The sequence below is a fragment of the Actinokineospora guangxiensis genome (assembly GCF_042657845.1).
In the GTDB taxonomy this organism is placed as follows: Bacteria; Actinomycetota; Actinomycetes; order Mycobacteriales; family Pseudonocardiaceae; genus Actinokineospora; species Actinokineospora guangxiensis.
This window is the reverse complement of sequence record NZ_JBHSKF010000009.1, coordinates 225,673-283,343: the sequence shown is the minus strand read 5'-3', so window position 1 is coordinate 283,343 and position 57,671 is coordinate 225,673. Positions and strand designations below refer to the sequence as shown.

The window sequence follows — 57,671 nt, the reverse complement described above, 5'->3', positions numbered from 1 at the left end:
GCGGTGCGGGTGGTGCCGACCACGGCGAGGCGGCGCATGGACCCGGCCGCGCTCGCGGCGATGGTGGCGGCCGACCGGGCCGCCGGCCTGCGCCCGTTCCTGGTGGTGGGCACCGCGGGCACCACCAACACCGGCGCGGTCGACCCGCTGGACGAGTTGGCCGACCTCGCCGCGGCCGAGGACCTGTGGTTCCACGTCGACGCCGCGTACGGCGGCGGGTTCTGGCTGACCGAGCGCGGCAGGGCGAGGATGCGCGGCATGGAGCGCGCCGACTCCATCACCTTCGACGCGCACAAGTCGCTGTTCCTGCCGTACACCACCGGTGTGCTGCTGGTCGCCGACGTGCGTCCGCTGCTGCGCGCCCACACCGCCGACGCGGACTACCTGCAGGACCTGGACCTGGAAGCGTCGCTGCCCAACTTCGCCGACATGGGCGCCGAACTCAGCCGCGAGTACCGGGGCCTGCGGCTGTGGCTGCCGCTGCACCTGCACGGCACCGACGCTTTCGTGTCCGCTTTGGACGAGAAGCTGGACCTCTCCTCGGCGCTGCACGGCGAGCTGGTGGCGCTCGGGCTGTGGGCGCCCGAGCCGGACCTGACCGTGCACGTCTTCCGCGCCCCCGGCGGCGAGGAGGTCAACCGGGCGCTGCTGGCCGAGGTCAACGCCTCCGGGCGGACCACCATCACCAGCACGCAGATCGACGGCGAGTTCACGCTGCGGCTGTGCGTCATCAACCACCGGACGCACCGCGAGCACGTGGACGAGGCCGTGGCCACCATCCGGCGGGCGCTGGGCGCCGTCGGCCGGGCGGCGGCTTGAGCACTTTGGGAGATGCCACGACCGAGCGCGCGTCCGACCATGGAGCCGCGCGCACCACCCACCCAGCAGACCGGGGGGCACCATGCACTGGCTCTACCTGGCGATAGCCGTGGTCTTCGAGATCGGCTTCGTCCTGGGCACCAACGCCGCCAAGGGGTTCACCCGACTGTGGTGGTCGGTGTTCGCCATCGGCTCCGCCGTCATCGGCGTCTACTTCCTCAGCCTCGCGCTGCGGGTGCTCGACGTCGGCGTCGGCTACACGATCTGGACGGGCCTGGGCACCATCGGCACCGTGATCGCGGGCGTGCTGTTCTTCAAGGAGCGGCTGAGCCCGGCCAAGGCGGCCTGCTTCGCCGCCATCATCCTGGGCGTCATCGGACTGAGGGTGGCCGCCAATGTCTGAGACCCTGGAGCGCGTCGAGTCCCAGGAGCCCACCGCGGCCCCGACCTCGCGCGCGTGGACCCACCTGCTGATCGCCTCGGCGTTCGAGATCGTGTTCGCCCTCGGCACCAACGGCTCCGACGGCTTCACCCACTTCTGGTGGTCGGTGGTGACCGTGGCGGGCGCCGTCGCGGGCGTCTACTTCCTCGGCCAGGCGCTGCGCGTGCTGGACATCGGTCTGGCCTACGCCGTCTGGACGGGCATCGGCGCGATCGGCACCGTCACCTTCGGCGCGCTGATCTTCGGCGAGTCGCTGACCCTGCTCAAGGCCCTGTGCTTCCTGCTGATCGTGGGCGGCGTCATCGGGCTCAAGTTCACCAGCGCGCGGGAAGCGGCCAAGAAGGCCTGACCCGCTCGCGCGGAAACCGCCGGTGGCACCATGCCACCGGCGGTTTCTTCGTGCCCGCTCGCACAGGGACAGATGGCGCGGCGACAGACAGCGCACGGACAGACAGCGCACGGCCCCGCGACGCCGTGGCGTCGCGGGGCCGTGTGCGGGGACGTGCTTACCCGATGGGGCTGGTCTGGCGGGAGACAAGGCGCCAGTCGCCGTCCTGGCGGGCGACCACCCAGGTCGAGCGGGTGCGCTCGGCCTCGGGCACCTCGGTGTCGTCCTTGCCGATGACGCCGCCCTCGGTGACGGCGAAGGCGACGTCCTCGGTCAGGAAGCGGATCTCGACCGGGCGCTCGTCGAGCTTGGTGCCCTGGTAGTAGGCGGCGAACGCCTTCTCCATGTAGGCCTTGATGGCGTCGGGGCCGTTGAGCTGCTCGTCGCCTGCCAGCATGCTGCCGTTCGCGGCGAAGATGGAGGCGAACGCCTCAGCGTCGTTGGCGTCCCACGCGGCGCGCACCCGCAGCGGGACGGTCAGGACGGCGCCCTCGGGGCCGTTGGAGAAATCACCGTAGTAACCGGCCCACTGCTTGGCCTGATCGACCAGGTTGGCCGCCTTGTTGGTCATGCTTCTCTCCTCGAGAAAAGAACGGCTAGCCCTTGATAGGGCTGCTCTGGTGGGACAGCAGCTTCCAGCGGCCTTCCTCGGCCACGATCACCCACGTCGCGCGGATCTCGTTGCGGTCGGCGATGCGTTCCTCGCCGGGGAACATGATCCCGCCCTGGGTGATGACCATGGCCGCCCGCTCGCTGAGCCGGGTGACCTGCACCGGCCAGCCGTGGACCTTGGCGCCCTTGAGCGGGCCGGAGTACCCGGCCGCCATGTAGGCGCGGATCTGCTCGCGGCTGGTCATCTGGTTGTCGTTGAGCAGCAGCGAACCGTTGTCGGTGAACGTGTCGGCGAAGAGGTCCGCGTCGTTGCGGGCCCACGCGCCCATGATCCGCTGCGGGACGGTCAGGACCGCCCGCTCCCAGTCGTCGGTGTAGGGGCCGACGAACTCGGTGTCCTCGGTGATGCCCACCTCGGCGAGCACCGCCGCGGCGTCGGGTGTCTCGGCGATGGTCACCGGGATCACCAGCGCAGCGTGGCGCCCTCGCCACGCGGGCTGTTCTGGTAGCCGGCCAGCCACCAGGTGCCCTCGCGCTTGACGCACACCCAGGTCGAGCGCACCGCCAGCTCCGGGGCGATCGTGGTCTCGCCGGGGGCGAGGATGCCGCCGTGGGTGCGCAGCAGGGCGACGTCGTCGCCGACGAACCGCACGTCCACGGGGGTGCCGGTGACACCGGTGCCCTTGAAGGGGCCCGCGTAGGCGGCGGCCATGAAGGAGCGGATCTCGTCGCGCCCGCGCTTGTAGACATCACCGGGCAGGAGCATGCTGGCGTCCTCGGTGAACACCGCGGCCACGCCGTCGGCGTCGTTCTTGGCCCACGCGGCGACGAGCCGGAGCGGGACGCTGAGGACGTCCTTCTCCTTCTCGCTGGTGAAGACGCCGTAGTAGGCAGCCAGCCGCGCCTGAGCTTCGTCGGCCTGGGCCGCCGATGTGTCAACGGACATGGTTGTCTCCTTACTTCTTCGACAAACGCCGGGGCATGCGCGTGCCACGGGATGACCTTGATGGTCCAATCCCGCCGCCGGCGCCCGCCACTCCTCGTGTGCGAAGCGGCCCAGTGCGGCAATCGGGGACCGGAATCCCTGCCGGGTAAGCACTCCGGGATACCGGGATCACGCGCGTGCGCGGTACCTTCCCCCGTGGGCGATCATCTTCGGCGGAGGAGCTGGCATGGACCGGGACACGGCCTGGAAGGGCGTCGAGGACGGCAGGCTGCGCCTGGCCGACCTGCTGGAGGACCTCTCCCCGGCGGAGTGGGAGAACCCGTCGCTGTGCGGCGGTTGGCGCGTGCGCGACGTCGCCGCGCACGTCACGCTGCCGCCGCAGGCCCCCGCGGTGCGCTGGGCGGTGGAGTTCTTCCGCTACGGGTGCAGCTTCGACCGGATGATTCGCGAGTCCGCTATCCGCCACGCCGGCCTCCCGACCGGGGAGATCGTGGCCCAGATGCGCCAGTACGCGGCGTCGCGGAAGGTGCCGCCCGCTCCCGGCACCGGGGTCGGCACGACGATGATGGACGTGCTCACCCACACCATGGACATCACCCTGCCGCTGGGCAGGCCCGCCGACATCCCGCCGGAGGCGGCCGTGGTGGGCCTGGAGGGCGCCTGGGCGCTGAAGGTGCCGTGGAACCCGCGCAGGCGGCTGCGCGGCGTGCGGTGCGTGGCCACCGACGCCGACTGGGCGGTCGGGGAGGGCCTGGAGGTCACCGGCCCGGCCGAGGCGTTCCTGCTGCTGCTCACCCAGCGCCCGGCCGCCATAGAGCGGCTGCGGGGCCCCGGCCTGGAGCTGGCGGCCAAGGCGCTGCGCGTCCCCACTGGACACGGCGGGAGTTGAGCCGCCGCGCTCGCCAGGACAATGATCGACCGATGCGATTCAGTCCAGGTGAGACAGTCGTCCGCCGCTACTTCCGCGGCGGCTACGTGACCATGGCCCAAGCCGCGCGCGTCGTCTCCGACGACGACTCGCACCTGCTGCTCTGGGTGCCGCGCGGCTCGGACTTCGCCTGCCGCTGGCACGCCGACGGCACCAGGCTCCGGGAAGCGCCGCTGCCGGTGATCGCCGACGCGCCGGTGCGCACCACGCAGTGGGTCGACACCGACGTGCTCATCCTGGTGCCGCCCGAGGCCGACCACTCGGTGTGGTGGTTCTACCGCGACGGCCGCTTCACCCACTGGTACGCCAACCTGGAGGCCCCCAGCGTGCGCTGGCGCGGGCCGGGGTCGGCGGGCCTGGACACGGTGGACCACGTGCTCGACCTCGTCGTGCGGCCCGACCTGGCGTGGGAGTGGAAGGACGAGGAGGAGTTCCGGGCCTCCTACGGCCCGTGGGGCTACTGGGACGAGCGCACGGCGCGGCGCATCCGCGCGGCCGGGGACGCCCTCGTCACCAGGATCGAGGCCGGGGCGTTCCCGTTCGACGGCGTCTGGCGCACGCCCCCGTCGTCGGTGGGCCCGGTCCCCCGCCTGCCCCGCGACGAGCGCCTGTGGCTGGACCGGCCCGCGCCCCGCTCGCTGGCGGCCTGACGGCACAACAGAACGCCCGCGGTCGACCGCGGGCGTTCTTGCTGCTCAGACCGCGACGGGGAGCGAGACCAGCCCGCGGATGAAGTTCAGGCCGCGGCCGGTCCACTTCAGCTCGGCGGCGTCGGCGGCGATCTTGATGGCCGGGAAGCGGCGCAGCACGGTGCCGATCGCGATCTGCCCCTCGATGCGGGCCAGCGGCGCGCCGAGGCAGTAGTGGATGCCGCCGCCGAAGGCCAGGTGCGCGCTCTCCTCGCGGGTGATGTCCAGCCGCTCGGGGTGCTCGGCGCCGGTGTCGTGGCTGGCCGAGGACAGGACCACGGCCACGGCGCTGCCCGCGGGGATCCTCACCCCGCCGACCTCGACGTCCTCGGTGGTGAAGCGCGGAAGCGCCCGCTCGATGGGCCCGTCGTAGCGCAGCAGCTCCTCGATCGCGCCGGGCAGCAGCGCCGGGTCGTCGCGCAGCGCCTCCAGCTGGTCGGGGTGGGTGAGCAGCGCGAGCATGCCGTTGCCGACCAGGTTCCCGGCGTTCTGGCCCGCGACCAGCAGCAGCTTGACCGTGCCGATCAGCTCCCGCACCGCGAGCACGCCCTCCTCGGCCGAGGCGACCAGCAGCGCGTCGAGCATGTCCGGCTGCGCGTCGGCGTCGACGCCCGCGTTGACCCGCGCGCGGCGCTCGGCGAGCAGGGCGGTGAGGTAGTCCTCCATCGCCCGGTTGCCGTCCTTGCGGATGGCGATGGCCTCGGGGCTCAGCGGCGGGGTCAGCACCATCTGCGTCCAGCGGCGGAAGTCCGTGCGGTCGGAGACCGGGATGCCCAGCAGCTCGCAGATCACGATGATCGGCAGCGGGACGGCGAGGGTGGGGATGAGGTCGAAGGAGTCGGCCTGCGCCACCTCGTCCAGCAGGGAGTCGGTGATCTGCTGCACGCGGGGGCGCAGCGCCTCCATGCGGCGGCGGGAGAAGGCTTTGACGACCAGGCCGCGGACGCGGGTGTGGTCGGGCGGGTCCATGTTGAGCATGTTCGCGCCGAGCAGGCCCTCGTCGCCTTGGCCGCCGCCCATGACCTTGAGCCAGTCGGGGGCCAGGCGGACGTTCTTGGAGAACCTGGGGTCGGTGAGCACGGCGCGGGCGTCGTCGTGGCGGGTGATCAGCCACATCCCCAAGCCCATCGGGCCCGCGACGTGGTGGACCGGGGATTCCCGGCGCAGCGCGGCGTAGCCGGGGAACGGGTTGGCCATGAAGGCGGGGCTGTGCAGATCTACGTCGGTCACCGATCGACCCTCCTGGTGTCGTGCCCGCCCGCCATCGTCGTCCGGCCCAGGTGGACGGCGCATCTCCCCGAGTGCTTCTCCCGCTGTGCTTCTCCTCCTGTGCGTCGTCGCCGGTGCCAGGGCTTTCCGCTCCTCTGCGGTCATCGCGGCGTGTGTCGCCTGCGCATGATCTGAGATGAGCCGGGGTGCGGCGCGGTGTCACCGTGGTTCGCAAGGGAAGCATGGACTCGGCGTGCAGCCGTCAAGGAGGAACCGTGACCACCAACAGCGTCCCCTCGCGGGAAGAGCTGATCCGACGCGCCGCAGAGGTCGTGCCGTTGCTGAAGGACACCGCCGAGAAGAGCGAGGAGTCCCGCAACCTCGCCGACGAGTCGGTGCAGGCGCTGGCGGACATCGAGTTCTTCAAGATGCGCATTCCCCAGCGCTACGGCGGGTTCGAGTCCGATCTGACCACCACCTCCGCGGTGCTGACCGAGCTGGCGCGCGGTGACGGGTCCACCTCCTGGACGGCGGCGGTGTGGACGATCAGCACCTGGATCGCCGGGCTGTTCCCGGACGAGGTCCAGGACGAGATCTTCTCGACCCCCGACGTGCGGGTGTGCGGCATCCTCAGCCCGACCGCAACGGCCGTGCCGGTCGACGGGGGCATCGTCGTCAACGGCAAGTGGGTGTTCAACTCCGGGGCCAAGCACAGCCACTGGAACACCAACGCCGTCATCCTGCTGCACCCCGAGCACGGTCCGATGCCGGTCATGACCGCGATCCCGCTGTCGGACCTGCAGATCGTGGACGACTGGCACACCGCGGGCCTGCGCGGCTCCGGCAGCGTCAGCACCGTCGCCACCGACGTCTTCGTGCCCGAGGCCCGCGTGCTGCACATGGGTCCGGTGCTGCAGCAGAAGTACTCCTCGGAGGCCAACCGCAACTCCCCCATCTACACCGCGCCGCTGCTGCCGACGGCCTGCTCCACCGTCTCGGCGGTGGCCTACGGGCTGGCGCAGGCGGCCAAGGACGCGTTCTTCGAGCGCCTGCCCGGCCGCAAGATCAGCTACACCGACTACGCCGAGCAGGCGCACGCGCCGATCACCCACCTGCAGGTGGCCGAGGCGCAGACCCGCATCGATGAGGCGGGCTTCCACGCGCTGCGGGCGGCGGGCCTGGTCGACCGCAAGGCGAACGCGGGCGAGGAGTGGACGCTGGAGGAGCGGGCGCGGGTGCGCCTGGACATGGGCGCCACCTGCGTGCGCGCCAAGGAGGCCGTGGACGTGCTCAACACCGCCAGCGGCGGGTCCTCGATCTACAACCACGTGCCGATCCAGCGCATCGAGCGCGACATCCAGGCGATCAACCTGCACGGCGTGATGCACCCGAACACGAACTTCGAGCTCTACGGGCGAATCCTGTGCGGTCTGGAGCCCAACACGCACTACCTCTGACCCGATCCGGCACCCGGTAGGCCTGACGTGAAGGAGCTCGGAAATGCGTTTCTTACCTGACGGCCGCGACGCCACGGTCGCGGTGGTCGGACTCGGGTACGTCGGCGCCTGCCTCGCGGGCGCGCTGGCGGGCAACGGGCTCGACGTGGTCGGTGTCGACACCAACACCGACCTGGTCGACGAGCTGAACCGCGGTGAGTGCCGGTTCCACGAGAACGGGCTCGCGCCGCTGCTGCGCACGGGGGTGGAGACGGGCAGGCTCACGCCCACGACCGACTACTCCCGGGTGCGCGAGGCCGACGTCGTGGTGATCGCGGTCGGCACCCCGGTGCAGGCCGACGGCTCGCTCGACAGCCGCCAGCTGACCGCGGCGTGCACGACGCTCGCCGAGCACGTGCGCCCCGGGCAGCTGTTCGTCCTCAAGAGCACGGTTCCGCCGGGCACCACCCGCGAGCTGGTGCGCCCCCTGCTGGAGCGCAGCGGGCACACCGCGGGGGTGGACTTCGGGCTGGCGTTCACCCCGGAGCGGCTGGCCGAGGGCACCGCGATCCGCGAGCTGAGCTCGTTCCCGATCGCCGTCGGCGGGCTGACGGCCGCCTCCGCCGAGGCCGCGGCCGCGTTCTGGGGCGGGGCGCTGAAGGTGCCGACGATCCCGCTGCAGTCGCTGGAGGCCGCCGAGATCGTCAAGCTGGCCGACAACTGGTGGATCGACCTGAACATCGCCATGGCCAACGAGCTGGCGAAGTTCTGCGCCCTCTACGAGGCCGACGTGCTGGAGGTCATCCACGCGGCGAACTCCATCCCCAAGGGCAACGGCAACATCAACATCCTGACGCCCAGCGTGGGCGTCGGCGGGTCCTGCCTGACCAAGGACCCGTGGATGGTGTGGCGCTCGGCCAAGGACCGCGGCGTGGACATCCGCACCGCGCCCACCGGCCGCGAGGTCAACGCCGCCATGCCCGCCTACACCGCGCGCCTGGCGCTGGACGAGCTCGCGGGCCTGGGCAAGGACGCCGAGGACGTGACCGTGGCCGTGCTCGGCCTGGCGTTCAAGAACAACACCGGTGACCTGCGGTTCACCCCGGTCGCCGGCGCCGTCGCCGAGCTGCGGGCCGCGGGCGCGACCGTGCGCCTGCACGACCCGCTGGTCGACGTGGCCGAGGCCGAGCGCATCTTCGGCGGCGAGCTGACCGCGTCGCTGGAGGACGCCGTCCGCGACGTCGACTGCATCGCGGTGCTGGCGCTGCACGACGAGTTCAAGGAGATCGACTTCAGCGAGCTGGAGGTCGCGCCGAAGTGCCTGCTGCTCGACGGCCGGGCGCACTACCCGGCCGCAAAGGTGCAGGCACTGCGCGATCTGGGCTACATCTACCGCGGAATCGGACGGTAGGGCGATGGGACGGTCTCTGGTCACCGGCGGCTGCGGCTTCGTGGGCAGCCACCTGGTCAAGCGCCTCTTGGACGACGGCGAGGACGTCACCGTCGTCGACGCGTTCCCGCCCGCCAAGCACCTCGGGGTGGTCGGCGAGCACGCCCGCTTCGTGCAGGGCGACATCACCGACCGCGACACGCTGCTCCAGGCGTGCCAGGGCGTCGACACGATCTACCACCTGGCCGCCGTCGTCGGCGTCGACCGGTACCTCTCCGCGCCGCTGGAGGTCATCGACACCGCGATGGTCGGCACCCGCAACGTCCTGGACGCGGCCACCGCGACCGGGGCGAGGGTGCTGGTCACCAGCACCAGCGAGGTGTTCGGGAAGAACCCGAACGTGCCGTGGAAGGAGGACGACGACCGGGTCCTCGGGTCGACGGCCGCCGACCGCTGGACGTACTCGACCAGCAAGGCGCTCACCGAGCACCTGGTGTTCGCCTACGGCCGCCAGCACGGCACCGCGGCGACCATCGTCCGGTACTTCAACGTCTACGGTCCCCGCCAGCGGCCCGCGTTCGTGGTGAGCCGCTCCATCCACCGGGCGCTCAACGGGCTGCCCACGGTCGTCTACGACGACGGCGGCCAGACCCGGTGCTTCACCTACGTCGAGGACGCCGTGGACGGCACCGTCCGCGCCGCCCGCAGCGACAAGGGCATCGGCGAGGCGTTCAACGTCGGCAGCATGACCGAGACGACCGTCTCCGAGGTGGTCGCGCTGATCGGCTCGCTGACCGGCACCGGCCCCGCGAGCAAGGTGGACACCGCGACCGCTCTCGGGCGCACCTACCAGGACCTGGCCCGGCGCGTGCCGGACAACACCAAGGCCAGGAAGGTCCTCGGCTGGTCGTGCCCGACCACCCTGACCGAGGGCCTGAGCCGCACCATCGAGTGGGCGCGCACCGCGCCGTGGTGGCTCGACCAGGCCGACAGCGGCGCGGCCGCCTGACCCCGAGCTGCCGAGCCCACCACAGCCCGTCGATTCGGAAACACACGAGAGAAGGCACACCGCGATGACAGCCACCGCTGAACCGGAACTCTGGGAGCGCAACGCGACCGTCCACGCCGACGAACGCCTGATCGGCCCGCGCGACGGAGCATGGTGGTACACCGGGGCGAACCCGGACTCGGGCGACTGCCCCGGTCTCGGCCCGGACGGGCGGCTGACCTCCCTGGCCATGCCCGACCTGTCGACCTGCGGCCGCGCCGACGTGCTGGCCTACTTCGACAACTCGTGGGCGCTGACCGAGGCCCTGTTCGCGGGCCTGCAGGGCGCCGAGGCGTTCTACCGGCCGCCGGGCCACGGCCTGCGCCACCCGATGGCGTTCTACTACGGCCACCCGGCCGTGCTGTACGTCAACAAGCTGCGGGTGGCGGGCCTGCTCGGCGAGCCGGTGAACGAGTACCTGGAGGAGGTGCTGGAGACCGGCGTCGATGAGATGTCGTGGGACGACATGTCCAAGAACGAGATGCTGTGGCCGTCGGTCTCCGACATCAAGGACTACCGCGCCACCGTCTACGGCCAGGTGCGCGAGCTGATCGAGAACACCGACTTCGCCCAAGAGCTCGGCCGCCCGATCGGCATGCGGGACCCGGCGTGGGCCATCTTCCTGGGCTTCGAGCACGAGCGCATCCACCTGGAGACCAGCTCGGTGCTCATCCGGGAGATGCCGCTGCGCCTGGTCAGCCCGCCCGCGGCCTGGCCCGCCCCGGCTCCGGACCGGCGCACCACCGCCACCCACAAGCCCGCGGCGGACTCCTACCCCGCCAACGGCATGGTCGCCGTCGCGGCCAGGACCGTGCCGCTGGGCAAGCCGGTGGACTTCCCGTCCTTCGGCTGGGACAACGAGTACGGCACCTCGGTGCGCGAGGTGGAGCCGTTCTCGGCGTCGAAGTTCATGGTGTCCAACGGCGAGTACCACGAGTTCGTCGCCGACGGCGGCTACCGCAGGCCCGAGCTGTGGAGCGCCGAGGGCGAGAAGTGGCGCCGCTTCGGCAACACCAAGGAGCCGCGCTGGTGGGTCAAGAACGGCCCCACCGGCTTCCACGCCTACCGCCTGCGGACGATCTTCGAGGAGATCGACATGCCGTGGGACTGGCCGGTGTGCGTGAACTACCACGAGGCCAAGGCGTTCTGCGCGTGGAAGGGCGAGAAGGACGGGACCGCCTACGCGCTGCCGACCGAGGCCCAGTTCCGCGTCATCCGGGACCTGCCGGACGCCCCGGGCGTCGAGGACGACCCGGTGCTGCGCTACAGCGGGGCCGACTTCGCAGCCAAGGGCGTCAACGTGAACCTGGCCCACGGCTCGGAGTTCCCGGTGGACACCGCCACGGCCAACGGCGTCGGGGTGCACGACTCGGCGGGCAACGTGTGGGCCTGGAGCGAGGACCTGCTGCACCCCTACGACGGCTTCGAGACCCACCCGTACTACGAGGACTTCAGCATCCCGTGCTTCGACGGGCGCCACCACATGATCCTCGGCGGCTGCTACGTCAGCACGGGCGACCAGGCGAGCGTGTTCGCCAGGTACCACTTCCGGCCGCACTTCCTGCAGCAGACCGGAATCCGGCTGATCAGCTCGACGTCGACCGCGTCGTCGGCGGGGACCTCCGCCCCGGCTCGGGTCACGGTCTCCGAGACCGTGTCGGCAGCGGCCACGGACGCGCAGATCCTGCTGCACTTCGGCACCGTCCGCGAGACCTTCGACCGCACCGACCACCCGCTGGCGACGGCGCACGGATACCCGAAGCGGGTCGCGGCGGCGCTGGTCGAGGTGGCGTCGCGGACGGGCACGGCGCTCGGGCGCGTGCTGGACGTGCAGTGCGCCGTGGGCGGGGCGACGTTCGCCCTGGCCGCCCTGCCGGGCATCTCGGCGGTCGGTGTGGACAGCGACTCGTCGTTCGTGGAGATCGCGCGGACGCTGGCCGGCGGGGAGTCGGTCGCCTACACCCAGCCGGGGCGCGGGGAGATCCGCACGCGGCTGTACACCTCGCCCCCGGCCGTGGGGGCGGAGTCCTCGGTGGCCTTCGAGGTCGCCGAGCCGTGCGACCTGCCTGCCTCCCTGGGGCTGTACGACGCGGTGATCCTGGGCAACGCGCTGGACCGGCTCGGGGACCCCGAGGGGTGCCTGCGGCAGTTCACCGAGTCGGACGCGTTCCTCGGCGCCGGTGGCCTGCTGCTGGTGGCGAGCCCGTGGAGCGAGTACTCGACGAAGCTGATCCTGTCGGGGCGGTTCGACCTGGTGTCGGAGTCGGACGAGCCGGGGGTGCTGCGGACGCACTCGCGGGACTACGAGTACTTCGACGCTGACGTGACGGTGTGGCGTAAGAGGTAGGTGAGGGTGGCGGAGGCCGGGTGGGGAGATGCTCCCTGCCCGGCCTCGCTGCGTGGGTCTGTTTGCACGCTCCCACCAGCCTCCGGGCAAGGGTCTGATGGCGTGCACTCACCCGTCGGACACTCACCCGCTCGTCTGTCCCAGGCCTGGCTGGATGCACGGGTGGAGGTACTGCGGGAACGCGAAAGCAGGCGGGAAAGCAGGCGGGAAAGCAGGGAGCCCCACAGGCGTCGCCTGTGGGGCTCCCTGGCCGCTGCGCGGCTACGCGGCCTTGGGGAGGGCGGCGTCGGCTTCGGTGAGCTTCCTGGGGATCGCCAGGTGCTGGGCGGCGATCTCGTAGTTGTCGAGGTTCTGGTAGTAGCCCGGGCGGGCGGTGAAGACGTAGGAGGTGGGGTTGAGCGGGGGGGCGGTGGTGAGGTCCAGGGCTTCCCAGTTCTCCAGCATCTCGGGGATGTCGTAGTCCAGGGTGACCGTGGTGCTCTCGTACCAGGTCTGGCCGTCGATGTCGGTCTCGTGCCAGCCGTCGGGGAGGTCGTCGCCGGGGATGACGTAGACCTGGCGGGACCAGGACTCGAACTCGTAGAGTTCGCGGGCGAACTGCTGCCACAGCGGGGGGAAGGTGGGGACGGCGACGTCGTACCACCACTCGCGGACGATGGCCTGGAGTTCCGGGGTGCTGTGGATGTTGCGCAGCGCGTCGGCGATGGCGGGGCTCTCGGCGAGGATGGGCATGCGGCCGAGGAGGGCGACGGCCTCGGGGACGGTGGACTTCTCCAGGTGGGCCTTGACGCTGAGGATGGCCTGGGACTGGGTGGTGTCGGCCAGGTCCAGCAGGGGGCGCCAGGCGTGGCGCAGGTACTGCTGCTCGCCGAAGACGCGGGCCCAGAAGACGAAGCGCTGCATCTCCATGTTCTCGGCCAGGGTCGAGGTGCGGTTGGCCAGCACGTACTCGAAGTCGTCGTCCTCGCCGCGGATGGTGACGAAGCCGTGAACCTCGCGGTTGTCCACATAGGAGGTGTTGGGCAGCAGCAGCATCGGGTACACGGCGATGCGGGAGACCTTCTTCGCCAGGCGGTCGTAGCCGCGCAGGAAGGACTCCGGGGTCTCCCCCGGCGCGCCCCAGATCAGCTCGCCGTAGCACTCCAGGCCCTCTTCGGCGAGCCAGTCGACCAGGCTCTCCCACTGGTTGACCTTCATGTTCTTGCGCAGCATGTCGGTCAGCGCGGCGTCGTCCAGGGTTTGCAGGGCCAGGGTGAACAGGCTCTGCAGGCCGTGCTTCTTCAGCTCGCTGACGATGTTGAAGAAGCGCTTCGACTTGTTCTTCGCCCAGCTGGTGATCAACGCGCCGGGGTAGCCGTACTTCTCCTTCGTCTTGATCACCAGCTCGACGAACTCCTCGTCGGCCTCCAGGAGGCCGAAGTTGGAGTCGCACAGCACCAGGGACGGTGCCTTGTGGAAGCCGAACAGGTCCAGCTCCTCGGCGAGGCGCTCGGTGGAGAACGAGCGCATCTTCTGGCCGGTGGCGCCGCCCCAGTAGCAGAAGGAGCACTTGTAGGGGCAGCCGCGGTTGGTCTCCATCAGCGCCACGTCGTAGCGGAACTCCCCGGCGGCGTCGGCCATCGGGATGGCGCCGGTGAGGAACGGCGACGGGATGACGTCGAGGTCGTTGATGCGGTCCCGGTCGGCGGTGGTGTGCAGGGTGCCGTCGGGCTTGCGGTAGGACAGGCCCGCCACGTCGACGGGGTCGATCTCCTTGCCGCGGTTGGCCACGAGGTAGCTGACCAGCTCGTGGAAGGTGTGCTCGCCCTCGCCGTTGACCACGAGGTCGACGGTGGGGTGCTCGCGGTAGACCCGCTCGGCCTGGTACGCGACGTGGTTGCCGCCGAACACCACGATGCCCTTGGGATTGATCTGCTTGTAGGTCTCGGCCAGCACGCCGAAGCTGCGGTAGTTCCACCCCAGCACGGAGAAGGCCAGCACGTCCGGGATGTCCCCGGAGAACAGCGCGGCGGCCATGTCCTGCAGCTTCTGGCCGCCGCGGAAGTTCTGGATCACCGCCTCGACTTCCCCGCGGAAGTCGGGTTCGTCATCAATGACCGCTTTGAGGTATCCTACAGCCAAGGGCATGGAATCGACCGGCATGTCCCACGCGCCTTGCTGGACCAGCGTGATGCGTAACATGCGTCTGCCGCCTTCCTGACAGTAGGGGAATCCGCGCGCCTGTAAAGTCCGGAGTGGACGGTGCGGTGGCGGACAGTGCGACGGAGGTCACTCCGTCGGAGCAACGCTATCCGCACGATCTCGATGTGAACGACTCCGTGTGTGCCTTTTGCCGCACCGGATCTTTCACAGTGCCCGATGCGTTGCGGCGCAACCTTTTGACTCCTCGTCTGGCGCTACCCTCGACAGGTAGCCCCCCACGATCGCGGGAGTATGCGCATGTATGACGACATTGCCGACATCTGGGACCCGGTGTACCGGGCACGCGGCCGCGACTACGCGGGCGAGGTCGGCCAGGTGCTCGACGCCATCCGCCACCGCGGCCCGCTCGGCGAGTCCCTGCTGGATGTCGCCTGCGGCACCGGCGAGCACCTCGCCCACTTCGGCGACCACTTCCCGCACGTGGAGGGGGTCGAGCTGTCCGAGGGGATGATCGCCGTCGGCAAGCGGCGCAGGCCGGAGCTCACGCTGACCCACGGCGACATGCGCACTTTCGACCTCGGCCGCACTTTCGACGTCATCACCTGCATGTTCAGCTCGATCGGCCACGCCGTGGACACCGACGAGCTGGCCGCCACCCTCACCCGCTTCGGTGCGCACCTGGCCCCTGGCGGCGTGCTGGTGGTGGAGCCCTGGTGGTTCCCGAGCACCTTTGTGGACGGTTACGTCACCGGTGACGTGCTCGACGTGGACGGCCAGACCATGGCACGGGTGTCGCACTCCTCGCGCGAGGGGAACTACTCGCGGGTGCGCGTGCACTACGTCGTCGCGGGCGCGGCGGAGGGACTGCGCCACGTGACCGAGGACCTGCGGATCACGCTGTTCACCAAGGAGGAGTACCTGCGCGGGTTCGAGCGCGCGGGCTTGGCGGTGGAGTACGTCGAGGGGGGTCCCTCCGGCCGGGGGCTGTTCATCGCCGAGCACCCCTGAGCCGGACACGACGACGCCGGGGCGGAACCACCGCCCCGGCGTCGTCGTGTCCAGGCCGTCAGCTCGCCAGGGGGAAGGCCAGGTTCGCGCAGATGTGCTTGACGGCCGTGGCGACCCTGGCCGCCTGCGCCGCGCTCAGGTGCGGGCCGATGGGCAGGCTCAGCACCTCCCGCGCCAGCCGCTCGGTCAGCGGCAGCGGCCCCGGGTGCGAGTCGGCGTAGACCCCGCAGCGGTGCGGGGGGATCGGGTAGTGCACGAGGGTGGCCACACCCGCGCGCTCCAGCGCGGCCCGCAGGCCGTCGCGGTCGGCGTGGCGCACGACGTAGAGGTGCCAGGCGTGCGTGGTGCCCTCGGTCTGCTCGGGCAGCACCAGGCCGGGGATGCCGCTCAGCTCGGAGCGGTAGTAGTCGGCCACCGCCCCGCGGCGGTCGTTCCAGGCGTCGAGGTGGGCCAGCTTGACCCGCAGCACGGCGGCCTGCAGCTCGTCGGTGCGCGAGTTCTTGCCCGCCACCTCGTGGTGGTACTTCACCTGCGAGCCGTAGTTGCGCAGCAGGCGGAGCTTCGCGGCCAGCTCGGGGTCGGAGGTCACCACCGCGCCGGAGTCGCCGAGGGAGCCCAGGTTCTTGCCGGGGTAGAAGCTGAACGCCACCGTCGACCCGCGCGCGCCGATCCGCCCGCCCGCCCACGTCGCGCCGGGCGCCTGGGCGGCGTCCTCCAGCACGGCCAGGCCGTGGCGCTCGGCGACCGCGCGGACGGCGGCGAGGTCGGCGGGCTGCCCGTAGAGGTGCACCGGGATCACCGCCCTGGTCCTCGGGGTGATCGCGGCTTCCAGCCGCGCGGTGTCCACGGTGTGGGTGATGAGGTCCGGCTCGACCGGGACGGGGCGCGCGCCGACGGCGGTGACGGCCAGCCAGGTCGCGATGAAGGTGTTGCCCGGCACCAGGACCTCGTCGCCGGGGCCGATCCCCCAGGCGCGCAGCACCAGTTCCAGCGCGTCGCCGCCGCTGGCGACCGACACGCAGTGCTCGGCGCCGCAGTAGTCGGCGAACTCGGCCTCGAACGCCTCGGTCTCCGGGCCCAGCAGGTACCAGCCGGAGGCCAGCACCCGCGCTGTGGCCGCGTCGATCTCCGCGCGCAGCTCGGCGTAGGGGGCGCGCAGGTCGAGGAACGGCACGCCGATCCCGTCGTAGGACATCGGGGGTCCGCCCTTCGCGTGGGGTACCGCGACGGTGCGCGGTCGCACGTGCACGACAAAACACTCCTCCGGGAGAGGATCACGCGCCCGGACGCGCTCGGCATCTTCGAGAATGCGCAGTTGTGTGAATCCGACCTTTCCGACTCCACCGATCGGTCCAACGTGGGGTACCGTCGAAATCATGCGCCCGGGTCGCTGGGCGCACGCAAGTCGCAATTCAAGGAGGTAAAGCCGCGATGAGCACCTTTGTCCTTATCCACGGTGCGGCCGACGTGGGCTGGTACTGGCACCTGCTCGAAGCCGAGCTGCGCCGGCGCGGGCACGAGGTGGTCGCCCCGGACCTGCCCTGCGACGACGACGCCGCGGGCCTGAACGAGTACGCCGACGCCGTGGTCGAGGCCGTCGGCGACCGCTCCGACCTGGTCATCGTCGGCCAGTCCTTCGGCGCGTTCACCGCTCCGCTGGTCGCCGACCGCCTCGGCGCCACCGCACTGGTGTACCTGGCGGGCATGATCCCGAAGCCGGGCGAGACCCCGGGCGAGTGGTGGGACGTCACCGAGTACGGCAAGGCCGTCGAGGCCCAGCGCGCCGTCGACGGCGTGACCGGCGACGACGACCCGTACGTCAGCTTCTACAACGGGGTGCCCCGCGAGCTGGCCGACGAGGCCATGAGCAAGGAGCGGGCGCAGTCGCAGACCCCGATGGGGACGCCGTGGCCGCTGGCCGCCTACCCCGAGGTCCCCACGTACTTCCTGCTCTGCGGCCAGGACCAGTTCTTCCCGGTGGACTTCTTCCGCAACCTCGCCAAGCAGCGCCTGAACGTGGTGGCCGACGAGATCGACGCCGGGCACTGCGTGGCGCTGAGCAAGCCCGTGGAGCTGGCCGACGTCCTGGAGGGCTACGCCAAGCGCTGACCCCCGCGGGACAGCACAGCACGAGAAGGGCCGCGCACCCGACCGCCGGAAGGCGAGCGGGTGCGCGGCCCTTTTCGGTGACCGTCACACGATCGGGTTATGAATTGCTCACCTCGGTCGATGACGAATTCTCTGGCCCCGGTGAACCGCTCGGCTTTACAGTGGAATCTGTTTGTCCGCGCGCGAAGTCCGCATTCGATGAGATGTCGCGGCACTGGCAGGCTGAAACGCTGTGGAGGAAAGTCGGACATCTCCACCCGGCGGGAAGGGCTTCCCATGCGCGTCCTGTTCGTGACCCTCCTCAACAAATCCCAGCTGTACACGATGGCGCCGCTCATCTGGGCCACCCGGGGCGCCGGGCACCAGGTGCGGGTCGCGTGCGCGCCCGACCTGGCCGACGATGTCGCCCAGCTCGGGTTCACCCCGGTCGAGGTCGGCCGGATCGAGTCCGACGTCCGCCAGGACATCGTCGACGCCGAGCCCGAAGCCGACCCCGTCGAGGCCGTCGAGGCGCTGAAGGCGCCGTGGGTCAAGCCGCACCAGAGCGAGTACGGCTGGGACGACCCCGCCCAGGAGTGGGTCCACATGACCCGCGACTTCATCCCGCTGCTGACCACCGACTCCTTCGTGGACGATCTGGCGGGCTTCGCCCGCGAGTGGCAGCCGGACCTGGTCGTGTGGAACAAGCTCGCCTACGCCGGACCGGTCGCCGCCAAGGCCGCGGGCGCGGCGAGCGCGCGGTTCCTGTGGGGCGTCGACGCCGTCGGGCAGTTGCGGGCGGGCTGGCGCGAGGCGGCGAAGGCGGACCCGACCATCCCCGACCCGCTGCGCGACTGGCTGAGCCCCAAGCTGGAGCGGCACGGCGTCGCCTACGACGAGTCGGCCGTGCTCGGCCACTTCTCCATCGACATCGCCCCCGAGTGGGTCTACCACCACCCGAACGCCGGGGTGCGCTACCTGCCCGTGCGGCACGTGCCCTACAACGGCCCCTCCCGCGTCCCGGACTGGGTGAACGAGAAGCCCGCCAAGCCGCGGGTGTGCCTGACCCTCGGGTTCTCCCACCGCGAGTCCCACGGCGTGGAGGCCTCCGCCGAGGACCTGCTCGCCGCCGTCGCCGAGCTGGACATCGAGGTCGTGGCGACGCTGAGCGCGCGGCAGACCGCGGAGCTGGGCAGCGTCCCGGACAACGTCAGGATCGTGGAGTTCGTGCCGCTGAACGTGCTGCTGCCGACCTGCGCGGCGATCATCCACCACGGCGGCACCGGCACCTTCGGCACCGCGCTGGAGCACGGCGTGCCGCAGCTGATCGTGCCCGGCACCTACTGGAACGAGAAGTACTGGGCCCCGGTGGCCCAGGGCAACGGTCTGGAAGAGCAGGGCGCGGGCGTCTACGTCAGCGACTCCGACCGGCTCACCCCCGAGGCGCTGCGCGGGGCGCTGGAGCGCGTCCTCGGCGACCCGTCCTACCGCGAGAACGCCGAGCGCCTGCGCCGCGACCTGGCGGGCAGGCCGACGCCCAACGAGGCCGTCGGGCTGATGGAGAAGCTGACCGCAGAGCACCGGGCCCGCAGCTGACACTCCCGCCCAGCGGGGGCGCGTCCGGGACGAGAGAGAACCAAGAAAGGGGATTTGTCATGACCTCCGACCCCGGGTACGCGGCGCCGCCGCTGGCTGGGCGACGGGAGTGGTGGGGACTGGCCGTGCTCGCATTGCCGACCCTGCTGCTCGCGATCGACCTCGGCGTGCTCTACCTGGCGCTGCCCAGCCTCAGCGCCGACCTCGACCCGAGCAGCAACCAGACGCTCTGGATCATGGACATCTACGCGTTCATGATGGCCGGCTTCCTGGTGACCATGGGCACCCTCGGCGACCGGATCGGCAGGCGCAAGCTGATGCTGATCGGCGCGGTGGCCTTCGGCATCGCCTCGGTGCTGGCCGCCTACGCGGACTCGGCCACCATGCTGATCATCGCCCGCGCCCTGCTGGGCGTGGCGGGCGCGACCCTCGCCCCGGCGACGCTGGCGCTGATCAGCACGATGTTCGCCGATGAGCGCCAGCGCGGCATGGCCATCGGCGTCTGGATGAGCTGCTTCATGGCGGGCACCGCGCTCGGCCCGATCGTCGGCGGCGCGCTGCTGCAGGGCTTCTGGTGGGGCTCGGTGTTCCTCATCGGCGTGCCGGTGATGGTCGTGCTGCTGATCGCGGGCCCGATCCTGCTGCCGGAGTACCGCGACGAGAGCGCGGGCAGGCTCGACCCGCTGAGCGTGGTCCTGTCGCTGGGCACGATCCTGCCGGTCATCTACGGCATCAAGGAGATCGCGCACTACGGCCTCACCTCGACGGCGTCGGTCGCGATCGTGGTCGGCGTGGCGCTGGGCATCGTGTTCGTCCGGCGGCAGAAGACGCTGGAGAGCCCGCTGATCGACGTCGAGCTGTTCCGCGGCGCGAAGTTCTCCGGCGCGCTGGGCATCATGGTGCTCGGCCCGGTCGTCATGGGCGGCGTCGGCCTGTTCTCCAACCAGTTCCTCCAGCTGGTGGAGGGCCTGGAGCCGCTGCACGCGGGCCTGTGGCTGCTGCCGTCGGCCTTCTCCACCGTCGCGGGCGTGATGCTGGCGCCGACGCTGGCCGCGAAGCTGCCGCCGTCGAAGATCGTCGCCTACGGCGCGCTGGTGCTGGCCGTCGGCGCGATCCTGCTGACCCAGGTCAGCGCGGTCGGCGGCCTGCCGGTGCTGGTCGTCGGCGTCTGCCTGGTGTTCTTCGGGTTCGGCCCGATGGCGGCGCTGGGCACCGAGATGGTCATCTCCTCCGCGCCGGAGGAGCGGGCCGGATCGGCGGCGTCGATGTCGGAGACCAGCAGCGAGCTGGGTGTCGCGCTCGGCGTGGCGATCCTCGGCTCGATCGGCACCGCGGTGTACCGGGGCCAGATCACCGAGACCCTGCCGCCGGGGCTGCCCGAGGGGCAGGCCGCGGCGGCCTCGGACACCATCGTCGGCGCGGACGCCGCGGCCGAGGCGGTCGGCGGCGGCACGGGCGAGGCGCTCATCACCGCGGCCCGCGAGGCCTTCACCTCCGGGCTGAACACCGTCGGCGCCATCACCATCGGCATCGGCGTCGTCCTGGCGGCCGTGGCCGCCCTGGTGCTGCGCGACCGCGGCACGGACACGCCGCCCGCCGAGGAGCAGGCTCCCGACGAGATCAAGCCGGTGGAGATCAAGCCGGTCGGCTGAGCACCGCCACACAGCGCGAATCCCCCGCCTCCACGAGTGGAGACGGGGGATTCGCGCGTCCGGGGCTCAGCCGCCGCTGGTCACCAGGTTGGTGCTGGTGCTGCTGAGCACGCGCCACTTGAGGCCGTCGAAGGTGTAGGTCAGGGTGGTGAAGAAGCGCTCCTCGTACTCCCACTCCGGGAACACCAGCTTGGAGTTGGTCAGCAGGACCGCGGTGCGGCAGTCGGCCTTCTTGTACAGGTGCGGGAACGACTCGGTGAAGTTCAGCTCGAACAGCTGGCCGAACAGGGCGGAGATCTCGGTCTTGCCGTACTGGATCTTGCCGTCGGGGTCCACCTTGACCGCGTCGTCCCGATAGAACTCCATTAAAGCCGCCAGGTCGCGGTTCGCGAACGCGGTGTTGTAGTCGGTGACCGCGCGGTCGAACGCGCGCTGGCACAGCTGCTGGAGGACGCCGCTGCTGGTCGCGGCCTGCTGCGGGGTGGGCGCGCTCGCGGCGCTGGGCGCGACGAACAGGGTGGCCACGAGCGCGGCGGTGGTCGCGAAGATCGCGGAGCGGCGTTTGGTCGACTTCTTCACGGGTTGTCTCCCTTGTGCGTGCGGAGTTTCCCGGGGCACGGGTGTGCCGGGGAAAGGCGAAGGCCCGACGCCGTGGTGGCGCCGGGCCTCCGGGATCGTGTGCAGGGGCTCGGTTGTGCGGTGCTGCGGGTGGTGCCTCGGGACAGGTGGTGACAGTCAGGCTGAGCGGGGCAGGCTCAGCGGGACAGACTGAGCCGGTCAGAGTGAGCCGGTCAGGCTGAGCCGGTCGGGCTGAGCCGGTCAGGCGACCTTGGCGGTGGGCTCCGGGTCGTCGGCGATCGCGATCGGCTCGCTGACCGTTGCCGTCGCCGTCGTCGTGGGGACCGCGGCGACCTTGCGCTTGCCCCGGTTCAGCCACCAGTAGGCGACACCCAGGTTGATGATCCAGTTGAACCAGAACCCGGAGATCTGCGAGATCGCGGGCAGGTGCTCGGTCAGCGACGGGATGTAGGCCAGGCCGTACCAGGTGGTGTAGAAGAACAGGCGGCCGGTCAGGATGCTGGTCACCATGGCGAAGCTGTAGACCATGAGCTTGCGGTGGTCGCCATAGCGGCCCTCGCGCGCGGCGCTCCAGCCCATCAGGGTGGTGAACAGCGCGATCACGGCCCAGATCGAGGAGCCCAGCGCGCCGAACCCGTCGAGGTAGCCGAACGGGGTGATGGCCAGCGACAGGATCGCGGTGGGCACCATGCCCGCCCACACGTACAGGCGGCCGCTGACGCGGTGCACGGCGGGCTTGCGGTCGCGCAGCTTCGGCCAGACCTGCAGCACGGCGGTGACGATCGCGACGGTGCCGGTGAAGATGTGCGCCAGCATCAGCGCGTAGTGCGGTCCGAAGCCGGGGTTTACCGGGATCAGGGACTGCATCGGGTCGAGGGTGAGGTACTTGGGCAGGGACAGGTAGAGGAAGGTCAGCACCAGCAGGCCGAGGGGGATGATCCAGGGGCGCCGCCACCACGACTTGGCCGGGGCGGACGCCGTCAGGTCCGGGGTTCCGACCCGCTTCCCTTTCGTCGTCACGGTGGTTCCTCCTTGGTGGAAAAGGCAGTTCGGGCGAACGCGTCTTCAGGGGACAGTAGCGAGCGCCTTCGTGCGGGCGTTCTCCCAGCGTGCGCGATCCTCACACCACTGCAGCATTGACACAGGCGCTCACGTCCGCGTTGCCCGATTTCCCTCACCAAGGGTAACGAGTTCCTGTCCCGGTCGAGGTTGTGCACGCTCGGAGAAGGGAAACGCGCGCGGCTGGCCCATCCTGCAAGTAGCCGTGATCTCTAGGAGGAGCGCCCAAATGTACGACTACGTGATCGTCGGCGCGGGTTCAGCGGGCTGCGCGCTCGCCGCGCGCCTGAGCGAGGACCCCGACACCAAGGTCTGCCTCGTGGAGGCGGGCCCGGCCGACACCTCGCCGAACATCCACGTCCCCGCGCTGTTCTCCAAGCTCCTGCGGTCCGGACTGGACTGGGACTACGACACCCACGACGAGCCCGGCCTCAACGGGCGCAGGCTGTTCCTGCCCCGCGGCCGGGTGCTGGGCGGGACCAGCTCCATCAACACCCAGATCTACATCCGCGGCAACCGCCTGGACTACGACTCGTGGGACCAGCCGGGCTGGGGCTTCGACGAGCTGCTGCCCTACTTCAAGCGCTCCGAGGACAACGAGTGGGGCGAGTCGGAGTACCACGGCGCGGGCGGGCCGATGAAGGTCTCCGACAACCGCTCGCGCAACGCGATGTCGACGGCGTTCGTGGAGGCGGCCGTCGAGGCAGGCTTCGCGGCCAACGACGACTTCAACGGTGAGTCCCAGGACGGGTTCGGCTACTTCCAGCTGACCCAGAAGGACGGCCGCCGCGTCAGCGCCTCGACGGCGTTCCTGCACCCCAACATGGGGCGGCCGAACCTGACGGTGCTGACCAACGTCCAGGTGCACCGCATCGTCATCGAGAACGGCTTCGCCGTCGGCGTCACCGGCGAGCGCTTCGGCGAGGAGCTGACCGTCCGCGCCGACCGCGAGGTCATCCTGTCCGCGGGCGCCTACGGCTCGCCGCACCTGCTGCAGCTCTCGGGCATCGGACCGGCGCAGGGCATCGCGCCGCTGGGCATCCAGGTCGTCGCCGACCTGCCCGGCGTCGGCCAGAACCTGCAAGACCACGTGCTGATCCCGCTGGTGTTCCCGCACGAGCACCCGATCAGCATGATCGGCTTCGGGCAGCCCGAGCACCTGGAGCAGTTCGGCGCCGGGCACGGCCCGCTGACCTGCAACGGCCCCGAGGTCGGCGGCTTCCACCGCACCGACGCCGGCCTGCCCGCGCCGAACGTGGAGTACCTGTCCGCGCCGGTGGCCTTCGTCGACAACGGCCTGGGCGTCCCGGTCGGGCACGCCATCACCTTCGGCCCGTCGATGCTGACCCCGCGCAGCCGCGGCGCGCTGTCGCTGGCCTCCGACGACCCGACGGTGAAGCCGCGCATCCAGCACAACTTCTTCACCGAGCAGGCCGACATGGACGACGCGGTGAAGGCGGTGCGCACCGCGCTGGAGATCTCGCGGCAGAAGGCGCTCTCGCCGTACTGCTCGACGCTCTACCGCGGCCCGGCCAGCGAGTCCGACGCCGACATCGCCGGCTACATCCGCGCGTACACGCACTCGATCTTCCACCCGGTGGGCACCTGCGCCATCGGCTCCGTGGTCGACCCCGAGCTGCGGGTGCAGGGCGTCGGCGGCCTGCGCGTGGCCGACGCCTCGGTCATGCCGCTGATCCCGCGCGGCAACACCAACGCCCCCTCCATCGCCATCGGCGAGAAGGCGGCCGACCTGATCCGCAAGGGCACCACCGCCTGAGGTACAGCCGCATGTGAACCGCTGCCGCGCGCAGCGGCACGCCAGACGCCCGCGCCGTCCAGCCCGCAGAGGGATGGGCGGCGCGGGTTCTCGCGCCCGGTCCGTCCACTGCGGATCTCCCAGGCCGGTTGGTGGGCACCGTGGGAGTGGTCAGCCCGTCCGCGCTGCGGCCACCCTGACCACGCGACGGTCGCACGGCCGTCCCGGTGAGCAGGGGAGGAACCGTGAGCGCGAGCGGGTCCGTTGTGCTGGTGGACGTCTACGGTCCGACGATGCGGCTCATGCGCGCGTTCGCCGACGCGGGCCGCCGGGTCGTGCGGGTGCAGAGCACCCCGGAGGTGCCGCCGAGCTACCGTCCCGGCTTCGATCCGGACGCCTTCGCCATCAACATCGTCCATACCGGCGACTTCGCCGCCCTGGTCGCGGCGGTGGCCGAGTACGAACCGGCCGCGGTGCTGACCGCGGGCGAACTGGGCGTCGAGCTGGCCGACGCGCTCGCCGAAGCGCTGGGCCTGCCCGGCAACGGCACCGCGCTCAGCGAGGCCCGGCGCAACAAGTTCGGCCAGAACGAGGCACTGCGGGCCGCCGGTGTGCCCGCCGCCCGCCAGCTGCTGGTCTCCTCGGCCGAGGAGCTGGAGCTGTGGCACGAGGAGCTGGGCGGGCGGGTCGTGGTGAAGCCGGTGCGCAGCATGGGCAACGACGGTGTGTCCTTCTGCGACACCCCACAGGACTCCGTGGACGCCTACAAGGCCCTGCACGGGCACCCCAACACCTTCGACATCATCAACGAGGGCGTGGTCGCCCAGGAGTACCTGGTGGGCGTCGAGTACGCCGTGGACACCGCCAGCTGCCGCGGCCACCACCGGATCACCGACGTCTGGCAGTACACCAAGATCAACGTCAACGGCGTGGTCGACCGGATGGCGGGCCACTTCACCGTCGGGCCGGACAACCCCGTCTGGTCGGTGCTCGGCGACTACGCCCGGCGGGTGCTCGACGCCCTCGGGGTCGGCTACGGCCCGGCCCACCTGGAGGTCATCGTCACCGACGACGGGCCGCGCCTGGTCGAGGGCGGCTTCCGCATCGCGGGCGCCAGCGTGCCGCTCTACGCCGAGCTGGCGGCGGGCGAATCGCAGATCACCTGGACCCTGGACGCCTACCTCGACCCCGACCGCTTCGTCGCCGAGCACGAGCGCCCGTACCGGCTGGTCAACCACGTCGCCCAGGCGTTCCCCACCTCCCCGGTCTCCGGTGTGCTGCGCTCCTACCCCGGGCTGGAGGCCGTGCGGCGGCTGGAGAGCTTCCACAGCGTGATCGAGCACGTCTCGCCGGGCGAGCGGCTCAGCCGCACGGTGTGCAACAGCACCGAGCCGCTGATCATCGCGCTGGCCCACCCCCGGCCCGAGGTGGTCGCCAGCGACCTCGCCTCGGTCAACTACCTCGACGGACCGGGCTTCTACGACGTCGAGGAGGACACCCCGTGACCCGCCACATCGTGGTCGTGCACCGCTGGCGCGCGCCCTACGCCGAGTACGAGCGCTACGTCGACCACGGGCGGACGAGCGTCACCTACGTGACCACCGAGGTGGGCCGCGACGGCGTGCCCGCCTCGGCCGCGGGCGTCGAGCTGGTCGCCGCGACCGACGACCTGCCCGCCGTGCGCGCCGCCGTCCTGCGGCTGGCCGCCCGGCACGGCGCGCCCGACGGCATCGTCGCGCTGAAGGAGGACGACCTGCTGGTCGGCGCCGAGCTGCGCCGCGAGTGGGGCTGTCCCGGCCCGACCGTGGCCGAGACCGTCCCGTTCCGGGACAAGCTGGCCATGTGCACGGCGGTGGCCGAGGCCGGGGTCGCCGTGCCCGCCTTCGCCCCCGCGCCGGACCGCGCCGCGGTCCTGGCCTTCGCCGCGGCACACGGCTGGCCGGTCGTCGTCAAGCCGAAGGCCAGCAGCTCCAGCGCCGGGGTGGTCGTCGCGCACGGACCCGCGGACGTGCGGGCCGCGGACGTGACCCCGGACTGCATGGTCCAGAAGTTCCAGCCGGGGACGATCTACCAGGTCGACGGCGTGTTCGACGGCTCGCGGGTGGTGACCGCGCGGGCCTCGCGCTACCTGCAGACCTGCCTGGAGTTCCGGCAGGGGTCGGTGCTCGGGCTGGTGCAGGAGGACGACCCGCGCGCCCAGGAGCTGCTGTACTCGCTCACCGAGCGGGCGATGCGGGCGCTGGCGGGCAAGCCGACCGTGTTCCACCTGGAAGCCTTCCTCGACGGCGACGCGTGCGCCTTCCTGGAGGTCGGGGCCCGCACCAGCGGCGGGGAGATCCCGTTCCTGTGGCGCGAGGTGCACGGCTACGACCTGATGGCGGCCGGGTGGGCCGTCGCGCTGGGCGAGGAGCCGCCCGAGCCGCCCGCCGACCTCGGCGACTACACCGGCGAGCTGCTGGCCCCCGCCCCGGCACGGCGCCCGTGCCGGGTGCTGTCGGTGACCTCGATGCTGGGCACGGTGCCCTGCCTCTACGCCGAGGACCTCGTCCAGCCGGGCGAGGTGCTGCCCGACGCCGACGCCTACTACGAGCACGTCGGCGGCCGTTTCCGCTTCCGGGGGACGAGTTCGGCCGAGATCGCCGCCGCCGTCGACGCGGTGGCCGCGGCGTACCGGGTCACCGCCGAGCCGCTGTCCAGCGCGGCATGAGCGCCCCGGCGAAGCCCCGCCCCGGCCTGCTCGCCAACCGGGACTTCACCCGGTTCTGGTTCGGCGAGACCGTGTCGCTGTTCGGGGTCCGCATCACCGCGCTCGCCCTGCCGCTGACCGCCGTCCTCGCCCTGGACGCCAACCCCGGCCACCTGGGCGTGCTGTGGTTCCTGACCTACCTGCCGTACCTGTTCGCGATGCCGTTCGGCGTGCTGGTCGACCGGCTCGCCAAACGGCCGCTGATGATCGCGGCCAACCTGCTGCGCGGGGTGCTCATCGGTCTGGTGCCGGTGCTGGCCGCGCTGGACATGCTGTCGATGGGCGTGCTGTACGCGATCACGCTGGGCATCGCGTTCGGCACCGTGCTCTTCGAGGTCTGCTGGCAGTCCTACGTCCCGGTCCTGGTGTCCAAGGAGGACCTGGTCGCCGCCAACGGCAGGGTGACGGCGAGCTGGTCGGCGGCGGAGTCGGCCGGGCCGGGCCTCGGCGGGCTGCTGGTGCAGGCGCTGACGGCGCCGTTCGCCCTGGTGGCCAACGCGTTCTCCTACCTGGTCTCGGTGTGGACGCTCTGGCGCATCAAGGTTCCCGAGCCGCGTCCCGCGCCGTCCGGGCGCAGGGTCGGGTGGGAGATGCGCGACGGGTTCGCCTTCGTCGTCAGGCAGCCGCTGCTCAGGGCCATCGTCATGAGCGGGGCGGTGTACAACTTCTTCTACGTCTTCCTGGAAGCGCTGTTCGTCATCTACGCCGTCGAGGTCCTGGGCTTCAGCGCGGGCCTGATCGGCCTGGTGCTGTCCATCGGCGCCATCGGCGGCATCCTGGGCGCCTCGCTGGCCGCCCGGTTCGTCCGGAGGTTCCCCTTTGGACGGGTGTACATCGTGGCCGACCTGATCGGGGTGTGCGGTCCACTGCTCATCCCGCTCGTCACCGGGCCGACGGTGCTCGCGGTGATCGGCGTGACGACCGGTTTCCTGGTGATGCGGGCGGGGTCGGCGGTGGCGAACACGGCATCCATCAGCCTGCGGCAGGCCGTCACGCCGCCGGACATGCTCGGCAGGATGAACGCGGGGATGCGGACCCTCATGTGGAGCCCGCAGACCCTCGGCGCGCTCGCGGGCGGCTACCTCGGCACCGTGGTCGGCATCCGCGCCGGGCTGTTCGTCGCCGGGGTGGGGTGTTTGCTCTCCGCGCTTCCCCTGCTACTGTCGCGTATCCCCGCACTGCGGGAGCTGCCGTCCGTCCCCGTTGTCCGGGAAACGCGCGAATCAGTGCCCACCTAGGACGGTTTCACCCTCCACAAGTGACACATGCCCTGTCACCGGCTTGCCATGGGGCGGCACACTCCTCGAAGGCCATCGCTCGGCGAGGAGAAGACCAGTGGAACCACCACGTGCTGTGCGCTTGCACACCAACGAGAACCCGCACGGTCCCAGCCCCACGGTGGCCGCCGCCATCGCCGCCGAGGCGGCCAGGGTGCACCGCTATCCCGACGGGGACGCCCACGAGCTGGTCGAGGCCATCGCGGTGCACCACGGCGTGGACACCGACCAGATCAGCGTCGGCAACGGCGTCGACGAGGTCATCCTGCTGCTGACGATGGCCCTGCGCGCGCCCGGCGTCACCGCCGTCGTCACCGACGGGACCTTCCGCAGCTACCACGAGAGCCTGGCGGCCCTCAGCGACGACGCGGACCTGCTGCCCCTGGACGGCTACCAGGTCCCCGTCGCCGCCATCGCCGACCGGCTGCGCCGGGGCTCCTGCTACGCCTTCGTGTGCAACCCGCACAACCCGGCCGGGACGACACTGTCCCGTTCGGACGTCGCGGACCTGGTCGCGGCCGCCGAGGAAGGCGGGTCGACGGTGGTCCTGGACGAGGCGTACGCCGAGTACGCCGGTCCCGGCTTCGCCACCGCGCTGCCGCACGTGCAGCGGGGCGGGCCGGTGTGCGTGCTGCGCACCTTCGCCAAGGCCTACGGGCTGGCCGGGCTGCGGGTCGGCTACCTCGTCGGGCAGCCCGAGCTGGTCGCCAGGGTCAACGCCCTGCACCGGCCGCTGCCGTACCACGTCAACCGGATGGCGCAGGCCGCCGCCATCGCCGCCCTCGCCGACCAGGACCACCTGTGGCGCACCACCGAGGAGACCACGGCGACCCGCGACTGGTTCGCCGCCGAGCTGGCCGCGGCGGGGATGCCCGCGGTGGCCTCGTCGGCCAACTTCGTCCTGGTGCCCGTGCCCGACCCCGCCGCCGCGCGGGCGGCGCTGCAGCTGCGGGGGTTCCTCGTCCGCGACACCACCGGCATGGGCCTGCCGCACCACCTGCGCGTCGCGATCGGCACGCGCGAGGAGATGACGGCCCTGCTGGCCGCGCTGACCGGCGCGGTGAGCCGGACCGTGGCCGCCTGATCCGCACATCCCACCCACCACACGACAGGGGTCCCCCATGCTCTCCGCAACGCTGTACAACGCCTACACCGCCTCCTCGGCCATCTGCGCCGGAGTCCAAACCGGGCTGCTGGAGGCGGTGCGCAAGGACAGGAAGGTCGACGTCTGCGCCTTCTCCATCGCCAACGGCCTGGACGACTACGTCATGCACGCGGTGTGCGAGGCGATGGCGGGCCACCGCATCCTCGACATCGTGCAGACCGACCAGCTCGTGGTCGCCGAGGGGCCCGAGTTCGACGACATCTACCGCAACAAGGGCTACTTCCTGTGGCTGGTCCGCGGGTACGGGGACATGCTCAGCCGGGTCGGGGAGCTGGCGGACATCGACGCCGCGTTCGAGGCGGCGAACACCCGGTGCGGGCGGTCCATCGCGCAGTCCGGCCGGGACTACGGCGCGCAGTTCGTCGACCCGATCGTCACCGAGACGATCGCCGGGATGTCCTTCTCGGTGATGGCCGACCTGGGCTGCGGCAGCGCGAACCGGGTGATCCACCTGGCTCGGCTGCACCCGACGAAGCGGTTCGTGGGGGTGGAGATGAACGCCGGGGCGGTGGAGGTTGCCCGGGCGGCGGTGGCGGAGTCGGGGATGTCGGACCGGGTGGAGATCGTGCACGACGACGTGCGGCGGCTGCGGGAGCGGGAGGTGTACCAGGAGGTGGACACGGTTCTGTCGTTCTTCCTGGGGCACGACTTCTGGCCTCGGGAGGACTGCTTGGCGACTCTCTCCCAGATTCGTGACCGGCTTCCGAACGCTGGGCACTTCTTGCTGGCCGACACCTACCACTCTGCGACTGTCACCGGGGAGGCTCCGATCTTTACCAGCGGGTTCGAGCTTACGCACGCGGTGATGCGGCAGAAGGTTCCGACGGTGGCCCAGTGGGAGGACCTGTTCCTGGAGTCGCCGTGGAAGCTGGAGAGGCGGATTCCGCTGGACATCGCTTACAGCGAGATCTTCCACTTGACGCCTGAGTGCTAGTCCCTCGCCCGCTCACCCGGTGGTGACGCTGGGTGGGCGGGTGTCCGATGGGGTGGAGTCGTTTCGGCGGGTCCCCGAGGAAGAATCGCCGCGGCGTGAGACCACGCGTGAGGCCGGCAAGCCGGTCTCACACACGCCAGTTCAGCGGCGATTCTCCTCCCCCGCCGAGACGACTCCACCCCATCGGACTGCTGGCAGAGCGCTGGGGGCGCGGGCCGCTGTGTGCGTTGGAGTTCGGGGTGTGCGCCTGGGCCTTCTTGGCTCAGGCGGCGGCTGCGGCCGTCCAGCTGGTGTCGGCCATGGCCACGTCGACGGTGGCTATGCCGATGGCCTGGACCGCGGGGTCGTAGTCCAGGACGGCTACTCGGCCGGGGCGGGCTGACCAGGCCGGCAGGAGAGCGGCGAAGGCCGACCAGACGCCTACCGTGGTCAGGTCGCGGTGGGCGGAGACCGTGGGGAGGCCGTTGTGGGCGTCCCACAGGCGGGCCAGGGTGGGGCCGACCACGACGCAGCGGGGGCGGGCTGAGTGGACGGCTCGGCTGACCGCCACCGACACCATCGATGCCGGGACATCCGGCAGCAGGCGGACGTCGACGGGGCCGATCGAGCCTGTGTAGTCCAGTTTCAGGGTGGCGATCGTGTCTTGGCCGCCGTGGGTTTCGGCCGTCGAGATCGTCACCGGTCTGGGGGCTCGGCGGCGCTGGGCGGCGCGCAGGGCGGTGAAGGTCGCCAGGGCGCCGCCGGGGCCCGTCGTGCGGCCCGGGGTGGCCGGGTGGTGCCTGACCTCGACTAGGGCCAGTCTGAGCAGGGAGGACATCCTGTCGACTCCATCGTTCGTGTTCGTGCGTCAGCGGCGGGTGCCGACGTAGAGTCCCCGCCCCAGGGGGCCGCCGGTGACGTACTCGGCGTCGATGCCCGCCTGGTCGAACGCGGTCAGGTACTGCTCGCGGGTGAACAGGGCCAGCAGGCCGACCTCGGTGAAGTGCCGGAGGCCGCGCTCGGCGTCGGCGACGGCCATGTGCACGGTGATCTTGGTGGCGTCGCCGACGCGCTCGGAGTGCGAGACGCGCGCGATGGTGCGGCCGTCGCGCTCCACGACGCCGCCTGCGACGTAGCCGTCGATGAACTCCTCCGGTGACCACCACGGCTCCACGACCATCACGCCGCCGGGGACGAGGTGCTCGCCGATGCGCTTGGCCGTCGACTGCAGGCCCTCGACGTCGCCGCTGTGGCCGATCGAGCTGAACATGCAGGTGACGGCGTCGAACGTGCGGCCGAGGTCGAAGTCGCGCATGTCGCCCTGGTGCAGGCTCAGGTGCGGGAAGCGGTCGCGGCCGACGGCCACCATGCTCTCCGACAGCTCGACGCCCGCGACGTGCTCGACCAGCTGGCCGAAGCGGTTGAGGTGTTCGCCGGTGCCGCAGGCGACGTCGAGCAGCGAGGCGGTGTCGGCCTTGCGGCCGCGGATGAGGCTGACCATCTCCTCGGCCTCGGCGTCGTAGTCCTTGCCCTTGCCCTCGTAGTAGGACACGTAGATCTCGGAGAATTCGTCACCATACATGCGCCGATCATCACACCCGGGCGGCCCGCCGGGCTTATCCGCCGGTGCGCAGTCGGGGCAGAGCCAGCATGGGAGGAGTGGCTGCGCGCGAAGCGGCCTGTAGACGATGGGGGGCGACCCGGGGACAGGGCCACGACGAGAGGCGGCACGGCGTGAAGCGCGACATCGGTGACTTGGCGTTGTTCGGCGGACGGCCGAGCTTTCTGCGCCCGCTGCACGTCAACACCCCGAACAACTTCGACCGCGACCGCCTCTACGAGCGCCTCGACTGGGCGCTGGACAACCGCTGGCTGTCCAACGCGGGCCCCCTGGTCCTGGAGTTCGAGGAGCGCGTCGCCGAGCTGGCCGGGACCAAGCACTGCATCGCCACCTGCAACGCCACGGTCGCGCTGCACCTGCTCGTGCGCGCGGCCGGGCTCACCGGCGAGGTCCTGATGCCGTCGCTGACCTTCTCGGCGACCGCGCACTCGGTGCGCTGGCTGGGCCTGGAGCCGGTGTTCTGCGACATCGACCCGGAGACCGGCTGCGTCGACCCGGCCGAGGTCGAGGCCAAGATCACCGAGCGGACGTCGGCCATCTTCGCCGTGCACCTGTGGGGCCAGGTCGCCGCCGTCGAGGAGCTGACCGCCATCGGCGAGCGCCACGGCATCCCGGTGTACTTCGACGCCGCGCACGCCATCGGCTGCACGCTCGAGGGCAAGCCGGTCGGCGGCTTCGGCGCCGCCGAGGTGTTCAGCTTCCACGCGACCAAGATGGTCAGCGCCTTCGAGGGCGGCGCCATCACCACCGACGACGACGAGCTGGCCGCCGTCCTGCGCGGGCTCAAGAACTTCGGCAAGGGCCTGCCAGAGGGCCACGAGATGGGCGGCACCAACGGCAAGATGAGCGAGGCCAGCGCCGCGATGGGCCTGACCTCGCTGGAGTCCTACGAGCGGTCGCTGTCGCACAACAAGCACAACTACGCCGCCTACGAGTCCGAACTGGACAGCATCCCCGGGGTGCGGCTGTTCACCGGGACCACCCCGGAGACCAACAACCAGCAGTACGCGGTGGTCGAGGTGGACGAGGAGGTCACCGGCATCGGCCGCGACCTGCTGATGCAGGTGCTGCGCGCGGAGAACGTGATGGTGATCCCGCCCATCGGCGCGCCCGCCTGCCACGAGATCGAGCCCTACCGGCGCACCCCGGTGCCGCTGCCGCACACCGAGCGGCTCACCGCCAGGGTCATGGCCCTGCCGACCGGCTCGACCGTCGGTCGCGAGCAGGTCCGCCGGGTCTGCGACATCATCCGGTGCGCGGTCGCCAACGGCCCCGCCGTGCGGGCGGGCCAGCACCGCTCCGCGGCCTGACACCCCAGCACCTCCACCCCCAAACACCCACCACCCACCATGGGGAAACCCGGGAGGCGGAACAGTGACTGACCTGACGGACGAAGCCATTCGCGGCTGCGCGCTGCCCGGCGCCGACCTGGCCGCCGCCGCCGAGGCCACCCGCAGGGTGGTCGGCGCCGACCCGGCCGCGGCGCTGTCCGGCGAGGACGCCGACGCCCTCGTGCGGCTGGCCGCCCACTACGGCGCCCACCCCTTCACCCCCCTGGAGGACGTCCGCGCCCTCCTCGACGTCGACCGCGAGCGCTTCGCCGGGCTGCTCGACACCTTCGGCAGGGTCCCCCAGCTGCGCGACGCCGTCCTGGCGGGCCCCGGCGGCAAGTACTGGTCCAACACCGTGCTGTCCATGGAGCGCAAGGGCGTCATCGACAACGTCCTGCACCGCGAGGTCGTCTACCCGCACATCGTGGCGCTCTACCCCGGGCCGACGTGCATGTTCCGCTGCCACTTCTGCGTGCGGGTCACCGGCGCGCGGTACGCGGCCTCGGAGCTGGACAACGGCAACGCCATGTTCTCGGCGCTGATCGATGAGATGCCCACCGAGAACCCGTACGTCATGTACATCTCCGGTGGTCTGGAGCCGCTGACCAACCCCGGTCTGGGGACGCTGGTCAGCCGAGCCGCGAACCGCGGGTTCAAGCTGACGCTGTACAGCAACTCCTTCGCACTGACCGAGCAGACGCTCAAGCGCCAGCCCGGCCTGTGGGACCTCGACGCCATCCGCACCTCGGTCTACGGGCTCACCGACGACGAGTACGAGGCCACGACCGGCAAGCGCGGGTTCGAGCGGGTCAAGGCGAACCTGCTGCGGTTCCAGAAGGAGCGGGCCGCGCGCAAGTCGCCGATCCGGCTGGGGATGAGCTACATCGTCCTGCCCGGCCGGGCGCGGCGGCTGCTGGACCTGCTCGACTACATCGTGGAGCTGGACGCCGCCGCGCCGGACCGGCCGATCGAATTCCTCAACCTGCGCGAGGACTACAGCGGGCGTCCCGACGGCAAGCTGGACCCCGGCGAGCGCGAGGAGCTGCGCGAGACGCTGGAGCTGTTCCACGAGCAGGCCGCGCTGAAGGCGCCCTATCTGCAGGTGGACTACGGCTACGCGTTGCAGGGCCTGCGCGGCGGTGTGGACACCGAGCTGATCCGCATCCGCCCCGACCAGATGCGCCCCGAGGCCCACATCCAGGCGGGCGTGCAGATCGACCTGCTGGGCGATGTCTACCTGTACCGGGAGTCCGGCTTCCCCGGCCTCAAGGGCGCCAAGCGCTACATCGCCGGGAAGGTGAGCCCGGAGAAGCGCCTGATCGACGTGGTCCGCGAGCACGTCGACACCCGCGCGGGCGTCTCCGCCGTCGACGGCGACGAGTACTTCCTCGACGGCTTCGACCAGGTGCTCACCGCCAGGATGAACCAGGTGGAGGCCGATGTGGCCGCCGGGTGGGAGAAGTGGCGCGGCCTCATGCGCTGACGCCGGACAGCACGACGGCCCAGGGCCGGGACGGAGAATCCGTCCCGGCCCTGAGGCGTTCACGGGGTGGTGCGGAGCGCTTCACGTGCGGCGCATGACGAACTAGCAGCCTGGGAGATGAAGCTGTCCTGTGCGGGCGTGCAAAGTTCATATGCATTCCCATGAAAGGGGCAGGGTCCATGACCATCGCGTCCACGGTCGTCCCGCCACTACCCGCGCACTCGCTGATGCTGTTCCTCGGCGCGATCGTCGTCCTGCTCGGACTGGCCCGCCTTCTGGGCGCCCTGGCCACCCGGATCGGCCTGCCCGCGATCGTCGGCGAGCTGGCCACCGGTGTCCTCCTCGGACCGTCGCTGCTGGGCCACGTCCTGCCCGGCTTCGCCGACTCGTTCCTGCCGGGACCGGCCGAGCAGATGCACCTGGTGGATGGACTCGGCCAGTTCGCCGTGCTGCTGCTTGTCGGCGTGACCGGCACGCACCTGGACCTGGGCGCGATGCGCAAGCGCGCCAAGCAGGCCACCCTGGTCAGCCTCTTCGGACTCGTCATCCCGCTGGCCCTCGGCGTCGGCCTCGGTCTGCTGCTGCCCGCCGCCCTGATGGGCGAGACCGGCGGACGCGCGGTGTTCGCGCTGTTCATCGGCGTGGCGATGTGCGTCACGGCCATCCCGGTGATCGCCAAGACGCTGTCGGACATGCGGTTGCTGCACCGCGACATCGGCCAGCTCACCCTGGGCGCGGGGATGATCGATGACGCCGTCGGCTGGCTGCTGCTGTCCATCGTGGCCGCCGCGGCGACGACCGGCATCACCGCGGGCGTGGTCACCCTGTCGATCGTGTACCTGGCGGGTTTCGTGCTCTTGGCGGTGACCGTCGGCCGGGTGCTGGTACGCGCGCTGATGGAGCGCGCGGCCAGGTTCGAGGACTCCGGCCCGACCGTGGCCGCTGCCGTGCTGCTGGTCGTCGGCGGCGGCGCGCTCACCCACCTGCTGGGCCTGGAGCCGATCTTCGGCGCGTTCGTGGTGGGCCTGCTGATCTCCCAGGTGCCCGCCGCGCAGCCGAAGCTGGCCCCGCTGCGCACGGTGGTCCTGGCCGTCCTCGCCCCGCTGTTCCTGGCCACGGCGGGCCTGCGGATGGACCTGACCGCGCTCGCCGACCCGACCGTGGCGATCGCCGCGGTGGTGCTGCTGGCGGTCGCGATCATCGGCAAGTTCTCCGGCGCCTACCTCGGCGCACGGCTCGGCGGGCTGACCAAGTGGGAGGGTCTGGCGCTGGGCGCGGGCATGAACTCCCGCGGCGTGGTGGAGGTCATCATCGCGATGACCGGTCTGCGCCTGGGAGTCCTCAACACCGCGACGTACACGATGGTGGTGCTCGTCGCGATCGTCACCTCGGTCATGACCCCGCCGCTGCTGCGCTACGCGATGAAGCGGGTCGTGCAGACCGAGGAGGAGAACATCCGGTTCCTGAAGCACGAGACCTGGCTCGGCAGGGAACCCATCCGCACCGGTTAGGCCGCCCAGTGGATCGCGGCCCGGTGCGGACACGGCCGTCCAGTCGTCCCGGCGACTGGGCGGCCGTTCCGCGATCGCGGGCATGGCCGGAGATGCACCGGGCCACCGCGGGCGGACACGATGGAGGGGAAGCGTTCCGTCCGGCAGGGGGGCAATCCCGATGAACCGTGAGGCCGTCGTGGTCAGGACGAGCACGTCCGCGCTCGCCCGCTGGCCGGAGCCGCCGCGACCGCCGGTGCCCGACGCGGTGCTCGCCGTCGTGCGGGCCATCCACGAGCGCTACGGCGAGGGCATCACCGCCGCGCAGCTCGCCGCCGAGGTGTACGTCAGCCAGTTCCACTTCTCCCGCGTCTTCACGATGGCCGTCGGCGTCTCACCGGGACGGTTCATCCGGGCCGTGCGGCTGGTGGCGGCCAAGCGGCTGCTGCTCAGCTCGACGCTGAGCATCGCCGACATCGTGTGCGAGGTGGGCTACAGCAGCGTCGGGTCGTTCACCAGCCGCTTCACCGCGACGGTCGGGATGACGCCGACGAGCTACCGGGCCCTGGACGTCGCCGATCGGCTGGTGGCGGTCGCGCCTGGCTTCTACCGGATACCGGACGGGGTCGGGGTGCTCTCGCCCGCGGCCGAGGACCTGGGGCGGCTGACGCTGCGGGCCGGGTTCCCGGGGGCGGGCGACGCCGACGTGTTCGTGGGGCTGTTCGACGAGCCGGTGCCGCACGGGGAAGCCGTCGCCTCGACGGTGGTGCGCGGGGCGCGCAGCGGTGACCCGATCAGCCTGGAGGTCCCGGCCGGGAACTGGTGGGTGACGGTGGCGGCGCGGGCGCGGGGCGCGTTCCTGGCCAGTCGGTCCACTGTGGAAGTCCGGCCGGACGCGCACTCGTTCCTGACGCTGCTGCTGCGCGAGCCGGAGGTCACCGACGTGCCCTTCGCGGCGACGGTGCGGACGCGGCCGGCGAGCGTGGTGTCGCTGCGGCGGACGGCGTGAGGGCGCGCTACCGCGCGGTCTTGCCGTAGCGGGCGAGGACTGCGGCGCGCAGGTCCTCGTCGGCGCGGGGCACCGGCTCGATGAACACCTCGGCGACATCCGGGTGCGCTGTCCGCAGGTCGGCGGCGATGCGCACGCAGGCGCGCTCCAGGGCGGCGACCCCTATCTCGTCGTCGAAGTCGACGCGGGCGCAGACCAGCACGCGGTCGGCGCCGATGAGCATGGTCTGCAGGTCGACCACCGCGTCGACCTCGGGTGCGGCGGCCAGCTCGGCGTGCACGGCGCGGACCAGCTCCGGCGAGGCCTGGCGGCCGATCAGCAGGCCGGCGTTGGCGCGGCCGAGCAGGAACGCGACGCAGGCCAGCAGCACGCCGATCGCCACCGAGGCGACGCCGTCCCAGACCGACGAGCCGGTGAGCTGGTGCAGGCCGACCCCGGCGAAGGCCAGCAGCAGGCCGATGAGCGCGGCGGTGTCCTCGTAGAGCACGGTCTTGGACGTCGGGTCGTCGCCGTGGCGCAGGTGCTCGGCGAGCGTGCGCCCCTCGGCGGCGGCCTCGCGGCGCACCTGCCGGGACGCCTGCGCCCATGACACCGACTCCAGCGCGAACGCGATCGCGAGCACGATGTAGGCCACGTGCGGGGAACTCTGCTCCTCGGCCTCGCCGAAGACGGTGGAGAACCCCTCGTACATCGCGAAAACGGCACCGGAGACGAAAAAGGACACCGCGGCCAGCAGCGACCAGAAGTAGCGCGCCTTGCCGTACCCGAACGGGTGACGTCGGTCGGCCGGTCTGCGGGACGTGCGCAGCGCCGTGAGCAGCAGCAGCTCGGTGAAGGTGTCGGCCACCGAGTGCCCGGCCTCGGCCAGCATCGCCGCCGACCCGGTCACCAGCCCCGCGATCAGCTTCAGCACGCCGATCGCCAGGTTGACCGCGCCCGCCAGGACGACCGTCAGGGTGCTCCCGCCCTCGCTCACCCGCCGATCGTAGGTCCGCGCGAAGATGGCCGCATGCGCATCGCGGTGCTCTCCGACGTCCACGGTGTCCTGCCCGCTCTGCAGGCCGTGCTCGCCGAGCCGGACGTCCTCGCCGCCGACCTGGTGGTGCTCACCGGCGACGTCGTGGCCGGCCCGCAGCCGGCGCGCGTGCTGGACCGCCTGGCCGGGCTCGGCGAGCGGGCCGCCTGGCTCAGCGGCAACGCCGACCGCGAGGTGGTCGAGCTGCGGCGCGGCCTGCGCGCGGACATCCCGGACCCGATCGCCCGGTGGTCGGCGGGTGAGCTGCGGCCCGAGCAGGTGGACTTCCTGGCGGGCCTGCCCGCGACCGTGCGCGTCGGCGACGTGCTGTTCTGCCACGGCACCCCGCGCGCCGACGACGAGGTCGTCCTGGTGGACTCCCCGCTGCGGCGCTGGGCCGAGGCGTTCGCCGGGCTGGACGAGTCGGTGCGCACGGTCGTCTGCGGCAACACGCACATGCCGTTCCTGCGCCTGGCACACGGCAGGCTCGTGGTCAACCCGGGCAGCGTCGGCATGCCCTACGGCAGGCCCGGCGCGCACTGGGCGCTCCTAGACGGAGACAACGCCCAGCTGCGGCGAACCCGCTACGACACCGAGGCCGCCATCGCCGCGCTGGTCTCGGAGTGCGCCTACCCGGACATCGCCGCGTGGGCCGAGTACCACCTGCGGGCCGCGGCCACCGACGCGCAGGCGCTGGCCGCCTTCAGCCGCTCGGCCGGAAGCCGCTGAACCGGCTCGTCAGCACGCCCAGGCCGCCGGTGCGGCCGGGCAGGGCGCGTTCGACCTCGCGCACGCGCTCGGTGGGCAGCAGGGCGCGCACCTCGGCCGCGTCGCCGCGCACCACCGGCGGGTCCGGCAGGCCGCCCGCCCGGACCAGCAGGTCGAGTGCGGCGCTGAGCGCGTCCTCCGGCACGTCCAGGTCGACGCGGTCCCACGGCAGGCAGACGACCGTCCCGGCCTGGCGCAGGGCCCGGTCCAGGACGAGCGGGGCCAGGCCGCGGTAGTCGGCGGGGACGCTGAGCGGGTTCTGGCCGCTGTGGGTGAGGGTGAGGACGCAGTCCACGATCCGGCGGGCGGCCAGGTCGGCGCGCACGGCCTCCTCGATCGCGGCCAGGAACGACAGGGGCAGCGAGCCGCGCTCGACGCCGAGGCGGTAGTCCACGCCCGAGTCCTCCGGTCCCGGCTCGACGCGCAGGCCGACGGTGGCCCAGTGGAACACCGGGTCGGTGTCGCCGATGCGCTGCACGGACTCGCCCGTGCCGCTCACCCGCCGGACCGTCACCACCCTGGCCGGGGAGAACACGGCGAGCACGCCGTGCTCCTCGGCCAGGCGGGCGGCCAGCACCTCGCGCTGGACCTCGCCGTAGAGGGACACGACCAGCTCGCCGGGCCGCCCGCCGTTGCGCACGGCGATGAGCGGGTCCTCGTCGGCCAGCGCGGACAGTGCGGTGAACAGGCGGGCGGGGTCGGCGGCGGTCACCGCGGTCTCCAGGCCGGGCGGGCGGAAGCGCGGGCGCGCACGGCCTGAGTCCGCGCCGAGCCGGTCGCCGACGCGCAGGCCGGGGCCGGTGATCCTGGCGATGCCGCCCGCGCGGACCCGGCCCGGCCTGCCCGCGGCGTCGAGCACCGCGGTCACCCGGCCGGAACCGGCGCCGCCGCGTCCTGTGTAGACGATCGTGTCGCGCGGTCCGACCGATCCCGAGCGCAGCCGCACCACAGCGCGCCGCCCGGCGCCCCCGCGCTCGACGGCGAAGACGGTGCCATCGAGGGGACCATCAAGGGGGCCGTCGAGGGGGCCATCAAGGGAGCCGCCCACCGGGCCGACCGACGGCAGCAACTCGACCAGGGCCGCCCGCAGCGCGTCGATCCCCGCCCCGGTGATGGCCGAGCCGAACAGCACCGGGTGCACCCGGCCCGCGCGCGAGAGCCTGCCCAGCTCGGCCCGCACCAGCGCCGGGTCCAGATCTTCCACATAGGACCTCAGCACGGCGTCGCTGTGGTCGGCCAGCGCCTCGGCGACCTCCTCGGGCCGCACGGGCTCGACGCCCGCGCGCGGGGTGCCCGCCGCGACCAGGCGGTGCAGCGCGATCGCGGCCGGGGTCAGGAGGCGGCGGATGTCGGCGACCGGGTCGCGCGCGCCGCGCCGGTCGATCTTGTTGACGAACAGCAGCGTCGGCACGTCGAGTTCGCGCAGCACCCGCATGAGGGCCCGGGTGTGGGCCTGCACGCCCTCCACCGCGGAGAGCACGAGCACCGCGCCGTCGAGCACGCCCAGCGCCCGCTCCACCTCGGCGACGAAGTCGGTGTGGCCGGGGGTGTCGATGAGGTGGACCTGGCGGTCGGCGGTGGTGAACGAGGCGACCGCCGAGCGGATGGTGATGCCGCGGCGGCGCTCCAGGTCCATGCCGTCGGTGGTGGTGCTGCCCTCGTCGACCGAGCCGAGGCTGGCGATGGCCCCGGCGTCGAAGAGCAGGCGTTCGGTCAGGCTGGTCTTACCGGCGTCGACGTGGGCGACGATCCCGAGGTTGAGCACGCGCAAGTGAGAAGTCCTCGAATGCGGTCGGACAACGGAGGTCGGGGCCTGTCGTCCTGACGCGCATCCGTCTCTCCTCCGCACTCGCCGAACCGCGACCGTAGCGCCGGTCGGGGGAAAGGGCACCCGAATTACGCGCCACCGCCAATCGGGTGACCGCGCGCGGAGCGGGACCGGTCCCGGCCCAGGTGTGGAACGCTCCCATGTCAACGGAGGTCGACAGAGACGTGTCCCCGAAGATGACCGGCGGCGCCGCACGACGCGACCACCCCGCCTGGGTGGCGCCGATGGTGCTCGGCGAGGTGCTGATGGCGCTGCACGCCGACGCGCTGGACACCCCGGCGGGGCTGGCGTGGTTCGTCCTCGGCGCGGTCCTCGTCGTGGTCGGCGGGATGCGCGTGTTTCCCGGCGTGATCACGAAGGTGCTGGCGTGGATGAACGCCCACCGCGGCAGGCTCACGGCCGCGACCGCCGCCGCGGTCGTGGCCGCGCTCGCGGTGTGGATCGCCGCGCCGCCCGCCGTCGCCTACGGGCTGGTCCTGTGGTTTGGCTGCGAGCACCCGACCGAGCTGCGCGTCCTCACCGCGCCGGACGACGTCGACACCTACCAGGACGTCGCCGACGCCTTCGTGCGCGACACCGCGGGCGCGGGCGGCTGCCCGACGGTCCACGTGCACGTCTACGGCGTCGAGCCCGCCACCGCCCTCGACGCGATCGGCGTCGGCTGGCAGGACGAGCAGCTCGAACGCCACGGCGGTCGCCCGGACGTGCTCATCACCGGCTCCCGCGTCGAGGTCGACGCCCTGAGCGCCGACCTCGACGGCGCTCCGGGCTCCTACCCCGTCGTCGGGGACACCCGGACCGTCGCCTGGTCGCCGCTGGTGCTGGGCGTGCCGATCGCGCTGGCGGACCAGCTGCACGAGGACCGCAGGATCATGGCGACCTGGCACGACCTGCTGCGCGAGGTGCGGGCGCTGGGCATCGGCGTCGCCCGGCCGTACCCGACCGGCTCCGGGGTCGGCCTGCTCGCCGCCGACGCGCTGCTCAGCACCGCACCGAGCGGCGGCCTCGTCAGCATGGACCAGGCGCGCGGCATCCTGAGCTGGACGAGCACGTCGACCAAGGCCGCCGGCCTGCCGCTGGACAGCGCCGTCGCCATGCTCGCCGCCCACCGGGCGTCGCCGGAGGCGGCGACGGCGGTGATCGTGCCCGAGCAGGCGCTCGCCCGGTCCAATCTGCTGGCCAGCACGGCCGACGGGGTGCGCAGGCCGTGCATCGGCGCCTCCGCGGCGCCCAACTGCCTGCTTGCCTTCTACCCCAACGACACCTACCGCGTGTGGCACTCGGCCACCCCGCTGCGCTGGTCGCCCGGCTCACGCGCCCACGGCGCGGCCCTGGCGTTCACCGGGTGGCTGGGCGGCGAGGCGGGACAGGCGGCGCTGTGGGAGACCGGGCTGCGCACGAACGGCCAGACCGGTTCCGACCTGCTGAACCAGCGCAACGGCATGTTCGCGGGTCCACGCACGGCCACCATGCGGGACGAGCCGGACACCAAGCGGCGCGCGGCGGTCGTGGCCCGCCAGCTGCCCGGCCGGGTGCTGATCGCGCTGGACGCCTCCGCCTCGATGCGGGACATGGCCACGCCGCGGAGCACGCGGATGGACGTCGCGACGGAAGGCGTCCGCGGCGCCATCGATCGGCTCGGCGAGAACGACACCGTCGGGCTGTGGACGTTCTCCGGGCGCGGCGTGGCCGAGGTCGTCCCGTTCTCACCCCGCGACGGCGCCCGGCGGCTGGTGGGCGAGCGGCTGCGCGAGGTGCCGACCGGGGGCGGCACGCCGCTGTACCGGGCGGTGCGCGAGGGGGTGGACGCGGTGGACGTGAGCGACGGGGCCCGCGTCGGCGCGCTCGTCGTGCTCACCGACGGCGAGGACACCTTCGGCGACAAGGCGGCCGACATGCTGGCCGCCACCCGCGATCGCGGCGTGCGCGTGTTCGTCCTGGCGATCGGCGAGACAACGTGCGGCGACCGGGTGATCGCCGACCTGACCGAGCAGACCCACGGCGGGTGCGCCACCGCGAGCCCGGCGTCGGTCGACAACGCGATCACAGCCCTGTTCCAGCAGCTCTGGGGGTAACGATGCGCAAGCCGCTTCTCTTCGGCGCGACGGGGTTCGCGCTCGGCGCGGCGATCGCCGTCCTGGCGACGCAGGTGGTGTGGCCCGCCGTGACGGCTCCGGACGGGCGGGAGCCGGGCGCGCTGGTGCTGATGACGGGGACCGACGAGAGCATCGGCCAGCAGCGACTTGCCCTGATCGACCAGTGGAACGCGATGCACCCGGAGAACCCGGTCACGGTCAAGCAGCTGCCCGCCACCGCCGACGCCGCGCGCAGCCAGATGGTCGCGCAGGCCCAGTCCGGCGAGGAGCAGGTCGACGTCTACAACCTCGACGTCGTCTTGACGCCCGAGTTCGCCGACGCCGGGTTCATCACGCCGCTGGAGGACGTCGACACCACCGGTTTCCTCGCCAAGCCGCTGAGCACCTGCCGCTACCGGGACCAGCTCTGGGCGCTGCCGTTCAACACCGACGCCGGACTGCTCTTCTACCGCACCGACCTCGTCCAGCAACAGCCGAGGACGTGGCGGCAGCTGCGCAACGCGATCCGCGACGGCAAACCCGCGGACATGCCCATCGGCCTGGCCACCCAGCTGGGCGACTACGAGGGCGGCGCGGTGACCATCACCGAGGCGGTGCAGGCCGACGGCGGCAAGCTGGTGGACGACGGCGAGGTCGTCATCGACTCGCCCGCGGCGCAGGACGCCCTGACCGAGCTGGCCGAGGACGTGCGCGACGCCGACATCAACCTGGCGGCGTCGCTGGAGGCCAACGAGAGAAGCAGCACGCAGGCGTTCGGCAACGGTGAGGCGATGTTCCTGCGCAACTGGCCGATCGCCTATCGGGAGCTGACGGGGAAGAACATCCCGTTCGGGGTGATGGAGCTGCCGGGACCCAGCGTGCTGGGCGGCCAGAACCTGGCGATCGCCGCGCGCTCGGCGAACAAGGGCGCCGCCCGCGAGCTGATCGAGTTCCTGACGAGCCCGCGCAGCCAGCAGCTGCTGTTCGAGCGCGGCGGGCTGGCCGCCACCCGGGGGATCGTCTACCAGGACCCGACCATCCTGAACGAGTACCCGTACGCGGGCAGCCTGCTGAAGGCTGTGGAGGAGGCCGAGCCGCGCCCGGTCGGCCCGCACTACACGCGCTTCAGCGAGACGTTGCGCGACGTGGTCCGGCAGATGCTGGTGGAGGGCGAGCTGCCGCCGGACTACCTGGAACGGCTCGACCGGGCGTGGAAGGGCCGTTAGCTATTCACATGTCGGACTCTCCGGGTTAGTCTGGATCCCTGCTTCTGGGAGCGCTCCCAACCTCCCTGCACGACACGACGACGTCTCGAAGGGTCTTCAACGGTGAGGAAGCGACGGAAGCTCGCGCTGCTCAGCGCGTTGGCGGCGGTGGCAACCGCCGCCGGTCTGATGGTGGCGGTCAGCCCGACCGCGCAGGCGCACGGCGCCATGATGAAGCCCGGCAGCCGCACCTACCTGTGCTGGCAGGACGGCTTGAGCCCACAGGGCAACATCGTGCCGAGGAACCCGGCCTGCTCGGCCGCGGTCACCTCCGGCGGCACGAACGCGCTCTACAACTGGTTCGGAGTCCTGCGCTCCGACGGCGCGGGCCGCACCAGGGGATTCATCCCCGACGGCAAGCTCTGCAGCGGCAACAACCCGACGTACTCCGGGTTCGACATCGCCCGCAACGACTACCCGGTCACCCACCTGACGGCGGGCGGCAACTTCAGCTGGAACTACAGCAACTGGGCCCACCACCCGGGCACCTTCTCCATGTACGTCACCAAGAGCACCTGGAGCCCGACCCGGGCGCTGTCGTGGAACGACATCGAGGAGACGCCCTTCCTCCAGGTGACCAACCCGCCGCAGCGGGGCTCGGTCGGCACCAACGACGGGCACTACTACTGGAGCGGCAACCTCCCCGCCGGCAAGAGCGGCAGGCACATCATCTACTCGGTGTGGTCGCGCTCGGACAGCACCGAGACCTTCTACAACTGCTCGGACGTCACCTTCGACGGCGGCAACGGCGAGGTCACCGGCATCGGCGGGGGCGGCACCACCCCGCCCACCACTCCCCCGACCACGACGACCACCACGCCCCCGCCTGCGGGCGGGTCGTGCAGCGCGGAGTACAAGGTCAGCAACTCCTGGGGCGGCGGCTTCCAGGGCGAGGTGACCGTGCGCGCCGGGACAGCGGCGGTGAGCGGCTGGACCGTGACGTGGACGCTCGGCAGCGGGCAGACCATCGGCAGCCTGTGGAACGGGCAGCTGACCACGAGCGGGGCGAGCGCGACGGTGCGCAACGTGGCGCACAACGGCTCGATCGCCGCGGGCAGCTCGGCCACCTTCGGCTTCACGGCCAACGGGTCGGCGGGCAGCGCGCCCACCCTGACCTGCTCCAGCCCGTAACGGGACCCGTCCCGTGAGCGGGGACCTGCCCGGCGGCCGACTTCCGCCGGGCAGGTCCATTCGGGTGAGGGGCTCACATTCGCGGCCCGGACTGCCGATATAGCTGGTATCGGCGTCGTTGGTTCGGAGGCGGCCATGAGCCCCATACGTGACACTCTCGTCCACTCGTACCTGTACCTGCGGCGGGCCATCGGGCTCATCGGGCTGGGGCTGCCGCTCGTGTTGATCGTGGGCCAGCTGCTCGTCGACGGGCGGCTTCTGCACTCGATCAGCGGGTACTACTACAGCGATCTGCGGGACGTCTACGTCGGGGCCATGTGTGCTGTGGGGGTGTTCCTGTTGTCCTACCGGGGGTACGAGCCTCTGGATGATCTCGTGAGCAATGTTGCGGCTGTGGCTGCTGTGGGGGTGGCGTTGTTCCCCACTCGGCCCTCGGGTGGCGGGAGTGCGGTGGACGAGGTGTTCGGGGTGCTGCACCTGATCTCCGCTGGGGTGTTCTTCCTGGCGTTGGCGTATTTCTGCTTGGTGCTGTTCCGGCGGTCGGGGGATTCGGTCACCGAGCGGAAGACCAAGAGGAACGGGGTGTATCTGGGAGCGGGGGTGGTGATCCTTGGGGCGTTGGTGGTGATGGTGGTTTCGGGGTTCTTCGAGTGGGGGGATCTTCGGCCGGTGTTGTGGTTGGAGACTGCTGCCACCACGGCGTTCGGGGTGGCGTGGTTGACGAAGGGGGAGTTGATACTGCCGGATTCCGGTGGGGAGAAGGCTGTTCGGGCCGCTGCCGGTTAGGGGTCCTGGGCTTGGGTTCCGGCTTGGGAGGGTGGTCCGACGGGATGTGGGTATGTCCTGTTGCGAGGGTTCAGGTTCTCGGGGGCCATGGCGGCTGCAGTCGCTGCGTCGTGGCCTGGGCTTCCCCGGTCTATCCCTTGCGTGGCTTGGTCTCTGCTACCCAGGCGGCGATCTGTGCGCGGTTGGAGAAGGCGAGCTTGGTGCGGATGTGCTCCACGTGGGTGTCGGCGGTTCGGGGGGCGATCACCAGTTGGGTGGCGATCTCCTTGTTTGTCAGGCCTTGGGCGACCAGTTCCGCGATCTGCGTTTCCCGGGGGGTCAGGGGGTTGGCGGAGGTGGGGGTGTGGGTGGGGGCGGAGCCGGGCGGGGTGGTGGGGGGTTTGGTCTCGTTGAGGGCGTAGGCGAGGGTTTCGTCGAAGGTCATGGTGGCGCCTGCCATGAAGTGCTCGGCGGCGGATTGGGGGCCGATCTCGGTGGTGACGATGGCGATGTCGCGTTGCATCGGTTCGATGAAGGCGACGTACTTGCTGATGGTGGCGCCCAGGGCCTGCCAGAGGGTGCTGGCGGCGCCCAGGAGGCGGGCGGCGCTGGTGGGGCGGTTCTGGTGGGTGTCGCAGCCCGCCAGGACCGTGAGGGTGAAGGCGATGATCACGCGGTCGTCCACGGTCTTCTGGATGCGCAGGACGTCCAGGCACGCCTGGCGGGCCACTTCCATGTCGCCCAGGAGGTACTCGGCCGCCGACAGGGACCAGAGGGCCCACGACCGCCAGAAGACCTCTCCTCGGGCGGTGTAGCGGGCGATGGCTCCGCGCAGGACCTCGCGGCCGCGGTCGAGGTCGCCGGTGCGGGCGATGGCCAGGCCGGAGTTGAAGGTCGCCCACAGCTCGCCCAGTTCGTCGCCGAGGGCGGCGAAGCGGGTGGCGGCGTCGCCGAAGAGGGCAGCGGCCTTGGCGCTCTCGTCGCCCATCAGGGCCTCGTAGCCGCGGATGTGCAGCGCGTAGGCCAGGGCGCCCGCGTCGCCGGTGGCGTCGGCCAGTTTCACCGCGTCGTCCAAAGCGGACTCGTAGGCGGTGGCGTCGCCCTGGATGAGGGCCAGGAAGCCGACGTAGACCAGGGCCCGGGCGCGTTCGGGGGCGCCGGGGTCGGCGGTGTCGAGGAGGGCTGATGCCCACAGCCTGCCCTCGGTGTTGTGGCCGCTGAGCAGCCAGTGCTCGTTGATGTCGGAGAACATGCCCAGGCCGACCGCGGCCTCGGCGGCATCGGTGGTGCAGTAGTCGAGCGCGCCGCGCAGGTTGGCGTGCTCGGCGGCGAGCAGGGTCATCCAGGCGACCTGGTCGGGGCCGAAGGACTCCCGCGCGAAGCGGGCGCTGAGGTCGCGGTACCAGTCGCGGTGCCTGCCCCGGCGGCCGTGGAGGTCGCCCGCCGCGGCCAGGCGGTCCTCGCCGTACTGGCGGACGGTCTCCAGCATCCGGTAGCGGGCGATGCCGTCGTGCTCCTCGCGCAGCAGGATCGACTTGTCGAGCAGCGCGTCGAGCAGGTCGAGGACCGCAGCGCGGTCGAGGGCGCCACCGGAGCAGACGTGCTCGGCGGCGTCGAGGTCGAAGGAGCCGGAGAACACCGACGCGCGCGCCCACAGCAGGCGCTCGCGCTCGTCGCACAGCTCGTAGCTCCAGTCGATGAGCGCGCGCAGGGTCTCGTGCCGGGACGGCGCGTCGCGGTTTCCCTTGTTCAGCAGGGTGAAGCGCTTGTCGAGGCGGTCGGCGAGCTGGCGGACCGACAGCGAGCGCAGCCGCACCGCCGCCAGTTCGATGGCCAGCGGCAGGCCGTCGAGCGCGGTGCACAGCCGCACGACGTCGCCCGCGTTCTCCCCATCGATCGCGAACGAGGGCACCACGGCCGTGGCCCGCTCCGCGAACAGCTGCACGGCGTCGTAGTCGGCCAGGGCGGCGGGCGGCTCGTCCGGCTCGGGCACGGCCAGCGGGCTGACCGGCACGACCCGCTCGGCGGCGACGCCGAGGGACTGGCGGCTGGTCGCGAGCACCACCAGGTGCGGGCACTCGGCGAGCAGCACGCCCACCAGGGCCGCGCACGCCTCGACCAGGTGCTCGCAGTTGTCCAGCAGCAGCAGCACCCGCTGGTCGCGGAACTGCTCGACGATGCGGTCGACCGGGGTCCGGGTGGAGCGGTCGCCGACGCCCATGCGCTCGGCGACGGTGCTGGGCAGCAGCTTCTCCTCGCGCAGGTCGGCGAGGCCGACGAAGACCACCCGCTCGGCGAAGGACGCGCGCGCCGCGTCGGCCACGCGCACCGCGAGCCGGGTCTTGCCGACGCCGCCCGGCCCGGTCAGCGTCACCATGGGGCCGGTGCCGAGCAGGCGCTTGACCTCGGCGATCTCCTGCCGCCTGCCGACGTACGTCGTCGCCTCGACCGGTAGCGGCCCTGACCCGGACCGCCTCACCCCAGCGCCAGCCACCCGTGCACCACCCGCCCGTCGTCGGACCAGCATTCTGGCCGATGGGAGCGCTACCGGCGGACATGACATCGATCGCGCGCGGTAACGCCTCCCTCTGCGGAGCGGGTGGCTGGACTACCTGGACCGCGCGGCCTCCTCCCCCGCGTCGGCGACGGGCTTGCTGAGCACGGCCGCACGGACGGCCAGTTCCAGCTCGAAGCGCCCGCGCGGATCGGCGAGCTGGTCGCCGAAGAGTTCTCCGAGGCGGTGGACCCGGTAGCGCACGGTCTGCGGGTGGACGTTCATCCTGGCCGCCATCTCGGTGACCTTGCCCTGGGTGGCCAGCCACTCGTGCAGGGTGCTCAGCATCCGCTCGCGCCTGCGCTCGGTGAGCCCGCGCAGCGGGGCCAGGCGGCGGTCGGCCAGTTCGGCGATGAGGTACTCGTCGGCGAAGATCGCCAGGGCCAGCCGGTGCTCGGCGCAGTCAACGACGTCGCCGACGCCGCCGGGGATCAGGCCGCGCCCGGCGAGGTCGAGTGCGCGCCGGGCGACGCGCAGCGAGGAGCGCGCGTCGGTGAGCGCGGCGGCCGGGCCGATGGCGGCGCGCCGGCCGGGCAGGGCGGCGCGCAGGGCCTCGGCCAGGCCGCCGAGGGCCGTGCCCGCGTCGACCAGCAGGCACGGGTCGGGCCCGTCGGTGTCGACCAGGTGGGGGGCCAGGCGCCGGACGGCGGCCGGGGGAAGCCCGCGCGCGGCGTGGGCCGGTCTGCCCAAGGCGACCACGCGGAGTGCGGCGGGCACCGCCCAGCCCGCATCGCGCGCGGCCTCGGCGAGCCTGCCGGGGGCGGCGGCGGGCTCGGCCATGATCAGGCGCACGAGCCGCCGCCGGGCCGCGTCCGCGGGCGCCGGGCTCAGACCGGACCCGCCGAGGCCGGAAAGCTCGCCCAGGTAGGCGAAGATGACCTCGGCGCCGCGGGCCACCGCCGCCGCCGGGACGCGCCGGGTCCTGGCGAAGTGCGCCGCGTGCCGCCACGCCACCCGCCCTCCGACGCGGTAGGCCCGGGCGAGCAGGTCGGGCCTGCACCCGGCGAGGTCGCCGCGGCGGTCGTGCAGCAGCGCCGAGAGGTCCTCGCCCGCCGGTCGGCGCGGGTTGGCCATGGAGTCCAGGCAGCACAGGATGGTCGTGCGGACGGTCTCGACCAGCGGGGTGAGGACGGCGGCCAGTTCGGCGGCGTCCTCCGGCGCCGCGGCGGCGAGTTCGGCGGCCACCTCGCGGCGCAGCCGCTCGGCGAAGGACGTCTCCGGCGGGAGCGCCGGACCGCGGTGCTCCAGGACGGTGGTCATCGGTGGTCCTCCGGTCTGCGCGGGCGGGCTCGGCTCGGTGCCGTGCCGTCCGAATCTGCCTGAGGGGTCTCGCGCGGCACATCCGTACTTGTACGTACGCGCTACCGAGATCGCGGCGTGCCTGCCCCCCGACCGATCCCACGAACAGGGCTCCCACCTGTGTGAAGGTGGGAGCCCCGTGGTCGTTTCCGACTGTTCGCCGTGCTACTTCCTGATCGCCAGGTCGACGTCGATGGTGTTGCCCTGGCTGGTGACGAACGGGCTGATGAAGCTGTTCAGCCCGCCGCAGCCGACGGTGCCGTCCATCGCGTAGACGCCGGTCAGCTTGCCGCCCTTGAGGACGTCGAAGACGCCCTGCGACTTGAGCGCGAGGTCCGAGGCCGACTTGACCTTGCAGTCCGCGGACTGGCTGATCGGGAAGCCGAACAGCGAGATCCGGGGCAGCTTGATCTGGAGCTTGCCCGCGAAGGTGATGGCGCCGGTGGTGACGGTGCCGTTCGCGGCGCCCACCTGCTCGAAGGCGACGTCGGTGACGCCGTCGAGGAAGCCCATGAGCTTGATCTTGGCCTGGCTCGGGTTGAGCTTGAGCGCGCCGGTGTACTTGCCCGCGGCCAGGTCGGCGTCCGCGTCGAACCCACCGGTCAGCGGGACCGCGCCGCTGATGAGGCCCTTGAGCTGCGAGGTGCCCTTGAGGTCGTAGCTGACCTTCACGCCACCGCCGGGGGGCGTCGTCGGCGGGGTGGTCGGCGGCGTCGTGGGCGGAGTGGTCGGCGGGGTCGTGGGCGGCGTGGTGGGCGGAGTGGTCGGCGGAGTGGTCGGCGGGTTGCCGTCACCCGGCTGGATCTCCAGGGTGGCCAGCAGGTTGTTCTGGCCCGGGTTCAGCGTGCAGTTGGAGTCGAAGGTGCCGAGGCCGGTCTCCGAGCCGTCGGCGGTCTTCGGGGTCAGGGTCAGCTTGAGCGCGTTGACCGTGATCTTGGCGGTGCCCGCCTTGCTGAAGGTCAGCGGCGGGGTCTTGCCGGTGGCGCGGATGTCGAAGGCGCCCGACGCGGGCACGTTCGTCTTCTCCACGGTGATCGGCACGTTCACCGGCAGCACGGCCTCCGGCGCGTCGACCTGGGCCGAGGACACCGCGGTGCCCTCGATCGTCTTGGCCCCGACGAGGGTCAGGCCCTGGGTGGCGGTCTCGGGCACGGTGGAGATGGCTTCGATGTCGAACGCCGGGTTCTGCTGCCCCACCTTGGTCGTCTTGGGGATGTCGGTGTTGATGACGACCTTGATCGGCTGGTTGCCGATCAGCGGGAAGGGGCAGGTGTAGTCCAGCGTGAGCGAGACCGGGTCGGCGGCGCTGGTGCCCGACCCGAGCGCGACGCCCGCGGCCACGAGAGCGGCGGCGACTACGCCGGCCCCGCCCGCCACCGCGCGCTTGGTCAACTTGCGTGAAGTCACGATGATCAGTCCTCAGGTATCCACGATGATACGAACGACAATCGACAGAGCCCGCTCCCAAAAGGGCCGACCTCGATTTCACGGCGGGAATTCCCCGCCTATCGGACACTGTCCGCACCGAAAACGTTAACCGACCGAATGCGGCCCCGGCAAGCATTCATCCAATAGCCTTCTCAAGACTTGTTGAATGCTGACAACAAATGGTTCACGAGAGGGAAAAAGGCTGTTCAGAGGCCTTGTCTGACCATCAGGAGCGCTTTAGGCGCAGTTGTAGCGTATCGCAAACCCGACCGGTCCCGATTGTCGAGCCGCTACCAACAAGCGATGAGCCCGCACCCCGCGGATGCGGGAGTGCGGGCTCATCGGGTGTGCCGCCGCCTGGGGCATCAGGCCGGGTCGTAGGCCAGGTTGGGGCGCAGCCAGCGCTCCACCTCGGCGCGCGGGAGGCCGCGCCGCTGCGCGTAGTCGGTCACCTGGTCCTTGCCCAGCCTGCCCACGGTGAAGTAGCGCGAGGACGGGTGGGCGAAGATCAGGCCGCTGACGCTGGCGGCCGGGGTCATGGCGAAGGACTCGGTCAGCGCCATGCCGATGGCCTCGGCGTCGAGCAGCCGGAACAGGTCCTCCTTGAGGCTGTGGTCCGGCGAGGCCGGGTAGCCCAGGGCGGGGCGGATGCCGCGGAAGCGCTCGGCGTGCAGGTCTTCCAGGGCCGGGTCGGCGTCGGGCTCGAACCACTCCCGGCGCACCCGCAGGTGCAGGTGCTCGGCGAAGGCCTCGGCGAGGCGGTCGGCGAGGGCCTTGACCATGATGGCGCGGTAGTCGTCGTGCTCGGCCTCATAGTGCGCGGCCAGGTCCTCGGCCCCGTGGATGGCGACGGCGAAGCCGCCGAGGTGGTCGCCGTCCGGGGCGATGTAGTCCGACAGGCAGCGGTTGGGCCTGCCCTCGGGCTTCTGGGTCTGCTGGCGCAGCATGGGGAAGACGACCCCGTTGTCGAGGGCGATGTCGTCGCCGACCGAGCGCGCGCCCCAGAAGCCGTAGGCGCCCTTGGCGGTGAACGCGCCGTCGGCGATGATCTTGTCGAGGAGCGTGTTCGCGTCGTCGAACAGCTCGCGGGCGACCGGCTGCTCCAGGATCGCCGGGTACTTGCCCTTCAGTTCCCATGCCAGGAACAGGAACTGCCAGTCGACCATCTCGCGCAGCTCGGCGACTGAGGGCGTGACGTGGCGCAGCCCGGTGAACGGCGGGACCGGCACGTCGGCGAAGTCGACCCGCTCGGGGTTGGCGCGCGCCTTGGCAACGGTGAGCATGGGGCTGCGCTCGCGGGCCTCGTGCTGCACGCGCAGGCGCTCCTGCTCGGCGCGGTTGGCCACGTCCAGCTCCAGCGACCGGTCGGGGTCGAGCAGGTCGGAGACCACGCCGACGACCCGGGAGGCGTCGAGCACGTGCACCGTGGTGCCGTCGTAGGCCGGGGCGATGCGCACGGCGGTGTGCTGGCGGGAGGTGGTCGCGCCGCCGATGAGCAGCGGCAGCTTGAGGCCGCGCCGCTGGATCTCGGTGGCCACCGCGACCATCTCGTCCAGCGACGGGGTGATCAGCCCGGACAGGCCGACCGCGTCGGCGCCCTCGGCGACGGCGGTGTCGAGGATCTTCCCGGCGGGCACCATCACGCCCAGGTCGATGACCTCGTAGTTGTTGCAGCCCAGCACGACCCCGACGATGTTCTTGCCGATGTCGTGCACGTCGCCCTTGACCGTGGCCAGCACGACCTTGCCGTTGCCGCGGCTAACCGCGCCGCTCTCGGCCAGCTTCGCCTTCTCCGCCTCCATGTAGGGCTCCAGGTAAGCCACCGAGCGCTTCATCACGCGCGCGCTCTTGACCACCTGCGGCAGGAACATCTTGCCCGCGCCGAACAGGTCGCCGACGACCTTCATGCCGTCCATCAGCGGGCCCTCGATCACGTCGAGCGGACGGGCGGCGGCCGCGCGGGCCTCCTCGGTGTCCTCCTCGATGTAGTCGACGATGCCGTGCACGAGCGCGTGCGCCAGCCGCTCGGCGACCGGGTTCTCCCGCCAGGACAGGTCGACCACGCGCTTCTTGCTCTTGCCGCCGACGGTCTCGGCGAGGGACACCAGCCGGTCGGTGGCGTCCGGGCGGCGGGCGAACAGCACGTCCTCGACGTGCTCCAGCAGCTCGGCCGGGATGTCGTGGTAGACGGCCAACTGGCCCGCGTTGACGATGCCCATGTCCAGGCCGAGGCGCACGGCGTGGAAGAGGAACGCCGAGTGCATGGCCTCGCGGACGACGTCGTTGCCGCGGAAGGAGAACGACAGGTTCGAGATGCCGCCGCTGGTGCGCGAGCCGGGACAGCGCCGCTTGATGCGCGGCAGCGCGTCCAGGAACTCCTTGGCGTAGTTGTCGTGCTCGGCGATGCCGGTGGCCACGGCCAGCACGTTCGGGTCGAAGATGATCTCCTCGGGCGGGAACCCGACCTGCTGGGTGAGCAGGTCGTAGGCCCGCCCGCAGATCTCCACCCGGCGGTCGGCGTCGTCGGCCTGGCCCCGCTCGTCGAAGGCCATCACGACCACGCCCGCGCCGAAGTCGCGGATACGGCGGGCCTGGGCGAGGAACTGCTCCTCGCCCTCCTTGAGGCTGATCGAGTTGACCACGCCCTTGCCCTGCACGCACTTGAGCCCGGCCTCCAGCACGCTCCAGCGCGAGCTGTCCACCACGATCGGGATGCGGGCCACCTCGGGCTCGGTGGCGATGAGGTTGAGGAAGGTCGTCATCGCCCGCTCGCTGTCGAGCAGGTCGGCGTCCATGTTGACGTCGAGCAGGTTGGCCCCGCCGCGCACCTGGTCCAGCGCCACGTCGACGGCGGCCTGGTAGTCGTTGGCCTCGATCAGCCTGCGGAACTTGGCCGAGCCGGTGACGTTGGTCCGCTCGCCGATCATGACGAAGCCGGTGTCGGCGCCGATGCCGAAGGGCTCCAGCCCGCTGAAGCGGGTCCGCGCGCTCGGCTCGGGCACGCTGCGCGGGGTCATCCCGCGCACGGCCTCGGCGATCCTGCCGATGTGGGCGGGGGTGGTGCCGCAGCAGCCGCCGACGATGTTGACCATGCCCTCGCCCGCGAACCCGGCGAGCAGGTCGGCGGTCTCCTCCGGGGTCTGGTCGTAGCCGCCGAAGGCGTTGGGCAGGCCCGCGTTGGGGTGGCAGGCGGTGTAGGTGCCCGCCAGCCGGTGCATCTCGGCGGCGTGCGGGCGCATCTCCTCGGCGCCCAGCGCGCAGTTCAGGCCGACGACCAGCGGCTCGGCGTGCTCGACGGAGGACCAGAACGCCTCGACGGTCTGGCCGGAGAGCGTGCGCCCGGACAGGTCCACGATCGTGACCGAGATCCACAGCGGCAGGTGCGGGGCGACCTCGCGGGCGGCGGCGACGGCGGCCTTGGCGTTGAGCGTGTCGAAGATCGTCTCGATCATCAGCAGGTCGACGCCGCCCTCGGCGAGCGCGGCGATCTGCTCGCTGTAGGAGGCGACGACCTGGTCGAAGGTGACCGCCCGGTAGGCGGGGTCGTCGACCTTCGGCGACAGCGACAGGGTGACGTTGAGCGGGCCGATCGACCCGGCGACGAAGCGCCCGCCGAACTCGTCGGCGGCCTCGCGGGCCAGCCGCGCGCCGCGCAGGTTCATCTCCGGCACCAGGTGCTCCAGGCCGTAGTCGGCCTGCCCGATCCCGGTGGCGGTGAAGGTGTTGGTGGTGGTGATGTCCGCGCCCGCGGCCAGGTACTGGCGGTGGATGTCGAGGATGACGTCCGGGCGGGTGAGGTTGAGCAGGTCCGGGTCGCCGGTGACGTCGTGGGAGTGCTCGCCGATGAGCGTCCCGCGGTAGTCAGCTGGGGTGAGCTTGGCGTTCTGGAGCATGGTGCCCCATGCCCCGTCGAGGACCGCTATCCGCTGGTCCAGCAGCTCCGTCAGCCTCGTGCGCACCCGTCACCTCCCGTGTCCGTTGGGAGGCGCCCTTGCTGTGCCGACCGGGCCGAGCGTGGCGGACACGCGGGTCCGTCGCAGCGCCTCTCGGCCACCGCCGAAACTACCTCACCGCCGGGAATCATGCCATCGTTCAGCGACCGGGCACCAACCTCGCAGGACTGACAAAAGCGGCAGCGCCAGCCAGCAGGTAGCCGAGCGCGGGACCATAGGCCCCGACACTCAGCTCGCCGAAACCGTTGGCTCCGACCAGGTCAACGATCGCACTGATGTGCACACCGGACAGTCCCAACAGGATCAACCCGGCGATCCTGCGGAACATGCCGACCGCCGATTTGAGCAGGAACAGCACCACGACGGCGGCGGTGAGCGCTCCGGCGGCGATGGCTGTCTCAGCCAGTGAGAAGCCGCCCGAATCGCCGACAAGTCCGGTAAGGGGCCCGATGCCGTACTGGAAGGCGATGTAGCCGAGGCCGAGGACGGTGAGGGCGACCCAGATCACCTTCATCACCGCGGATTCGAGCACGGCGGCGAAGGAGAGCAGGATGCCCAGGGCTACCAGCGGGTAGCCCGCGATGGCGACGTACCAGTCGCCGAAGCCCATCGACGGGATGTCGCGGACCCGGTCCCACAGGGTGGCCAGCGACAGCTCGCCGTCGACCCAGGGCAGCAGGGTGGCGCTGACCAGCAGCACCAGCGCGCCCAGCACGGCGAGGACCAGCCCGGCCCCGACGACCCGGCGCCCGCGCGACCGCGGGCGGTGCTCGGCCTGCCGGTGCTCGCTCAACCGGCGATCGGCTTGGCGCTCGTCGTGGCGCTGCGGGGCAGGCTGCGGCCGGCGGGCCTGGCCGCGCTGGTCCGGGTAGTACCGCGGCTGCTGCCGGTACCCGTAGGGGTCGTCGTAGGGCTGCTGGGACGGCGGGTTCCAGCCGGGCTGCCCCTGGTAGGGGCTCTGGCCGGAGCGGTGGGGATCGCGCGGGGGCTGGGACACGCTGGCACCGTACCCCCCACACGGCCGCCGGAGGGCCCCACCGGACCGTCAGGCGGCCAGCAGGCCGTCCACGAACTGCGCGAGCTGCTCGGCGGTCGGGTAGTCGAAGGCCACCGCCGCCGGGAGCGGGATGCCGAAGGACGCCTCCAGGGCGTTCTTCAGCTCGACGGCCACCAGCGAGTCCAGCCCGAGCCGGGAGAACTTGGTGCGCGAGCCGACGTCGTCGGCGTCCGGGAAGCGCAGCACCTCGGCGACCTTGGCCCTGATCAGCTCATCGATGGACTCCAGCCGCTCCCCGGCGGGCAGCGCCAGCAGCGCCGCCAGGTCGACCCGGGTGCCCGTCACCCCGCCGCCCGCCTTGGGCAGGGCGTCGAACAGCGGGTCGCTCCCCCAGTCGCCGCCGCCCGCGGTGCGGGTGCCGACGGCGCCGATGAGCGCGGCGAAGGTGCGGGCAGCCTTGGCCGGGGTGATGGCCGGGCCGTCGCCGACCGGGCCCCAGGCGACCGTGAGCACGGGCTGGCCCGCCGCGGCCCTGGTGTGCGCGAGGTGGTCGAGGGACTCGGCCGCCGCGGTGTCGCCCGTGCCGCCGACGGTGGCGGCCAGGTCGGTGAAGGCGATGAAGAAGTCCAGGCGCGGGAACCGCTCGTGCAGCTGCCAGGCCCGCTCGGCGTCTCCGCCCGCGTGCACCACGCCCGCCACCGGCGGCGTGCGCTCCAGCCCGGCCAGGTCGGGGCCGAGCACGGTGACCTGCGCGCCGATCTCCAGGGCGGCGGGGCCGTCGGCGGGGATCGCGAGGTAGCGGGCGCCGAGGTCGACCAGCTTGCGGGCGGCGAGCAGGCCGAGCCCGTCGAGGCCGCCGGTGACCAGGTAGGTGCGGTCGTCGCGGATGCGCGGGGCGGGCTCGGGCTGGTCGAAGACCAGCACCAGCTTGCCGATGTTGGCGCCGCGGCTGAGCACGCCGAACGCCTCGCCGACCTCGTCGAGGCTGTGGCCGGTGGTGCCGACCGGGTCCAGCGCGCCCGCGGCGATGCGGACGGCGACCTCGGTCATGGTGTCCTTGTTGATCCGCACGACCTCGTCGGCGGGCAGCTCGCTGAAGTCGAAGTTGTGGTACTCGACGTGGCCGAACTCCTCGGCGACCCGCTCGGCCGACCACACGCCGACCTTGCCCAGCTCCACGAACCGCCCGCCGGGCGCGAGCGTGCGCAGGCCCGCCGGGATGAACTCCTTGTTCAGGCTGTTGAGCACGATGTCGATCTGGCCGTCGAGCACGTCGGCGAAGTCGGTGGTGCGCGAGTTGTGGAGGTGCTCGACGCCCTGGGCGCGCAGCACCGGCCACTTGTGCGGGCTCGCCGTGGCGTGCACGGTCGCGCCCACCGCCTTGGCCAGCTGCACCGCGGCCTGCCCGACACCGCCCGCGGCGG

The 57,671-nt window shown here is 71.6% G+C and carries 46 protein-coding genes (2 of these 46 only partly in view); 28 read left to right on the top strand and 18 right to left on the bottom strand.

What is annotated here, in order from left to right; all coding sequences use genetic code 11:
• From ACFPM7_RS18810 to ACFPM7_RS18800, 3 genes are all read left to right on the top strand, one after another.
• A protein-coding gene (locus tag ACFPM7_RS18810) for a pyridoxal phosphate-dependent decarboxylase family protein (RefSeq protein WP_378248946.1) crosses the window boundary here: on the top strand, positions 1 to 819 show its 3' portion. It extends 567 nt beyond the left edge of the window; only the last 819 of its 1,386 coding nucleotides appear in the window; its start codon lies off the left edge, out of view; it ends in the stop codon at positions 817 to 819.
• A gap of 82 nt (positions 820 to 901) precedes the next feature.
• Positions 902 to 1,222, top strand: a complete 321-nt coding sequence (locus ACFPM7_RS18805; RefSeq protein ID WP_378248945.1) for a DMT family transporter — start codon at positions 902 to 904, stop codon at positions 1,220 to 1,222.
• On the top strand, positions 1,215 to 1,610 hold the full coding sequence (locus tag ACFPM7_RS18800) for a DMT family transporter (RefSeq protein ID WP_378248944.1): 396 nt from the start codon (positions 1,215 to 1,217) through the stop codon (positions 1,608 to 1,610). The genes ACFPM7_RS18805 and ACFPM7_RS18800 overlap by 8 nt, the downstream gene beginning before the upstream one ends.
• Before the next feature lie 157 nt (positions 1,611 to 1,767).
• On the opposite strand, the gene ACFPM7_RS18795 is transcribed toward ACFPM7_RS18800, so the two are convergent.
• The 3 genes from ACFPM7_RS18795 to ACFPM7_RS18785 are packed head-to-tail and all read right to left on the bottom strand — an operon-like array spanning position 1,768 to position 3,207.
• Entirely contained in the window at positions 1,768 to 2,220 is a 453-nt protein-coding gene (locus ACFPM7_RS18795) for an SgcJ/EcaC family oxidoreductase (protein WP_378248943.1), read from the bottom strand.
• A gap of 25 nt (positions 2,221 to 2,245) precedes the next feature.
• Positions 2,246 to 2,728 (bottom strand): SgcJ/EcaC family oxidoreductase, encoded by a 483-nt coding sequence (locus ACFPM7_RS18790; protein ID WP_378248942.1) that lies wholly within the window; start codon positions 2,726 to 2,728, stop codon positions 2,246 to 2,248.
• A complete protein-coding gene (locus tag ACFPM7_RS18785) occupies positions 2,725 to 3,207 on the bottom strand; it encodes an SgcJ/EcaC family oxidoreductase (RefSeq protein ID WP_378248941.1) in 483 nt (160 codons plus the stop codon). The genes ACFPM7_RS18790 and ACFPM7_RS18785 overlap by 4 nt, the downstream gene beginning before the upstream one ends.
• A 226-nt stretch (positions 3,208 to 3,433) precedes the next feature.
• On the opposite strand from ACFPM7_RS18785, the gene ACFPM7_RS18780 reads away from it, so the two are divergent.
• Both ACFPM7_RS18780 and ACFPM7_RS18775 read left to right on the top strand, forming a co-directional pair.
• Positions 3,434 to 4,096, top strand: coding sequence for a maleylpyruvate isomerase family mycothiol-dependent enzyme (locus ACFPM7_RS18780; RefSeq protein WP_378248940.1), 663 nt, complete (start codon positions 3,434 to 3,436; stop codon positions 4,094 to 4,096).
• Between the two features lie 32 nt (positions 4,097 to 4,128).
• Entirely contained in the window at positions 4,129 to 4,785 is a 657-nt protein-coding gene (locus ACFPM7_RS18775) for a ribonuclease FAU-1 family protein (protein ID WP_378248939.1), read from the top strand.
• A 45-nt stretch (positions 4,786 to 4,830) separates the two neighbouring features.
• Here ACFPM7_RS18775 and ACFPM7_RS18770 read toward each other — a convergent pair whose 3' ends face one another.
• Entirely contained in the window at positions 4,831 to 6,054 is a 1,224-nt protein-coding gene (locus ACFPM7_RS18770; protein ID WP_378248938.1) for a cytochrome P450 family protein, read from the bottom strand.
• Between the two features lie 254 nt (positions 6,055 to 6,308).
• Between ACFPM7_RS18770 and ACFPM7_RS18765 the strand changes: the two genes are divergently transcribed.
• The 4 genes from ACFPM7_RS18765 (at position 6,309) to ovoA (ending at position 12,254) form a co-directional block, all read left to right on the top strand.
• Positions 6,309 to 7,490: an acyl-CoA dehydrogenase family protein gene (locus ACFPM7_RS18765; RefSeq protein WP_378248937.1), complete on the top strand. Its 1,182-nt coding sequence runs from the start codon at positions 6,309 to 6,311 to the stop codon at positions 7,488 to 7,490.
• 43 nt (positions 7,491 to 7,533) lie between these two features.
• Positions 7,534 to 8,880, top strand: coding sequence for a nucleotide sugar dehydrogenase (locus tag ACFPM7_RS18760; protein ID WP_378248936.1), 1,347 nt, complete (start codon positions 7,534 to 7,536; stop codon positions 8,878 to 8,880).
• A gap of 4 nt (positions 8,881 to 8,884) precedes the next feature.
• Positions 8,885 to 9,868, top strand: a complete 984-nt coding sequence (locus ACFPM7_RS18755; protein ID WP_378248935.1) for an NAD-dependent epimerase/dehydratase family protein — start codon at positions 8,885 to 8,887, stop codon at positions 9,866 to 9,868.
• Positions 9,869 to 9,932: 64 nt separating this feature from the next.
• Positions 9,933 to 12,254, top strand: a complete 2,322-nt coding sequence (ovoA, locus tag ACFPM7_RS18750) for a 5-histidylcysteine sulfoxide synthase (RefSeq protein ID WP_378248934.1) — start codon at positions 9,933 to 9,935, stop codon at positions 12,252 to 12,254.
• A gap of 261 nt (positions 12,255 to 12,515) precedes the next feature.
• Here the strand turns inward: ovoA and ACFPM7_RS18745 are convergent, their stop codons facing one another.
• Positions 12,516 to 14,435, bottom strand: a complete 1,920-nt coding sequence (locus tag ACFPM7_RS18745) for a KedN5 family methylcobalamin-dependent radical SAM C-methyltransferase (RefSeq protein WP_378248933.1) — start codon at positions 14,433 to 14,435, stop codon at positions 12,516 to 12,518.
• 258 nt (positions 14,436 to 14,693) lie between these two features.
• On the opposite strand from ACFPM7_RS18745, the gene ACFPM7_RS18740 reads away from it, so the two are divergent.
• Complete coding sequence (locus ACFPM7_RS18740; protein ID WP_378248932.1) at positions 14,694 to 15,404, top strand: class I SAM-dependent methyltransferase; 711 nt, start codon at positions 14,694 to 14,696, stop codon at positions 15,402 to 15,404.
• 58 nt (positions 15,405 to 15,462) lie between these two features.
• Here ACFPM7_RS18740 and ACFPM7_RS18735 read toward each other — a convergent pair whose 3' ends face one another.
• Complete coding sequence (locus tag ACFPM7_RS18735) at positions 15,463 to 16,584, bottom strand: DegT/DnrJ/EryC1/StrS family aminotransferase (RefSeq protein WP_378248967.1); 1,122 nt, start codon at positions 16,582 to 16,584, stop codon at positions 15,463 to 15,465.
• A 251-nt stretch (positions 16,585 to 16,835) separates the two neighbouring features.
• Here ACFPM7_RS18735 and ACFPM7_RS18730 point away from each other — a divergent pair, with 251 nt between their 5' ends.
• The 3 genes from ACFPM7_RS18730 to ACFPM7_RS18720 all read left to right on the top strand — a co-directional run bounded on the left by ACFPM7_RS18730 (position 16,836) and on the right by ACFPM7_RS18720 (position 20,740).
• Positions 16,836 to 17,513 carry an alpha/beta hydrolase gene (locus ACFPM7_RS18730; protein WP_378248931.1) on the top strand — a complete coding sequence of 226 codons (678 nt, stop codon included), beginning with the start codon at positions 16,836 to 16,838 and terminating at the stop codon, positions 17,511 to 17,513.
• Positions 17,514 to 17,789: 276 nt separating this feature from the next.
• A complete protein-coding gene (locus ACFPM7_RS18725) occupies positions 17,790 to 19,088 on the top strand; it encodes an activator-dependent family glycosyltransferase (RefSeq protein WP_378248930.1) in 1,299 nt (432 codons plus the stop codon).
• 59 nt (positions 19,089 to 19,147) lie between these two features.
• A complete protein-coding gene (locus ACFPM7_RS18720) occupies positions 19,148 to 20,740 on the top strand; it encodes an MFS transporter (protein ID WP_378248929.1) in 1,593 nt (530 codons plus the stop codon).
• A 66-nt stretch (positions 20,741 to 20,806) separates the two neighbouring features.
• Here ACFPM7_RS18720 and ACFPM7_RS18715 read toward each other — a convergent pair whose 3' ends face one another.
• Positions 20,807 to 21,319, bottom strand: coding sequence for a nuclear transport factor 2 family protein (locus tag ACFPM7_RS18715; RefSeq protein WP_378248928.1), 513 nt, complete (start codon positions 21,317 to 21,319; stop codon positions 20,807 to 20,809).
• A 240-nt stretch (positions 21,320 to 21,559) separates the two neighbouring features.
• A complete protein-coding gene (locus ACFPM7_RS18710; RefSeq protein ID WP_378248927.1) occupies positions 21,560 to 22,339 on the bottom strand; it encodes a DUF2306 domain-containing protein in 780 nt (259 codons plus the stop codon).
• Positions 22,340 to 22,607: 268 nt separating this feature from the next.
• Between ACFPM7_RS18710 and ACFPM7_RS18705 the strand changes: the two genes are divergently transcribed.
• The 6 genes from ACFPM7_RS18705 (at position 22,608) to ACFPM7_RS18680 (ending at position 30,256) form a co-directional block, all read left to right on the top strand.
• Entirely contained in the window at positions 22,608 to 24,155 is a 1,548-nt protein-coding gene (locus tag ACFPM7_RS18705) for a GMC family oxidoreductase (RefSeq protein ID WP_378248926.1), read from the top strand.
• A 224-nt stretch (positions 24,156 to 24,379) separates the two neighbouring features.
• Positions 24,380 to 25,639, top strand: coding sequence for an ATP-grasp domain-containing protein (locus ACFPM7_RS18700; protein ID WP_378248925.1), 1,260 nt, complete (start codon positions 24,380 to 24,382; stop codon positions 25,637 to 25,639).
• The gene (locus ACFPM7_RS18695) at positions 25,636 to 26,841 is read left to right on the top strand and encodes an ATP-grasp domain-containing protein (RefSeq protein WP_378248924.1); all 1,206 of its coding nucleotides are present in this window, start codon (positions 25,636 to 25,638) and stop codon (positions 26,839 to 26,841) included. The genes ACFPM7_RS18700 and ACFPM7_RS18695 overlap by 4 nt, the downstream gene beginning before the upstream one ends.
• The gene (locus ACFPM7_RS18690; RefSeq protein WP_378248923.1) at positions 26,838 to 28,118 is read left to right on the top strand and encodes an MFS transporter; all 1,281 of its coding nucleotides are present in this window, start codon (positions 26,838 to 26,840) and stop codon (positions 28,116 to 28,118) included. Before ACFPM7_RS18695 ends, ACFPM7_RS18690 begins: the two co-directional genes overlap by 4 nt.
• Before the next feature lie 97 nt (positions 28,119 to 28,215).
• Positions 28,216 to 29,241, top strand: a complete 1,026-nt coding sequence (locus tag ACFPM7_RS18685; RefSeq protein ID WP_378248922.1) for a pyridoxal phosphate-dependent aminotransferase — start codon at positions 28,216 to 28,218, stop codon at positions 29,239 to 29,241.
• 37 nt (positions 29,242 to 29,278) lie between these two features.
• Positions 29,279 to 30,256 carry a methyltransferase domain-containing protein gene (locus ACFPM7_RS18680; protein ID WP_378248921.1) on the top strand — a complete coding sequence of 326 codons (978 nt, stop codon included), beginning with the start codon at positions 29,279 to 29,281 and terminating at the stop codon, positions 30,254 to 30,256.
• A gap of 262 nt (positions 30,257 to 30,518) precedes the next feature.
• On the opposite strand, the gene ACFPM7_RS18675 is transcribed toward ACFPM7_RS18680, so the two are convergent.
• Both ACFPM7_RS18675 and ACFPM7_RS18670 read right to left on the bottom strand, forming a co-directional pair.
• Positions 30,519 to 31,073, bottom strand: a complete 555-nt coding sequence (locus ACFPM7_RS18675) for a hypothetical protein (protein WP_378248920.1) — start codon at positions 31,071 to 31,073, stop codon at positions 30,519 to 30,521.
• A gap of 30 nt (positions 31,074 to 31,103) precedes the next feature.
• The gene (locus ACFPM7_RS18670) at positions 31,104 to 31,817 is read right to left on the bottom strand and encodes a class I SAM-dependent methyltransferase (RefSeq protein WP_378248919.1); all 714 of its coding nucleotides are present in this window, start codon (positions 31,815 to 31,817) and stop codon (positions 31,104 to 31,106) included.
• A 152-nt stretch (positions 31,818 to 31,969) separates the two neighbouring features.
• Between ACFPM7_RS18670 and ACFPM7_RS18665 the strand changes: the two genes are divergently transcribed.
• From ACFPM7_RS18665 to ACFPM7_RS18650, 4 genes are all read left to right on the top strand, one after another.
• Positions 31,970 to 33,166: an aminotransferase class I/II-fold pyridoxal phosphate-dependent enzyme gene (locus tag ACFPM7_RS18665; protein WP_378248918.1), complete on the top strand. Its 1,197-nt coding sequence runs from the start codon at positions 31,970 to 31,972 to the stop codon at positions 33,164 to 33,166.
• A 64-nt stretch (positions 33,167 to 33,230) separates the two neighbouring features.
• Entirely contained in the window at positions 33,231 to 34,670 is a 1,440-nt protein-coding gene (gene desII / locus ACFPM7_RS18660; protein WP_378248917.1) for a dTDP-4-amino-4,6-dideoxy-D-glucose ammonia-lyase, read from the top strand.
• 179 nt (positions 34,671 to 34,849) lie between these two features.
• Complete coding sequence (locus ACFPM7_RS18655) at positions 34,850 to 36,181, top strand: cation:proton antiporter (protein WP_378248916.1); 1,332 nt, start codon at positions 34,850 to 34,852, stop codon at positions 36,179 to 36,181.
• A gap of 160 nt (positions 36,182 to 36,341) precedes the next feature.
• A complete protein-coding gene (locus ACFPM7_RS18650) occupies positions 36,342 to 37,169 on the top strand; it encodes a helix-turn-helix transcriptional regulator (RefSeq protein WP_378248915.1) in 828 nt (275 codons plus the stop codon).
• 7 nt (positions 37,170 to 37,176) lie between these two features.
• Here ACFPM7_RS18650 and ACFPM7_RS18645 read toward each other — a convergent pair whose 3' ends face one another.
• On the bottom strand, positions 37,177 to 38,145 hold the full coding sequence (locus tag ACFPM7_RS18645) for a cation diffusion facilitator family transporter (protein ID WP_378248914.1): 969 nt from the start codon (positions 38,143 to 38,145) through the stop codon (positions 37,177 to 37,179).
• Between the two features lie 33 nt (positions 38,146 to 38,178).
• Between ACFPM7_RS18645 and ACFPM7_RS18640 the strand changes: the two genes are divergently transcribed.
• Positions 38,179 to 38,913, top strand: coding sequence for a metallophosphoesterase family protein (locus ACFPM7_RS18640; protein WP_378248913.1), 735 nt, complete (start codon positions 38,179 to 38,181; stop codon positions 38,911 to 38,913).
• Here the strand turns inward: ACFPM7_RS18640 and ACFPM7_RS18635 are convergent.
• Positions 38,888 to 40,723, bottom strand: a complete 1,836-nt coding sequence (locus ACFPM7_RS18635) for a GTP-binding protein (RefSeq protein WP_417281763.1) — start codon at positions 40,721 to 40,723, stop codon at positions 38,888 to 38,890. The genes ACFPM7_RS18640 and ACFPM7_RS18635 overlap by 26 nt on opposite strands.
• 221 nt (positions 40,724 to 40,944) lie before the next feature.
• Here ACFPM7_RS18635 and ACFPM7_RS18630 point away from each other — a divergent pair, with 221 nt between their 5' ends.
• The 4 genes from ACFPM7_RS18630 to ACFPM7_RS18615 all read left to right on the top strand — a co-directional run bounded on the left by ACFPM7_RS18630 (position 40,945) and on the right by ACFPM7_RS18615 (position 46,037).
• Positions 40,945 to 42,855 (top strand): vWA domain-containing protein, encoded by a 1,911-nt coding sequence (locus ACFPM7_RS18630; RefSeq protein WP_378248912.1) that lies wholly within the window; start codon positions 40,945 to 40,947, stop codon positions 42,853 to 42,855.
• Between the two features lie 2 nt (positions 42,856 to 42,857).
• The gene (locus ACFPM7_RS18625) at positions 42,858 to 44,081 is read left to right on the top strand and encodes an extracellular solute-binding protein (protein WP_378248911.1); all 1,224 of its coding nucleotides are present in this window, start codon (positions 42,858 to 42,860) and stop codon (positions 44,079 to 44,081) included.
• A gap of 102 nt (positions 44,082 to 44,183) precedes the next feature.
• The gene (locus ACFPM7_RS18620) at positions 44,184 to 45,251 is read left to right on the top strand and encodes a lytic polysaccharide monooxygenase auxiliary activity family 9 protein (RefSeq protein ID WP_378248910.1); all 1,068 of its coding nucleotides are present in this window, start codon (positions 44,184 to 44,186) and stop codon (positions 45,249 to 45,251) included.
• Between the two features lie 135 nt (positions 45,252 to 45,386).
• A complete protein-coding gene (locus ACFPM7_RS18615; RefSeq protein ID WP_378248909.1) occupies positions 45,387 to 46,037 on the top strand; it encodes a DUF998 domain-containing protein in 651 nt (216 codons plus the stop codon).
• A 130-nt stretch (positions 46,038 to 46,167) separates the two neighbouring features.
• Here ACFPM7_RS18615 and ACFPM7_RS18610 read toward each other — a convergent pair whose 3' ends face one another.
• The 6 genes from ACFPM7_RS18610 to ACFPM7_RS18585 all read right to left on the bottom strand — a co-directional run.
• The gene (locus ACFPM7_RS18610) at positions 46,168 to 48,495 is read right to left on the bottom strand and encodes a LuxR C-terminal-related transcriptional regulator (RefSeq protein ID WP_378248908.1); all 2,328 of its coding nucleotides are present in this window, start codon (positions 48,493 to 48,495) and stop codon (positions 46,168 to 46,170) included.
• A 129-nt stretch (positions 48,496 to 48,624) separates the two neighbouring features.
• Positions 48,625 to 49,830 carry a PucR family transcriptional regulator gene (locus ACFPM7_RS18605; RefSeq protein ID WP_378248907.1) on the bottom strand — a complete coding sequence of 402 codons (1,206 nt, stop codon included), beginning with the start codon at positions 49,828 to 49,830 and terminating at the stop codon, positions 48,625 to 48,627.
• A gap of 204 nt (positions 49,831 to 50,034) precedes the next feature.
• Complete coding sequence (locus ACFPM7_RS18600) at positions 50,035 to 51,276, bottom strand: DUF6801 domain-containing protein (RefSeq protein WP_378248906.1); 1,242 nt, start codon at positions 51,274 to 51,276, stop codon at positions 50,035 to 50,037.
• Between the two features lie 386 nt (positions 51,277 to 51,662).
• Complete coding sequence (gene metH, locus ACFPM7_RS18595; RefSeq protein WP_378248905.1) at positions 51,663 to 55,256, bottom strand: methionine synthase; 3,594 nt, start codon at positions 55,254 to 55,256, stop codon at positions 51,663 to 51,665.
• A 133-nt stretch (positions 55,257 to 55,389) separates the two neighbouring features.
• The gene (locus ACFPM7_RS18590; protein ID WP_378248904.1) at positions 55,390 to 56,247 is read right to left on the bottom strand and encodes a hypothetical protein; all 858 of its coding nucleotides are present in this window, start codon (positions 56,245 to 56,247) and stop codon (positions 55,390 to 55,392) included.
• Positions 56,248 to 56,295: 48 nt separating this feature from the next.
• A protein-coding gene (locus tag ACFPM7_RS18585) for a beta-ketoacyl synthase N-terminal-like domain-containing protein (RefSeq protein ID WP_378248903.1) crosses the window boundary here: on the bottom strand, positions 56,296 to 57,671 show its 3' end. The gene runs 3,877 nt beyond the window's last position; 1,376 of the gene's 5,253 nt are visible here — the last part of the coding sequence; its start codon lies beyond the right edge, outside the window; the stop codon is at positions 56,296 to 56,298.

What these genes read in the sequence shown, in the direction of transcription:
- ACFPM7_RS18805 (WP_378248945.1), top strand. Translation starts at nt 902, where the DNA reads ATGCACTGGCTCTACCTGGCGATAGCCGTGGTCTTCGAGATCGGCTTC.
- ACFPM7_RS18800 (WP_378248944.1), top strand. Translation starts at nt 1,215, where the DNA reads ATGTCTGAGACCCTGGAGCGCGTCGAGTCCCAGGAGCCCACCGCGGCC.
- ACFPM7_RS18795 (WP_378248943.1), bottom strand. Translation starts at nt 2,220, where the DNA reads ATGACCAACAAGGCGGCCAACCTGGTCGATCAGGCCAAGCAGTGGGCC.
- ACFPM7_RS18785 (WP_378248941.1), bottom strand. Translation starts at nt 3,207, where the DNA reads ATGTCCGTTGACACATCGGCGGCCCAGGCCGACGAAGCTCAGGCGCGG.
- ACFPM7_RS18780 (WP_378248940.1), top strand. Translation starts at nt 3,434, where the DNA reads ATGGACCGGGACACGGCCTGGAAGGGCGTCGAGGACGGCAGGCTGCGC.
- ACFPM7_RS18775 (WP_378248939.1), top strand. Translation starts at nt 4,129, where the DNA reads ATGCGATTCAGTCCAGGTGAGACAGTCGTCCGCCGCTACTTCCGCGGC.
- ACFPM7_RS18760 (WP_378248936.1), top strand. Translation starts at nt 7,534, where the DNA reads ATGCGTTTCTTACCTGACGGCCGCGACGCCACGGTCGCGGTGGTCGGA.
- ACFPM7_RS18755 (WP_378248935.1), top strand. Translation starts at nt 8,885, where the DNA reads ATGGGACGGTCTCTGGTCACCGGCGGCTGCGGCTTCGTGGGCAGCCAC.
- ovoA (WP_378248934.1), top strand. Translation starts at nt 9,933, where the DNA reads ATGACAGCCACCGCTGAACCGGAACTCTGGGAGCGCAACGCGACCGTC.
- ACFPM7_RS18745 (WP_378248933.1), bottom strand. Translation starts at nt 14,435, where the DNA reads ATGTTACGCATCACGCTGGTCCAGCAAGGCGCGTGGGACATGCCGGTC.
- ACFPM7_RS18740 (WP_378248932.1), top strand. Translation starts at nt 14,694, where the DNA reads ATGTATGACGACATTGCCGACATCTGGGACCCGGTGTACCGGGCACGC.
- ACFPM7_RS18730 (WP_378248931.1), top strand. Translation starts at nt 16,836, where the DNA reads ATGAGCACCTTTGTCCTTATCCACGGTGCGGCCGACGTGGGCTGGTAC.
- ACFPM7_RS18725 (WP_378248930.1), top strand. Translation starts at nt 17,790, where the DNA reads ATGCGCGTCCTGTTCGTGACCCTCCTCAACAAATCCCAGCTGTACACG.
- ACFPM7_RS18720 (WP_378248929.1), top strand. Translation starts at nt 19,148, where the DNA reads ATGACCTCCGACCCCGGGTACGCGGCGCCGCCGCTGGCTGGGCGACGG.
- ACFPM7_RS18705 (WP_378248926.1), top strand. Translation starts at nt 22,608, where the DNA reads ATGTACGACTACGTGATCGTCGGCGCGGGTTCAGCGGGCTGCGCGCTC.
- ACFPM7_RS18690 (WP_378248923.1), top strand. Translation starts at nt 26,838, where the DNA reads ATGAGCGCCCCGGCGAAGCCCCGCCCCGGCCTGCTCGCCAACCGGGAC.
- ACFPM7_RS18680 (WP_378248921.1), top strand. Translation starts at nt 29,279, where the DNA reads ATGCTCTCCGCAACGCTGTACAACGCCTACACCGCCTCCTCGGCCATC.
- ACFPM7_RS18675 (WP_378248920.1), bottom strand. Translation starts at nt 31,073, where the DNA reads ATGTCCTCCCTGCTCAGACTGGCCCTAGTCGAGGTCAGGCACCACCCG.
- ACFPM7_RS18670 (WP_378248919.1), bottom strand. Translation starts at nt 31,817, where the DNA reads ATGTATGGTGACGAATTCTCCGAGATCTACGTGTCCTACTACGAGGGC.
- ACFPM7_RS18655 (WP_378248916.1), top strand. Translation starts at nt 34,850, where the DNA reads ATGACCATCGCGTCCACGGTCGTCCCGCCACTACCCGCGCACTCGCTG.
- ACFPM7_RS18650 (WP_378248915.1), top strand. Translation starts at nt 36,342, where the DNA reads ATGAACCGTGAGGCCGTCGTGGTCAGGACGAGCACGTCCGCGCTCGCC.
- ACFPM7_RS18640 (WP_378248913.1), top strand. Translation starts at nt 38,179, where the DNA reads ATGCGCATCGCGGTGCTCTCCGACGTCCACGGTGTCCTGCCCGCTCTG.
- ACFPM7_RS18625 (WP_378248911.1), top strand. Translation starts at nt 42,858, where the DNA reads ATGCGCAAGCCGCTTCTCTTCGGCGCGACGGGGTTCGCGCTCGGCGCG.
- ACFPM7_RS18615 (WP_378248909.1), top strand. Translation starts at nt 45,387, where the DNA reads ATGAGCCCCATACGTGACACTCTCGTCCACTCGTACCTGTACCTGCGG.
- ACFPM7_RS18605 (WP_378248907.1), bottom strand. Translation starts at nt 49,830, where the DNA reads ATGACCACCGTCCTGGAGCACCGCGGTCCGGCGCTCCCGCCGGAGACG.